This is a genomic window from Streptomyces sp. NPDC026575 (assembly GCF_055567415.1).
This window is the reverse complement of sequence record NZ_JBVHQM010000004.1, coordinates 228,221-285,891: the sequence shown is the minus strand read 5'-3', so window position 1 is coordinate 285,891 and position 57,671 is coordinate 228,221. Positions and strand designations below refer to the sequence as shown.

Annotated in this window: 45 protein-coding genes and 1 tRNA gene; 24 read left to right on the top strand and 22 right to left on the bottom strand. The window is 72.4% G+C overall.

Translation table 11 applies throughout. From position 1 onward, the window contains the following. Positions 1-213 precede the first annotated feature (213 nt). Entirely contained in the window at positions 214-2,328 is a 2,115-nt protein-coding gene (locus ACZ4NB_RS07450) for an N-6 DNA methylase (protein ID WP_467659188.1), read from the bottom strand. A gap of 286 nt (positions 2,329-2,614) precedes the next feature. Between ACZ4NB_RS07450 and ACZ4NB_RS07445 the strand changes: the two genes are divergently transcribed. Then, on the top strand, positions 2,615-3,388 hold the full coding sequence (locus tag ACZ4NB_RS07445; protein WP_467659030.1) for a DUF4190 domain-containing protein: 774 nt from the start codon (positions 2,615-2,617) through the stop codon (positions 3,386-3,388). A gap of 212 nt (positions 3,389-3,600) precedes the next feature. Next, positions 3,601-5,136 (top strand): DUF2079 domain-containing protein, encoded by a 1,536-nt coding sequence (locus ACZ4NB_RS07440; RefSeq protein WP_467659028.1) that lies wholly within the window; start codon positions 3,601-3,603, stop codon positions 5,134-5,136. Positions 5,137-5,161: 25 nt separating this feature from the next. Here ACZ4NB_RS07440 and ACZ4NB_RS07435 read toward each other — a convergent pair whose 3' ends face one another. Next, complete coding sequence (locus ACZ4NB_RS07435) at positions 5,162-6,112, bottom strand: GNAT family N-acetyltransferase (protein ID WP_467659187.1); 951 nt, start codon at positions 6,110-6,112, stop codon at positions 5,162-5,164. A gap of 185 nt (positions 6,113-6,297) precedes the next feature. Next, the gene (mfd, locus tag ACZ4NB_RS07430; protein ID WP_467659027.1) at positions 6,298-9,846 is read right to left on the bottom strand and encodes a transcription-repair coupling factor; all 3,549 of its coding nucleotides are present in this window, start codon (positions 9,844-9,846) and stop codon (positions 6,298-6,300) included. Positions 9,847-10,104: 258 nt separating this feature from the next. On the opposite strand from mfd, the gene ACZ4NB_RS07425 reads away from it, so the two are divergent. Next, positions 10,105-11,766 carry an MFS transporter gene (locus ACZ4NB_RS07425; protein ID WP_467659025.1) on the top strand — a complete coding sequence of 554 codons (1,662 nt, stop codon included), beginning with the start codon at positions 10,105-10,107 and terminating at the stop codon, positions 11,764-11,766. An 8-nt stretch (positions 11,767-11,774) separates the two neighbouring features. Here ACZ4NB_RS07425 and ACZ4NB_RS07420 read toward each other — a convergent pair whose 3' ends face one another. The 4 genes from ACZ4NB_RS07420 to ACZ4NB_RS07405 all read right to left on the bottom strand — a co-directional run bounded on the left by ACZ4NB_RS07420 (position 11,775) and on the right by ACZ4NB_RS07405 (position 17,851). Further along, on the bottom strand, positions 11,775-12,749 hold the full coding sequence (locus tag ACZ4NB_RS07420; protein WP_467659024.1) for a cellulose-binding protein: 975 nt from the start codon (positions 12,747-12,749) through the stop codon (positions 11,775-11,777). Positions 12,750-12,848: 99 nt separating this feature from the next. Further along, positions 12,849-13,886 carry an LCP family protein gene (locus ACZ4NB_RS07415; protein ID WP_467659022.1) on the bottom strand — a complete coding sequence of 346 codons (1,038 nt, stop codon included), beginning with the start codon at positions 13,884-13,886 and terminating at the stop codon, positions 12,849-12,851. Positions 13,887-14,003: 117 nt separating this feature from the next. Continuing rightward, a complete protein-coding gene (locus ACZ4NB_RS07410; protein WP_467659020.1) occupies positions 14,004-16,838 on the bottom strand; it encodes an SUKH-4 family immunity protein in 2,835 nt (944 codons plus the stop codon). A 5-nt stretch (positions 16,839-16,843) separates the two neighbouring features. Then, positions 16,844-17,851 (bottom strand): SMI1/KNR4 family protein, encoded by a 1,008-nt coding sequence (locus tag ACZ4NB_RS07405; protein WP_467659018.1) that lies wholly within the window; start codon positions 17,849-17,851, stop codon positions 16,844-16,846. Positions 17,852-18,149: 298 nt separating this feature from the next. On the opposite strand from ACZ4NB_RS07405, the gene ACZ4NB_RS07400 reads away from it, so the two are divergent. Further along, on the top strand, positions 18,150-18,662 hold the full coding sequence (locus ACZ4NB_RS07400) for a YwqJ-related putative deaminase (protein WP_393487776.1): 513 nt from the start codon (positions 18,150-18,152) through the stop codon (positions 18,660-18,662). Positions 18,663-18,670: 8 nt separating this feature from the next. Continuing rightward, positions 18,671-19,234: an SUKH-3 domain-containing protein gene (locus ACZ4NB_RS07395; protein ID WP_467659016.1), complete on the top strand. Its 564-nt coding sequence runs from the start codon at positions 18,671-18,673 to the stop codon at positions 19,232-19,234. 60 nt (positions 19,235-19,294) lie between these two features. On the opposite strand, the gene ACZ4NB_RS07390 is transcribed toward ACZ4NB_RS07395, so the two are convergent. Further along, positions 19,295-20,743, bottom strand: a complete 1,449-nt coding sequence (locus tag ACZ4NB_RS07390; RefSeq protein ID WP_467659014.1) for a sensor histidine kinase — start codon at positions 20,741-20,743, stop codon at positions 19,295-19,297. A gap of 156 nt (positions 20,744-20,899) precedes the next feature. Here ACZ4NB_RS07390 and ACZ4NB_RS07385 point away from each other — a divergent pair, with 156 nt between their 5' ends. The 7 genes from ACZ4NB_RS07385 to ACZ4NB_RS07355 all read left to right on the top strand — a co-directional run bounded on the left by ACZ4NB_RS07385 (position 20,900) and on the right by ACZ4NB_RS07355 (position 26,587). Further along, complete coding sequence (locus ACZ4NB_RS07385; RefSeq protein WP_467659012.1) at positions 20,900-21,754, top strand: hypothetical protein; 855 nt, start codon at positions 20,900-20,902, stop codon at positions 21,752-21,754. A gap of 29 nt (positions 21,755-21,783) precedes the next feature. Further along, positions 21,784-21,855, top strand: a tRNA-Gln gene (locus tag ACZ4NB_RS07380). 120 nt (positions 21,856-21,975) lie between these two features. Next, positions 21,976-23,430, top strand: coding sequence for a bifunctional UDP-N-acetylglucosamine diphosphorylase/glucosamine-1-phosphate N-acetyltransferase GlmU (gene glmU / locus ACZ4NB_RS07375; protein WP_467659011.1), 1,455 nt, complete (start codon positions 21,976-21,978; stop codon positions 23,428-23,430). Between the two features lie 75 nt (positions 23,431-23,505). Beyond that, complete coding sequence (locus ACZ4NB_RS07370; protein WP_384440305.1) at positions 23,506-24,480, top strand: ribose-phosphate diphosphokinase; 975 nt, start codon at positions 23,506-23,508, stop codon at positions 24,478-24,480. 209 nt (positions 24,481-24,689) lie between these two features. Beyond that, positions 24,690-25,283: a 50S ribosomal protein L25/general stress protein Ctc gene (locus tag ACZ4NB_RS07365; RefSeq protein ID WP_467659009.1), complete on the top strand. Its 594-nt coding sequence runs from the start codon at positions 24,690-24,692 to the stop codon at positions 25,281-25,283. A gap of 114 nt (positions 25,284-25,397) precedes the next feature. Next, positions 25,398-25,988, top strand: a complete 591-nt coding sequence (gene pth / locus ACZ4NB_RS07360) for an aminoacyl-tRNA hydrolase (RefSeq protein ID WP_384440311.1) — start codon at positions 25,398-25,400, stop codon at positions 25,986-25,988. Positions 25,989-26,068: 80 nt separating this feature from the next. Next, complete coding sequence (locus ACZ4NB_RS07355; RefSeq protein ID WP_467659007.1) at positions 26,069-26,587, top strand: hypothetical protein; 519 nt, start codon at positions 26,069-26,071, stop codon at positions 26,585-26,587. A gap of 80 nt (positions 26,588-26,667) precedes the next feature. Here ACZ4NB_RS07355 and ppc read toward each other — a convergent pair whose 3' ends face one another. Next, complete coding sequence (gene ppc / locus ACZ4NB_RS07350) at positions 26,668-29,433, bottom strand: phosphoenolpyruvate carboxylase (protein WP_467659005.1); 2,766 nt, start codon at positions 29,431-29,433, stop codon at positions 26,668-26,670. A gap of 302 nt (positions 29,434-29,735) precedes the next feature. Here ppc and ACZ4NB_RS07345 point away from each other — a divergent pair, with 302 nt between their 5' ends. Then, positions 29,736-30,749, top strand: a complete 1,014-nt coding sequence (locus ACZ4NB_RS07345; protein ID WP_467659004.1) for an acyl-CoA desaturase — start codon at positions 29,736-29,738, stop codon at positions 30,747-30,749. Positions 30,750-30,858: 109 nt separating this feature from the next. Next, positions 30,859-31,461: a TetR family transcriptional regulator gene (locus tag ACZ4NB_RS07340; protein ID WP_384440393.1), complete on the top strand. Its 603-nt coding sequence runs from the start codon at positions 30,859-30,861 to the stop codon at positions 31,459-31,461. Between the two features lie 136 nt (positions 31,462-31,597). Here ACZ4NB_RS07340 and ACZ4NB_RS07335 read toward each other — a convergent pair whose 3' ends face one another. Then, complete coding sequence (locus ACZ4NB_RS07335) at positions 31,598-32,419, bottom strand: trans-aconitate 2-methyltransferase (RefSeq protein ID WP_467659002.1); 822 nt, start codon at positions 32,417-32,419, stop codon at positions 31,598-31,600. Positions 32,420-32,584: 165 nt separating this feature from the next. Between ACZ4NB_RS07335 and ACZ4NB_RS07330 the strand changes: the two genes are divergently transcribed. From ACZ4NB_RS07330 to ACZ4NB_RS07320, 3 genes are all read left to right on the top strand, one after another. Then, positions 32,585-33,082 carry a MarR family winged helix-turn-helix transcriptional regulator gene (locus tag ACZ4NB_RS07330; RefSeq protein WP_393487760.1) on the top strand — a complete coding sequence of 166 codons (498 nt, stop codon included), beginning with the start codon at positions 32,585-32,587 and terminating at the stop codon, positions 33,080-33,082. Between the two features lie 316 nt (positions 33,083-33,398). Next, on the top strand, positions 33,399-34,193 hold the full coding sequence (locus ACZ4NB_RS07325; protein WP_467659000.1) for an SDR family NAD(P)-dependent oxidoreductase: 795 nt from the start codon (positions 33,399-33,401) through the stop codon (positions 34,191-34,193). Positions 34,194-34,254: 61 nt separating this feature from the next. Further along, on the top strand, positions 34,255-36,246 hold the full coding sequence (locus ACZ4NB_RS07320) for a beta-galactosidase (protein WP_467658999.1): 1,992 nt from the start codon (positions 34,255-34,257) through the stop codon (positions 36,244-36,246). Positions 36,247-36,272: 26 nt separating this feature from the next. Here ACZ4NB_RS07320 and ACZ4NB_RS07315 read toward each other — a convergent pair whose 3' ends face one another. The 4 genes from ACZ4NB_RS07315 to galT all read right to left on the bottom strand — a co-directional run bounded on the left by ACZ4NB_RS07315 (position 36,273) and on the right by galT (position 40,564). After that, a complete protein-coding gene (locus tag ACZ4NB_RS07315; RefSeq protein ID WP_467658997.1) occupies positions 36,273-37,046 on the bottom strand; it encodes a LuxR C-terminal-related transcriptional regulator in 774 nt (257 codons plus the stop codon). Between the two features lie 272 nt (positions 37,047-37,318). Further along, positions 37,319-38,488 carry a galactokinase gene (gene galK / locus ACZ4NB_RS07310; protein WP_467658995.1) on the bottom strand — a complete coding sequence of 390 codons (1,170 nt, stop codon included), beginning with the start codon at positions 38,486-38,488 and terminating at the stop codon, positions 37,319-37,321. A gap of 55 nt (positions 38,489-38,543) precedes the next feature. Next, positions 38,544-39,518: a UDP-glucose 4-epimerase GalE gene (gene galE / locus ACZ4NB_RS07305; protein ID WP_467658993.1), complete on the bottom strand. Its 975-nt coding sequence runs from the start codon at positions 39,516-39,518 to the stop codon at positions 38,544-38,546. Next, entirely contained in the window at positions 39,515-40,564 is a 1,050-nt protein-coding gene (gene galT / locus ACZ4NB_RS07300; protein ID WP_467658991.1) for a galactose-1-phosphate uridylyltransferase, read from the bottom strand. The genes galE and galT overlap by 4 nt, the downstream gene beginning before the upstream one ends. 233 nt (positions 40,565-40,797) lie before the next feature. Between galT and ACZ4NB_RS07295 the strand changes: the two genes are divergently transcribed. Together ACZ4NB_RS07295 and ACZ4NB_RS07290 are read left to right on the top strand one after the other, a co-directional pair. Next, positions 40,798-42,477 carry a sodium:solute symporter family protein gene (locus tag ACZ4NB_RS07295; RefSeq protein WP_467658989.1) on the top strand — a complete coding sequence of 560 codons (1,680 nt, stop codon included), beginning with the start codon at positions 40,798-40,800 and terminating at the stop codon, positions 42,475-42,477. Positions 42,478-42,515: 38 nt separating this feature from the next. After that, the gene (locus ACZ4NB_RS07290) at positions 42,516-42,827 is read left to right on the top strand and encodes a hypothetical protein (protein WP_467658987.1); all 312 of its coding nucleotides are present in this window, start codon (positions 42,516-42,518) and stop codon (positions 42,825-42,827) included. Between the two features lie 12 nt (positions 42,828-42,839). On the opposite strand, the gene ACZ4NB_RS07285 is transcribed toward ACZ4NB_RS07290, so the two are convergent. Then, positions 42,840-43,562, bottom strand: a complete 723-nt coding sequence (locus ACZ4NB_RS07285) for a response regulator transcription factor (RefSeq protein WP_467658985.1) — start codon at positions 43,560-43,562, stop codon at positions 42,840-42,842. A 369-nt stretch (positions 43,563-43,931) separates the two neighbouring features. Continuing rightward, on the bottom strand, positions 43,932-45,731 hold the full coding sequence (locus tag ACZ4NB_RS07280) for an ABC-F family ATP-binding cassette domain-containing protein (RefSeq protein WP_467658983.1): 1,800 nt from the start codon (positions 45,729-45,731) through the stop codon (positions 43,932-43,934). 103 nt (positions 45,732-45,834) lie between these two features. Here ACZ4NB_RS07280 and ACZ4NB_RS07275 point away from each other — a divergent pair, with 103 nt between their 5' ends. Both ACZ4NB_RS07275 and ACZ4NB_RS07270 read left to right on the top strand, forming a co-directional pair. Further along, a complete protein-coding gene (locus ACZ4NB_RS07275; RefSeq protein WP_467658981.1) occupies positions 45,835-46,596 on the top strand; it encodes an alpha/beta hydrolase in 762 nt (253 codons plus the stop codon). 68 nt (positions 46,597-46,664) lie between these two features. Then, positions 46,665-47,282 (top strand): Uma2 family endonuclease, encoded by a 618-nt coding sequence (locus ACZ4NB_RS07270; RefSeq protein WP_467658980.1) that lies wholly within the window; start codon positions 46,665-46,667, stop codon positions 47,280-47,282. A gap of 7 nt (positions 47,283-47,289) precedes the next feature. On the opposite strand, the gene ACZ4NB_RS07265 is transcribed toward ACZ4NB_RS07270, so the two are convergent. The 6 genes from ACZ4NB_RS07265 to rsmI form a co-directional block, all read right to left on the bottom strand. Continuing rightward, positions 47,290-48,189, bottom strand: a complete 900-nt coding sequence (locus tag ACZ4NB_RS07265) for a 4-(cytidine 5'-diphospho)-2-C-methyl-D-erythritol kinase (RefSeq protein WP_467658978.1) — start codon at positions 48,187-48,189, stop codon at positions 47,290-47,292. Beyond that, complete coding sequence (gene rsmA, locus ACZ4NB_RS07260; RefSeq protein WP_467658976.1) at positions 48,186-49,064, bottom strand: 16S rRNA (adenine(1518)-N(6)/adenine(1519)-N(6))-dimethyltransferase RsmA; 879 nt, start codon at positions 49,062-49,064, stop codon at positions 48,186-48,188. Before rsmA ends, ACZ4NB_RS07265 begins: the two co-directional genes overlap by 4 nt. A gap of 22 nt (positions 49,065-49,086) precedes the next feature. Next, positions 49,087-50,241, bottom strand: a complete 1,155-nt coding sequence (locus tag ACZ4NB_RS07255; RefSeq protein ID WP_467658974.1) for a ubiquitin-like domain-containing protein — start codon at positions 50,239-50,241, stop codon at positions 49,087-49,089. 168 nt (positions 50,242-50,409) lie between these two features. Beyond that, positions 50,410-51,285 carry a TatD family hydrolase gene (locus tag ACZ4NB_RS07250; RefSeq protein ID WP_467658972.1) on the bottom strand — a complete coding sequence of 292 codons (876 nt, stop codon included), beginning with the start codon at positions 51,283-51,285 and terminating at the stop codon, positions 50,410-50,412. Positions 51,286-51,318: 33 nt separating this feature from the next. After that, complete coding sequence (locus ACZ4NB_RS07245; RefSeq protein ID WP_467658970.1) at positions 51,319-51,777, bottom strand: hypothetical protein; 459 nt, start codon at positions 51,775-51,777, stop codon at positions 51,319-51,321. Positions 51,778-52,048: 271 nt separating this feature from the next. Continuing rightward, positions 52,049-52,915: a 16S rRNA (cytidine(1402)-2'-O)-methyltransferase gene (gene rsmI / locus ACZ4NB_RS07240; protein WP_467658968.1), complete on the bottom strand. Its 867-nt coding sequence runs from the start codon at positions 52,913-52,915 to the stop codon at positions 52,049-52,051. Between the two features lie 82 nt (positions 52,916-52,997). Here rsmI and ACZ4NB_RS07235 point away from each other — a divergent pair, with 82 nt between their 5' ends. From ACZ4NB_RS07235 to ACZ4NB_RS07225, 3 genes are all read left to right on the top strand, one after another. Continuing rightward, positions 52,998-54,773, top strand: coding sequence for a dolichyl-phosphate-mannose--protein mannosyltransferase (locus tag ACZ4NB_RS07235; RefSeq protein WP_467658966.1), 1,776 nt, complete (start codon positions 52,998-53,000; stop codon positions 54,771-54,773). Between the two features lie 187 nt (positions 54,774-54,960). Next, positions 54,961-56,616, top strand: a complete 1,656-nt coding sequence (locus ACZ4NB_RS07230) for a penicillin-binding transpeptidase domain-containing protein (protein ID WP_467658964.1) — start codon at positions 54,961-54,963, stop codon at positions 56,614-56,616. A gap of 148 nt (positions 56,617-56,764) precedes the next feature. Then, on the top strand, positions 56,765-57,610 hold the full coding sequence (locus ACZ4NB_RS07225; protein ID WP_467658962.1) for an EamA family transporter: 846 nt from the start codon (positions 56,765-56,767) through the stop codon (positions 57,608-57,610). Positions 57,611-57,671 lie beyond the last annotated feature (61 nt).

Below are 57,671 nucleotides of genomic sequence, written 5' to 3'. Positions count from 1 at the left end.
GCCCGTGGGGTCGGCGCCACCCCCTCGCGCGGGCGGGCACGGCGCGCATACGTGCTTGCGAGCGTATAGACGACGACGCGCGCGCGTGCGGGGTTGCGCGGAATGGCCCGGCCGGCGGCCCGCCCCGGGAGACGCCGTCGCGCCGTTCGCCCCGTATGCCTCTCCGCTTTCCCCGTATGCCTGCCGGCTTGCCCGGTATGCCGGTCCGTCGGCTCAGTCCGGGCTGACCGACCCGTCCGTCAGCCCGTCGTACAGCCCCCGCACCAGCTGCTCGCCCAGCCGCGATGCCAGCCGCAGCGCCTCCTCGAAGGTCGCCAGGTCGCTGAACCGGCGGCCGTAGCGGCGCTGTTCGGCGAGCGGCAGACGGGGCAGCTGCAGGCGGCGGACGTCGAGCCGGGTGGCGGTGGAGGCGTAGCTGCTGGCCTGGCGGTTGTTGGCGGTGCCGCGCAGGAAGCCGGCGAGGAACCAGGGGTCGACGGCGGCCGGGTCGGGCCGCAGCAGGGTGAGGTTGCGGCCCAGGGCGGCCCCGGCGGTGGCGTCGTCGACGACCCGGGCGACGGCACCGCCGCCGAGGACGGGGACGACGACGTCGCCCGCCCGGACCAGGACCGGTTCCTCGGCGGGCCCGGTGGCGGACGCTTCGGGGAGGGTGCCGGAGGGGGCGCCGCCGGCGATGACGTCGTGGTCGGTGAGCACCGCGGGCGCTCCCTCGGCGGATGCCGTGCCGGCGCCGCCCGAGCGCAGCACCAGGGCGCCGGAGCGGGCGAGTTCGCCGACGGTGGTCAGCGGCCAGCGCGCGCTGCCGGTGAGGTCGGGGAGGGTGTCGCCGGCCTGGGGGCGCGGGGTGAGCTCGGTGGTACGGGCGAGGGTGGCGGTCAGCCGGTCGCGCACCCGGGCGAGTTCGGCGGGGCCGCCGGCCGCGGCGGGCGGCGGGAGGTGCCGGGCCGGGGCGAGGTCGACATCGTCGTCGAGGAGGTCGATGGCGGCCAGCGACCGCCGCACACCGGGCACTTCCTCGATGCCGCCGTCGCGGTCGAAGACCTGCCATGCCTCGACGGCGGTGGTGTGGACGGTCTGCCAGTCGGGCTTGTCGCGGCCGGCGGTCTGGCCGGTAGCGGCGCCGGTAGCCGAGTCCGCGGTGTCGACGACGAGCAGCTGCGGGGTGGGCGGAGCGCCGCCCCCGGGCTTGCGCAGCACCCACAGGTGCAGCGGGACGCCGTTGGGCGGGGCGGCGCCGGCGGGCAGCGCGATGACGGCGCGCAGCGCGCCGCGGCGCAGCAGGTCGGCGCGGATCCGGCGGCCGGAGCGGCGGGAGGCGACGGCGGGCGGCATGAGCAGGACGGCGGTGCCGCCCTCGCGCAGCCGGGCCAGCGCGTGCTGGACCCAGGCCAGTTCGGACTCCGTACGGGCCGGGAAGCCGTACTCCCAGCGGGGGTCGTAGGCGAGTTCGTCATGGCCCCAGTTGCGTTCGTTGAACGGCGGGTGGACCAGGACGGCGTCGGCGGCGAGCTGCGGGAAGGCATCGGCGCGCAGGGTGTCGGCGGCGCGCACCCGGACCTGGGCGCCGGGTACGTCCAGGGCGAGGCGGAGCGCGCTGAGCGCGGCGAGGTCGGGGTCGGCCTCCTGGCCGTGGAGGGTGACGGGGGCGCCGGCGGGGTCCGCGGCGTCCTTCGCGGCGCGTTCCTGGGCGGCGGTCAGCAGCGCGCCGGCACCGCAGGCCGGGTCGAGGACGGTACCCAACGGGCCGGCCAGGGCGGCGAGTTCGGCCATCAGCGCGGCCGGTCCCGGCGGGGTCAGGGTGTACTGCCGGGGGTTGGCGTCCAGGTGGCGGCCGAGCAGGAAGGCGTACGCCCGGTCCGCGCCGTCGACGGCGGCGAGATCGCCGGTGGCCCGTACGAGCGCGGCCGACGGGGCGAGCGCCTCGCGCGTCAGCCCGCCCACGGGGTGCTCGGCGCCGAGCCGGGCGACGAGGACGGAGTCGAGCATCGCGGGCAGTACGCCGGTCAGCTCGGCGTCGTCGGTGGCGGCGCGCAGCTGCCGCCAGGCCGAGGGGCGGTCGCGGACCAGCAGGAGTACGGCGCCGGCCTGCCGCAGTGCGGCCGCGGCGCCCGCGGGGTGTCCGACCAGCTGCTGCCAGACCCGTTCACGCAGCGGGACCTCGGCGAGCTTGCCCTGGTCGCGCAGCCACTGCTCGATGTCGCGGAGGGCGAAGGCGGGGCTGGTCTCGGTGCCGCCGACGGGCTTGGGGAAGTCCGCGTGCCGCCGCCGCCAGTTGCTGACCGCGGCGCGGCCGACGCCGGCGAGCCGGGCGATACCGGCGGCGGTCACCTCGGTCGGACGGCCCGCCTCGGCGGCGTCCGTCGCCGAGGTGTCCGTCGCGCTGTCCGGTGCTGCGTAGTCCGGCACCTGGCTGACTCCCATCCGCGTGACCCCCGACCTCCCGTGACCCCCGACTCTGTGTCGGCAAGCATACCCATCATCGAACAACCTCCCCCTTCACAGCGTGAACAAACCATTCACAGGTCTTCATGTTGACTCGGTTCACAGCCTCTGCTCTTATTGACCCATCGCTTCAGCGGAATTCGCATCGAGTGCCCGGAAGGGGCCCCTACGCATGTCTCAGCAGATGCACTACCAGCCCACCCCCCAGGGGCCGACCGGCCACGCCCACCAGGCGCCCCGCAACGGGCTCGGCGTCGCCGCCCTGATCCTCGGCATCATCGGCGCGCTCAGCGGCATCCCGATGATCCTGTTCTGGCTGGCCGGGCCGCTCGGCCTGCTGGCCCTGATCTTCGGCCTGGTGGGCATGAGCCGGGCCAAGAAGGGCCAGGCCACCAACAAGGGCGTGGCGATCACCGGCACGATCCTGGGCGCCCTGTCGCTCATCCTCGCGATCGTCGGAGTCATCGTCACCGTGCTGGCGGTCAACAAGGCCGTCGACGAGGTGAACCAGGAGTTCGACAAGCAGTCGGGCAGCAGCAGCAACATCAAGGACCTCGGCGCGGGCAAGGCCGCGAAGTACAACAACGGCCTTGAGGTCACCGTCTCGAAGCCGGCTCCGTACACCGTCGACAAGAACACCCTCATCAGCGGTCACACCGAGGGCAACAAGTCCTGGAAGGTCACCGTCACGCTCAAGAACACCGGCAGCAAGGCGGCCACCAACCCGCTCATGTCGACCGACGCGGAGGCCGACGGCAAGAAGGCCGAGGAGGTCGCCGACGACAAGCACGGCATCCTCCACCACGACTGGGAGAAGACGCTCGACCCCAACGAGTCCGACAGCGTGGACATGGTCTTCGACGCTCCGCCGACCGCCAAGCAGCTCGACATCAAGATCACGCCGGACCTGCTGCTCGACCCCGCGAACTGGAAGCTGGCCCTCTGAGCCGCCCGGCTCCCCCGCGCCCTCCCCTTCCTCCCCGACGGCCCGGCACCGCGACCCCGCGGTGCCGGGCCGTCGGCCGTCCGCCTCCGGGAACGGGCGGCACCGCAGCGCCGTCTCACCCACTGCACGGCCGGCACCGCGCACCACCGCCGGGCCGCCCGCACCGCCGGTTCGAGTATCTTTCCGGCAGTTGACAGTGAGTGAGGACCCTGATGGACACGGCCGCAGCAACGGCCGGGGGCGGACCCGGACCGATCCTCGGGGAGGGCGGCGCGACCGTGCCACCGCCCCGGACCGCCGGCCCGGCCGCGCCCACCGCGACCGCCCCCATACCCCCGGGCGACCGCGGCCCCCTGCGCCGCGCCGCCCAGCGCCTTCGCACCCGCACCGCCCCGTTGCGCGCGCCCCGATGGGACCCCTACTGGACGGCCGCGTTCTTCTTCCTCTGCTTCGCCCTGCTGTCGGTGTCCCGCTTCCGCGGCATGTCCAGCTCCTCCTGGGACCTGGGCATCTTCGAACAGGCCATACGGGGCTACGCCCACTTCCAGGCCCCGATCGTCGACCTCAAGGGCCCCGGCACCAACATCCTCGGCGACCACTTCAGCCCCGTCCTGGTCGTCCTGGCCCCCTTCTACCGGCTCTTCCCCTCCCCCCTGACCCTGCTGATCGCCCAGGCCGCCCTGTTCGCGCTCTCCGCGCTCCCGGTCACCCGCGCCGCCGCCCGCTACCTGGGCCGCCTCCCGGGACTGGCCATCGGCCTGGCGTACGGCACGTCCTGGGGCGTGCAGAAGGCCGTCGACTTCGACTTCCACGAGATCGCCTTCGCGCTCCCGCTGATCGCCTTCGCCCTCGAAGCGGTGCTGCGCGGCCGCTGGACCGCCGCGGTGTGCTGGGCCGCGCCCCTGGTGCTGGTCAAGGAGGACCTGGGCGTCACCGCCGCCACCATCGGCGCGCTGGCCCTGCTGCGCACCCGCCGCGCCAGCCCGCTGCCCATCGCGCTGGTCGCCTTCGGCCTCACCGCCACCGCCCTGACCCTCGGCCTGCTGATCCCGGCCTTCAACGGCTCCGGCTCCTACGACTACTGGAGCAAGTTCGGCGCCGACGGCCAGGGCGCCACCATCCCCCTGGGCACCGCCCTGCGCACCACGTTGTGGGTCCTGCTGCCCACCACCGGCCTGCTCGCCCTGCGCTCCCCGCTCCTGCTGGTGGCGCTGCCCACCCTCGGCTGGCGCTTCCTCTCCCACGAGCCCCACTACTGGGGCATCGACTGGCACTACAACGCCGTCCTGATGCCGGTGGTCTTCCTCGCCCTGGTCGACGCCCTGCCCCGGGCCCGGGTCTCCGCCCGCCCCTGGCTGCGCTCCTACGCCCACCACCTGCCGGCCGCGGCACTGGCCGCCGCCCTCGCCCTGTCCACCACGCTCCCCCTGGCCCGCCTCACCGAGCCCGCCACCTACCGCACACCGGCGTCCGTCACCGCCGCCGAACGGCTGCTGGAGCAGATACCCGACAACGCGACCGTCGAGTCCGACATCCGCCCGCTGAGCCGGCTGACCCAGCGCACCCGGGTCTTCTGGACCGGCGACACGGACGGGCTGGCGCCCGACTACGTGGCCCTGCAGCTCCGCGACAACCGCACCCCCCGCCAGGCCCTCGCCGACGCGATGGCCCGCCACCCGAAGTCGACGTACGTCATCGTCGGGGGCGCGGCGGACCTGCTGGTCCTGCGCCGGACGTCCGCGCACTGACCCATGCCCCCGGCCCCCTCCCCGATCAGCTCCACGTCATGGTGATCTCGCGCCCGAAATTGAGGTATCCGGCGCGCTGGAAGGCGTTCGCCATCGGGACGTTGCCCAGGTCCGTGGACGCGCGGATGCGGGGGACGTCCTGCTCGGCCAGGATGCGGGTGCCCTCGGCCAGAAGGTCGTCGACGTAGCCCCTGCCGCGGTGCGCGGGAAGCACCGCGATGTAGGCGATGATCGGGTGGTAGCCGTTGTGGGCGGGGAGGACGAACCCCACTGGTTCTCCGTGGGGCAGCGTGGCGATCCGCCACCAGTCCCGCGGGCTCGTGTAGCGCGCGAGCTCGTCCTCATAGTGCTTGACGGCCGCCTCCTGGGCGGACATCCGGGTCAGGTCGGCACGGCCGTGCGCGTCCAGCGTGCCGTCCAGAACCGAGGCCATCAGAGCCACGAGTTCCCCGGCATCGCGGATCGGCCGGAACGCAAGGCGCCCGCTGGGCTTGGGGACCGGCGGTTCCGGACGCCGTTCCATCCGCAGCCGTTCGACGAAGAGCCGGGCACCGGTCCGTTCCAGCACCGTCATGCGGTCCTCGACGGCTCGTCTGGTCACGGTGTTCTCACGCCAGTCCGGCGCGACCAGACGGCTGTACTCAGGCGGCCGCGCCCCGTCCGGGAGGATGGCGGCCATGGCAGTGCGCACAAGTCGCACTCCGACGTCCATGCGATCGGGGCTCGGGGCGTGCTCGTCGATGTCGAGGATGTCCAGGATGACGGGTGTATCGCCGCCGGGGCGGCTCCACCAGGCGGCCCTGGCCAGTAGGCGGTCACCGCGCAGGGCGATCCACATCCATTCCGGACGCCGGCGGCCGGCGGCGAGGTCGTCCGCCAGCTCCTCGTTGAGGACGTAGGGCAGTCGGGAGAAGAGACCGATCTCTTCCCGCCCGCTGATCGGACGCAGGGTCAGGTCGCGCTGTTCCACGGTCAGGCACACTCCGGTGAAAGCGGCCGCACCACGACGCGGCCGGGCTTGTGGTCTTTGACGCTTCCCCTCACCGGGGCGGGGGCGCTCCACAACCCACCCCGCTCCCGCCGAAGGCGGGAAAGAACTCACAGAACAGGCACGGCGGATCAGCCGGCAACGTGGGAAGCGGGCCTACGAGCCCCAAGACGCTACGAGCCCAAAATCGTCGTGAGGAACTCCCCCACCCACGCCAGCAACTCCCGACCCACCAGCGGCTTGCCGCCGATCTTGCCGGTCGTCGGGCGCGGCACCAGGATCTGGCGGGTGGCCGGCTTGAGGACCGTGCGGGGGTACAGCCGCTTGAGGCGCAGCTCCTGGGACTCGCGCAGCTCCACGGGGCCGAAGCGGATGTTGGCGCCCTGGAGGGTGATGTCGCTGACGCCGCAGGCGCGGGCCAGCATGCGCAGGCCGGCGACCAGGAGGAGGTTCTCGACCGGCTCGGGGAGCTTGCCGTAGCGGTCGGTCAGCTCCTCCCGGACGGCCGCGATGTCCTCCTCCGAGCTGGCGGAGGCGATGGCGCGGTATGCCTGGAGGCGCAGCCGCTCACCGGGCGCGTAGTCGTGCGGGACGTGCGCGTCCACCGGGAGTTCGATCTTGACCTCCAGGGGCGGCTCCTCCTCGACGCCGCCCTCCAGCGAGGCCCGGTAGTCGGCGACGGCCTCGCCGACCATGCGGACGTAGAGGTCGAAGCCGACGCCCGCGATATGGCCGGACTGCTCGCCGCCGAGGAGATTGCCCGCGCCGCGGATCTCCAGGTCCTTCATGGCGACGTACATGCCCGCGCCCATCTCCGTGTGCTGGGCGATCGTCGCCAGCCGCTCGTGGGCGGTCTCGGTCAGCGGCTTCTCCGGCGGGTAGAGGAAGTAGGCGTAGCCGCGCTCGCGGCCGCGGCCCACCCGGCCGCGCAGCTGGTGCAGCTGGGAGAGGCCGAAGTTGTCGCCGCGCTCGACGATCAGGGTGTTGGCGTTGGAGATGTCGATACCGGACTCGACGATGGTCGTGGAGACCAGGACGTCGAACTTCTTCTCCCAGAAGTCGACCACGACCTGCTCCAGCTGCGACTCGCCCATCTGGCCGTGGGCGGTCTGGATGCGGGCCTCGGGGACGATCTCGCGCAGCCGGGCGGCGGCCCGGTCGATCGACTCGACGCGGTTGTGGATGTAGAAGACCTGGCCCTCGCGCAGGAGTTCACGGCGGATGGCGGCGCCGATCTGCTTCTGCTCGTACGGGCCGACGAAGGTGAGGACCGGGTGCCGCTCCTCGGGCGGGGTGGTGATGGTGGACATCTCGCGGATGCCCGTGACCGCCATCTCCAGGGTGCGCGGGATGGGCGTCGCGGACATCGTCAGCACGTCGACGTTGGCGCGCAGCTTCTTCAGCTGCTCCTTGTGCTCGACGCCGAAGCGCTGCTCCTCGTCGACGATGACCAGGCCCAGGTCCTTGAACTTGGTCTCGGCGGAGAACAGCCGGTGGGTGCCGATGACGAGGTCGACCGAGCCGTCGCGCAGCCCTTCGAGGACGGCCTTGGCCTCGGTGTCGGTCTGGAAGCGGGACAGCGCCCGGACGTTGACCGGGAACTGGCCGTAGCGCTCGGTGAACGTGCCGTAGTGCTGCTGGACGAGGAGGGTGGTCGGCACCAGGACCGCCACCTGCTTGCCGTCCTGGACGGCCTTGAAGGCGGCGCGGACCGCGATCTCGGTCTTGCCGTAGCCGACGTCGCCGCAGATCAGCCGGTCCATCGGGACCGACTTCTCCATGTCCTCCTTGACCTCGGCGATCGTGGTGAGCTGGTCGGGGGTCTCGGCGTACGGGAAGGCGTCCTCCAGCTCCCGCTGCCAGGGGGTGTCCGGGCCGAAGGTGTGGCCGGGCGCCGCCATCCGGGCGGAGTAGAGCTTGATGAGGTCGGCGGCGATCTCCTTGACGGCCTTCTTGGCGCGCGCCTTGGTCTTGGTCCAGTCGGCGCCGCCCAGGCGGTGCAGGGTCGGGGCCTCGCCGCCCACGTACTTGGTGACCTGCTCCAGCTGGTCGGTGGGGATGTAGAGGCGGTCGCCGGGCTGGCCGCGCTTGGCGGGGGCGTACTCGACGAGGAGGTACTCGCGGGTGGCGCCCTGGACCGTGCGCTGCACCATCTCGATGTAGCGGCCCACGCCGTGCTGCTCGTGGACGATGAAGTCGCCGGCCTGGAGGGTGAGCGGGTCGATGGTCTTGCGGCGGCGGGCCGGCATCCGGGCCGCGTCCTTGCCGGCCGCCTTCTGGCCCGACAGGTCGGTCTCGGTGAGGACGGCGAGCCTGAGCGACGGGTCGATGAAGCCGTTGTCGAGGGAGCCGCAGGCGACATGGACGACGGCGGGGGTGATCTCCGCAAGGCCGGCGTCCAGGCGGGCGGCGATGCCCTCGCCGCCGAGCACCTCGACCGTACGGGCCGCGGGACCGTGCGCCTCGGTGAGGTAGACCGTCCGCCAGCCGTCGGCCAGCCACTGCTTGGTGTCGGCGAGCGCCCGCTGGGTGTCGCCGCGGTAGGTCTCGGGGGCGTGCATGCCCAGCTTGAGGGTGTCGCCGTCCCCGGCGGCCAGGTCCTCGTCGGCCGCGAACGGTGACACCGACCACCACATCATGCCCAGCTCGCGGGCCCGGTCGCGGACGTCGGCGATGCCCCACAGGGACGCCGCGCCGACATCGATCGGCGCCGCTCCCCCGCCGGCACTGGCCGCCCAGGACGCCTGGAGGAACTCCTGGCTCGTCGCCACCAGATCGGCGGCCCGGGTGCGCACCCGCTCCGGGTCGCACACCACGGCCATGGAGCCCTCGGGCAGCACGTCCAGCAGCAGCTCCATCTCGTCGACCAGGACGGGGGCCAGCGACTCCATGCCCTCCACGGCGATGCCCTCGGCGATCTTGCCGAGCAGCTCGCCCAGCTCCGGGTGCTGCTCGGCCAGGGCGGCGGCCCGGGTGCGGACGTCCTCGGTCAGCAGCAGCTCACGGCAGGGCGGCGCCCACAGGCCGTGCTCGGCGACCTCCAGGGAGCGCTGGTCGGCGACCTTGAAGTAGCGGATCTCCTCGACGTCGTCGCCCCAGAACTCGACCCGCAGGGGGTGCTCCTCGGTGGGCGGGAAGACGTCCAGGATGCCGCCGCGGACGGCGAACTCGCCGCGCTTCTCGACCAGTTCGACGCGGGCGTAGGCGGCCGCGGCCAGCCCGTCGACGACCGCTTCGAGATCGGCGGTCTGGCCCGTGCGCAGGCTCACCGGCTCCAGGTCGCCCAGGCCCTTGACCTGCGGCTGGAGCACCGAGCGGATCGGGGCGACGACGACGGAGACGGGGCCGGCGGTGGGGTCGTCCTGGCGCGGGTGGGCGAGCCGGCGCAGCACCGCCAGGCGCCGGCCGACGGTGTCGGAGCGCGGGGAGAGCCGCTCGTGCGGCAGCGTCTCCCAGGACGGGAACTCCACGACGCGGTGCTCCTCGCCGGCGGGCATCAGGCTGCGCAGCGCGGCGGCGAGGTCCTCGGCCTCCCGGCCGGTGGCGGTCACGGCCAGCACGGGGCGCTTGGTGTCCCGGGCGAGCGCGGCCACCGCGAACGGGCGGGCGGCCGGCGGACCCACCAGGTCCACGTGCCGGCGGTGGCCGTCGGCCGCGGCCTGCACCGCTTCGGCGAGCGCCGGGTCCCGTACGACGGCGTCGAGCAGACCAGTCAGGCTCATGAAATGGTTCCGTCCCAGCAAGCGAGGCGAACAACGCGAACAGCCCGCGGCGTCGCACGGGCGGGTTGCCCACGATACGCCCGACCACCGACAGCCCGCCGACCAAGCGGTCGGGGCCCGCGGGTGCCGCGTGCGCCCGGGGCGTCCACCTGCCGAGAAGCGCCGTTCCGCATCGCGGCCCCGCGTGGTTGGGTGTCGACTGGAACGGTGCCCGATACACACACCGGACCGCCGCAGCCCGACCGAGGAGGGGGACCCGTGAGCCGCACGAGCAAGGACAGCGACAGCCCGGCGGACCGCGGAACGGGCGGCACCGGCTCCCCGGCACCGGGGGACCCACCCGCGCGCACCGCGCGGCGCGGGCCGGTCGTCGCGGCCCTGATGCTGGGCATGGCACTGGTCGCGCTGGACTCCACGATCATCGCCACCGCCGTTCCGCAGATCGTCAGCGACCTCGGCGGCTTCGCGGTCTTCTCCTGGCTCTTCTCCGGCTATCTGCTGGCCGTCACCGTCACCCTGCCGGTCTACGGCAAGCTCTCCGACACCTTCGGCCGCAGGCCCATCCTGATCGCCGGCATCGTGCTCTTCCTCGTCGGCTCGCTGGCCTGCGCGGGCGCCTGGAGCATGGCGTCCCTGATCGCCTTCCGGGTACTGCAGGGACTGGGCGGCGGCGCCCTCCAGGGCACCGTGCAGACCCTCGCCGCCGACCTCTACCCGATGGCGCAGCGCCCCCGAATACAGGCCAGACTCTCCAGCGTCTGGGCGGCCTCGGCGGTCGCCGGCCCCGCCCTGGGCGGGCTGCTCGCCACCTACGCCGACTGGCGGTGGATCTTCCTGGTCAACGTGCCGGTGGGCGCGGTGGCGCTGTGGCTGATCGTGCGGCACTGCCACGAGGAGGCCCGTGCGCGGCGCGGCGCCCGAGACCGCCGTCCGCGCGTCGACTGGCCCGGCGCGCTGGCGATCTTCGCCAGTGGCGGGCTGCTGCTGAGCGCGCTGGTCCAGGGCGGCGTCGCCTGGCCCTGGCTCTCGGCACCGTCGCTGCTGCTGCTCGCCGGCAGCGCGGTGTGCGCGGCGGCCACCGTCCTGATCGAGCGCCGCGCCGCGGAACCGATCATCCCCGGCTGGGTCTGGCGCCGCCGCACCATCGCCGCCGTCAACCTCGCCCTGGGCGCGCTGGGCCTGCTGATAGTCGCCCCGACCGTCTTCCTTCCCACCTACGCCCAGTCGGTGCTGGGCCTGGGCCCGACGGCCGCCGGTTTCGTGCTGTCGGTGATGACGCTGAGCTGGCCGGTGTCGGCCGCCCTGAGCAGCCACGTCTACCGCCGCACCGGCATCCGCACCTGCGCGATGCTCGGCATCGGCGCGGCCGGCGCGATCCTGCTCGCCTTCCCCCTGCTGCCCTACCCCGGCGCCGCCTGGCAGCCCGCCCTGATCATGCTGGCGCTGGGCGCGGCCCTCGGGCTCTTCCAGCTGCCGCTGATCATCGGTGTGCAGTCCTCGGTCGGCTACGCCGAGCGCGGCACGGCCACCGCCTCGATACTGTTCTGCCGCCAGGTCGGCCAGTCGGTGGGCGCCGCGCTCTTCGGCGCCCTGGCCAACGCCACCCTCAACGACCGCCTCGCGCACGCCCCCGCGGACATCCGCCCCGGCCTCCCCGGCGACCTCGACGCGGTCTCGCACGCCCTGGAGCACTCCGGCGCGCTCACCGCCCGCGCCACCGACTACCTGCGCCGGGCCGTCGACACCACCGTCGACCATGTCTACCTCGGCGCCGCCGCGGCCGCCGCGCTCGCCCTGATCGCCCTGGCGCTGCTGGCGCCGCGGCACTTCCCGGTGCACCCCGACGCCCGCGGCGACCACGACGGCCGGGCCCGTGCGGGCGAGGCGGAGAGCGCCGGCGAGGCGGCGCCGGGGCGGTAGGCGGGCCGTCAGCCGCGCGGCCGGGGCAGCTCGGTGGTCAGGGTGTCCTCGTTGTCGGGATCGCCGCCGGACCCCGCGGCGGGCCCGCCGTCCGCCCCGTCCGCCACCGGCGGCTTGCCGGTCAGCGCCGCCAGGCTGTTGCGGACGTGCGCCATATGGGTGCGGACCTCCTCGCGCTGCTCGGCGTGCCGCGCGAGGACCCGCTCCGTGGCCCGCTCGATGCGCTCCACCTCGATGCGGGCCTGGGCCAGCAGCCCGGCCGCACGGTCCTCGGCGTCCTCCTGCCGGTGCCGGGCGGCCTCCTCGGCCTCCGCGTAGAGCCGGCGCCGGTCGGCGAGGACGGCCTGCCCGCGGGCCTCCCGCTCCGCGACGAGCTGGTCCATCTCCGCGTCCAGCTTCGCCAGCTCCCGCCCGGCCGCCTCCGACGCCTCGGCCTGCTGCTTCTCCTGCTCGCGCAGCATCCGGGCGGTGTCGCGCACCGCCTGCCCCAGCTCCTCGGCGGCCTGCGCGCGCAGCCGCCCGGCGTCCTTGGCCGCCGCGGCCACCCGCTTCGCGCCGTCCTCCTGCGCCCGCTCCTCGGTGCGCCGGGCCAGCTCGTCGGCCTCGGTGCGCAGGGCGGAGGCGGCCTGGTCCGCGGCGGCCCGGACCTGGTGCCCGAAGGTGTCGGACTCGTCGCGGGCCCGCTCGGCGGCCTGCTCCGCCTCGGCCCGCAGCCGCTCGGCCTCGGACTCCGCCGTGCTCAGGATCAGCCGGGCCTCGCTGCTGAGGGACTCGTACGTCTGCGGCGGCAGCTGCGCCAAATGGAGCCGCAGCCCGGCGAGTTCGTCCGTCATCTCGTTGCACAGGACGGTGAGCCGCGCGGCCCGCTCCCAGCAGGAGTCGCGGTCGATCGAGAGCCCCTCGAACCGGCGGTCGACGTCCTCCGGCCGGTAGCCACGCCCTCGTACGGTCTCGAACCCGTGAGGCGAAACCGGTGCACTCATCCCTCAAGCCCCTCTGTGCAGTTACGCGCGCTTGTCCTTCGGACCGGTGCATAGCCCCACCCTTGCGGCACTTCGCCCGGACCGTCCCCCCAGGATGCGTCATTTATCGCCAGAAGTCGGAATTGGATCATCCTTGTACAACGATTGGAACAACCCCTTCGCCCCGCTTTCGTCCCAGAGCAGTACCGCTCCCGCACCCGCCACCGTCACCCCGGGCCGCCGCACCGGAACCGTCGTCGACGCCCCCGCGCCCCCGGCGATCCGCCGCAGCGCCCAGCCCATGTCCAGCACCTGCGCCGCCCCCGCGCCCCGGTCCACGGTCAGCGCCGCCAGCGAGGTGTCCAGCACCCGCTTGAGCCGGGCCGGGTCGAGGTACACGTCGGGGCCGGCCATCGCGTCCGCCACCGCGCCGATCAGCCGCCGCTGCCGCTTCACCCGTCCGAGGTCGCCCTCCGGGTCCGCATAGCGCGCCCGTACGTACGCCAGCGCCTGCCCGCCGTCCATCCGCCGGCAGCCGGCCGGGAAGTCCGCCCCCGACCGCTCGTCCCGCAGCGGCGCCTCCAGGCACAGCCGTACGCCGTCCAGCGCGTCCACGACCCGCACCAGGCCCAGGAAGTTCACCTCGGCGTAGTGGTCGATGCGCAGCCCTGTCGCCTGCTCCACCGTCCGGGTGAGCAGCCGCGGACCGCCGTCCGCATACGCCTCGTTGATCTTCCGGCCTCCATGGCCGGGAACGGGGACGTAGCTGTCGCGCGGCAGACTGACCAGGTAGGGGCCGTGCTCGCCGTAGTGCAGCACCATGATCGTGTCGGTGTTCTGCACCCGGCCGTTGCCGAGGTGCAGCTCGGCGCGCTGCCGCGGGGTCAGTCCGGCGCGGCTGTCGGAGCCGACCAGCAGCCAGTTCGTCCCCCGGCCGGCCGCCGGGCGCCCCGTGTAGTCCGCCACCGCGTCGGTGTGCCGCAGCTCCCGCCCCGCCCGGACGTACAGCCCGGCCCCGGCCGACACCACCAGCACGACCAGCAACAGCAGCGACACCAGCAACCAGGTGAGCCATGACCACCGGCGCCACCGCGGCCCCGCCCCGCGCGGCGGCCGCAACCGCCCCGCCCGGTACGGCGGGGGTATCGGACGGCCCATACAGGCATGGTCCCGGCGCCCGCCCCGTCGCGCAGGTCGAACACCGGGAACCGCCGCCGCGGCGGTGCCTCCCACCGCGCCGCGCACCCGCCCTACGGCGCGCGGCGCGGACGAGACCTACAGCAGCCCGTCCCACATCTGCTCAAGGAGCACCGACCACCAGGTCTCCGGCGAACCGAGCGCCGGCGGATCCAGCGCGACCAGCTGCGCCTGGAAGTCGACGGTCCAGCGGCCCGCCTGCTCCGGCGTCAGCCCGTAGCGCAGCCGCCACATCCGCCCCAGCATCGCCAGACAGCGCACGAACTCCGGCAGCCCGCTGTTGACGAACTGCGGCGCCGCCGGCTGGCCGCCCGGCCCGGCCTCCATCGGCACCGCCACGATGTGCGCGGTCCCGTACTGGACACACAGCTGACGGCCGAAGTCGTTGCCCATCACCAGATACGACCCCGCGTCCGACGCCGGGTGCACCCCCCGCTCCGCCGCCAGCTCCGCCAGCGTCGGCACCGGGCGGCCCGGCTGCGCCTGCGCCCAGAAGAACGGCCCGAAGTCGACCGGCAACCCGGCCCACACCAGCATCTGCGCCACCACATCGGGCACGCCGTGCCGGGAGACCGCCCGCTGGTCGAAGCGGAAGACCGCCTGCGGACCGAAGGACTGCTCCAGCTCCTGGCCGATCGCCTGCGGCGGAACCGGCGGCACCGGCTGCACCTGGGACGGGTGCGGCAGCGGCACCCGCACCGGCGCCGGCCGCGCCGGACCGTCCGCGACCTGGTGCAACTCGCCCTGATGCTCGACGAGATGCCGTACGCCCTGCTGACGCGAGGCATGGTCCCGGCCGTACGCGGCGGTGTGGCTGATGCGCACCTGCGGCCAGTTGTCCCGGATCATCCGGGCGCAGTAACCGCCCGGCAGATCACAGCACTCCAGCTCCGTGTGCAGCTCCAGGACCTGCTGCGGCGGGACGTTCATCGCCCGCAGCTCGTGCAGCAGCTGCCACTCCGGATGCGGCGTACCGGGCGCCGAACGGCGCACGATCTTCTGCTCCGAGCCGTCCGGCCCGCGGTAGCTGAGCACGGCCATGTAACCGGGGCCGACGGTCGGCTGACCACTGGGGGCCTGCGGATAGCCGTACGCACCCGGGGGGCCGGGCGGCACGGGCGTTCCCGGCGGCGGGGCGGGCACGCCCGCGGACGGGGCACCATGGCCGGCCGGCGGCGCGGCCGGCGGCATGGCGGGAGCACCCGCCCCGCCGGGACCGCCCAGCGCGGCACCGCCGGCGAGCATCGTCGCCGCCGCGTGCACCCCACCACCGCCGGTGCCGCCCGCGGCGGGCGGCACCGGAGGCGGAGGCGGCGGACCGTCCTGGCCGCCCTGCCCCGCCGCACCCCGGCCGCCCGCGGACGCGCCGGACCTACCGGGCGGGCCGGGCGGCTTGGGCGCACCGGGCGGACCGGGCGGCGGCGGCACACCGGGGCCGCCGGTGCCACCCAGGCCGGCCTGCAGGGACGCACCGTCGGCGAGCATCGTGGCGGCGGCGTGCACCCCGCCACCGGGACCACCGGCACCCGTACCACCGGAGCCGGCCCCGTCGCCGCCCGCGCCCTCGGCGCCGGGCCCGTCCGTCCCGTCCACCGCACTGAGATCGAGATCCGCCGCGTCCAACTGCGAGACCAGCTGCGTGGGGACGTAACCGCCGGCCGGCGCACCGGGCGCACCCGGACCGGCTCCCGGGCGCACATCGGCCTTGCCGGTGTCGGCCTCGGCGACCCGCGCCGGGTCCTGCGAAGCGCCGGCACGGCCCGCACCGGGCCTGCCCGGCACGCCCGGAGGCGGCGGCGGACCCGCCGCGGCGTTACCGGGCAGCGACGAGCCGTCGGCCAGCATCGTCGCCGCGGCATGCACCCCACCGCCCGCGGGCGGCGCGGGCGGCGGCGTACCGGGACCGGGCACACCCGGCGCACCGGCACCCGGCGGGGGCGGTACGTCGGCGACCGGCGGCCCGGACGGCGGCGGCAGATTCGGCAGCCCCCCGGCCGCAGGCGGCGCCGACGGCATCGGCGGGGGCGGCGGCGCACCACCGGGCCCGCCGGCCGGAGCGGCGCCCGGCCCCGCACCGTCCGGCAGCTCCACCGCGGGCGCCACCTGCGTACGGGGCAACTGGCTGCCGCCGTGCAGCAGTTCGGTCTTCGCCTCCGGACGCACCCGCGGCGCGGCCGGTGCGTCGTCCTCCGCGTCGTAACCCGCCAGCGGCGGCGCGAACACCGTCTCGGGCAGGCCCACGGAACGGTCCTGCGACCCCTCGACCGACCCCGTCGTGTCCGCCGCCGCCCACGGCGTCGCGTCCACGCCGGAACCGACCGAACCGGCAGCGGCGCCCGGCGCCTGCCCCGCCTCCGCCGCATCCGCACCGGTCTGCGCGACCACGCCGTCGGCACCGTTGACGCTCACCTCGGCCCAGGCGTCCGACGCCGAAGGGGCCACCGGAGCCGGCGGCGCGGCCGGCGCCGGCTCAGGGGACGCGGCCGGCGCAGGAACCGGGGCGGCCGGCTCCGCGCCGCCGCCCCGCCGGTCCGGTATGCCGATCGCGTCCGCCGCCTGCTGCAACCACTCCGGCGGCGTCAGCAGGAACGACGTGGCCTCCAGATCGATCCGCTGCGGCGCGGGCTCGGCCGCACCGGACCCACCGTCCACGGAAGCGCCGTACACCTCCTCGTACCGCCGGATCACCTCACCCACCGGCAGCCCCGGCCACAGCGTCGTCTCACCGCTGTCCCGCGCGATCACCAGCCGGGCCCGGCCACCGCCCGTCGCCGGACCGCCCTCCCGGTCCTCGGCCCAGGCCACAAAGCCCAGATCGAACTCCCGCACCCGCACCTCGCGGTGCTGCGGCGCCGGCACATCGCCGTTCACCCAGCGCTCCGCGCGCTCCTGCGCCTGCGCAAACGTCACCATCGCGCTCAACCCCCCACCGGAACCGCGTAGGCGAAACCGCCGTCCACCATCAGGTTCGCCACGGTCTCCAGCTCCGGCGGATTGCCCGCCAACCGCTGCAGAAACTCATCGAAATCCGCGCCGCACGGCAGCAGCAGCCGCTCCACCCGCTCCTGCACCGACCAACCGTCCTGATCCCGCGCATCGTCATACGGGCAGAACCACACCGAGCCGAGCGCCTCGCCCCGCACCTTCACCGCGACCACACCGCCCTGCACGAACGCCACACCCAGGTAGTCCTTGGTGAAGTGGTCCCGCAGGCACTTGTTCACATAGACCAGATCATTGACCGCCGCGTCGTCCCGCACCGTGAAGAACGGCTGGTCGACCAGCAGCCCCAGCTCCGCGTCCAGCGCCGCACCCACCGGCGCACACCCGCCCGCCGCCTTCAGAAACGAGCGGTACGCACCCGGCAGGCGGTAGCCCAGCGCCTCCTCGGCCTGCACCACCTGCTCCTCGCCCACCGACAGATCGCGGTGCGGCAGCCCGAAGTGCACCGGCCGGGTCTCCTGCAGCGGCCGGGTACCGCGCTTGTCGTGCGCCACCGGAGCCGTCGCCAGCCCGCCGTGATGCCGCAGCAGCGCCTTGACCTCGACCGGGACCAGCTCCATCCGCCGCGTACCGGCCACGTGATGCCAGGTCCAGCCGTGCGGCGTCGCCACCGACGGCACGTCTATCCACAGCTCGTGCCCCTGCGCGTGCAGCGCGGCATTCGCCGACACATAGTCCGTCAACCGCAGCTCGTCGACGCCGAACCCCTCCGGCGGCTCGGCGATCTCCGCCGCGGCCCGCGCATACGGCGTGAACTCCGCGAAGCCCTGCCCGTCCACCCGCACCCCGGCGGGATACCGCGCCGCACGGACCGGGTCCGGAAAATGCACGACCTGCCCGGCATAGGCCGAATTCGGTGGCGCGGCACGTCCCGCCGCCTGGGGGCCGGGTGGTACCCCCAGCCCTGGCCGACCTGTCGTCATCGCGGTTGCCCCCTGGCTGAAGCTGGCTTTGGGGCACAGCCTATGCCGTACCGCAACACCCTCCCGCGCCCCCGCCCTCGCACGTCAGCACGGCGACACACCGACGTCACCCACCGGCCCGCCACCCCCACGCCCCCCGCTCACCACCCCGCCCACCAGCCCCGTTATCCGCGAGCCGACACCCCGTCAGCCCCCCGTGAGATCACCGACAGTGCGTCCGACTACCGGAACACCCAGCACATTTGGCAGGCTGACCCCCGCAAACCGGGGGATTGCAGGGAGGGAAACGCACACCACCATGAGCACCACTGCACGCCACGGCACCGGCGCCGGAGACCCCCGCATCGGCTGGAGCGGCACCGGCGACACCCATCGCGCGCCCGCCCTCCACCACCGACGCGACGGCATCCTCCCCACCGTCGGCGCCGCCTTGTCCGTACGCGGACACACCCTCACCTGCACCGCGAGCAAGGCCGAACAGCCCCCCGCGCTGCACCCCCTCGTCCAGGACTTCCTCGACGCCCTCCCCACCGCCCAGCGCGAACGCTTCACCGGACGCTGCCCCGAAGCCGTGCTGCTCTCCCGCCACCTCACGGCGGTCGAGGCCAACCGCTCCAAACGAGCCGCCCGCAAGCCCCTCACCAACGGAGAAGCCCGTCGCTCCCTGAAACACTCCAAGATCACCGCACGCCACATCCGCGAGGACGGCGACCCCCAGCACGGCAGCTACGCCCCGCCCTGCCGCTCCTGCGACGCCCTCCTCGCCCACTTCGGCGTCATGCCCATCGGCGCGACGCCCACAGGAAGCTGACCCCCGCCATGCCGCCCACCACCCCCGGCCCCCGCACCCCCACCCACGACCGCACGGGCTCCACCCGCTTCTCCGCGGCCGTCGACGTCGCCCTCCAGGAAGCCGGCTGGCAACCGGGGCGCTGGGACATAAAGCAGGCCGAACACTGGGCCGACACCCTCCGCGCCCACACCTCCCCCGCCGGCCACCGCCACACCGTCTTCCCCGCCGCCGTCGAGGCATGGGCCGAATTCGGCGGTCTGCGCATCGCCGGCCCCGGACCCGGCCGGCACATCGCCCCCACCCCCTTCGCCCTCGACCCGCTGCACGGACTCCACCTCGCCCGCACCCTCGGCGACCTCGGACGCGCCCTGGAAACCGACGTCGCCCCCCTGGGCCGCGAGGAACTCTCCGGCCCCGACGGCACCACCTACGGCCAGGCCACCCTCGCCATCGACGCCGAAGGCCGCGTCTACAGCCTCGACCACACCGGCGACTGGTACCTCGGAGCCGACATCGACACGGCGCTGGGCACCCTCGTCCTCGGCACACGACCCAGCCGACTGGGAATCACCCCACCAAGCAGCGGCTGACCCACCACCCGCCGGACACACCGGCCGACGGACGCGACCACGCACACCAGGTACGAGGACTCACCCGGCCGCAACCGGAGCGGGCACCACCGCCGACACCCGGAAGCCACCCGCCTCCGTCGGACCCGAGACGAACACGCCCCCCAGCGCCGTCACCCGCTCCCGCATCCCGACCAGGCCGTTGCCGCCGCTCGGCAGACCCGCGTCCGCCGCACCGCCCTCGCTCGGCCCGTTCTCCACCTGCACCGCCAGCTCGCCCTCCCGATGCGCCAGCCGCACCCGCGCCCGCGCACCCGGAGCATGCTTGTGCACATTCGTCAGGGCTTCCTGCACCACCCGGTACACCGTCTGCTCCACCCGCGCCCCATACCGGCGCCCAGCAGCCGACTCCCCCTCGCCGGACCCCTCCACCGACAGCTCCACCGCCATCCCGGCCGCCCGGGACTCCCCCACCAAAACCCCCAGATCGGCCAGGCACGGCCCCTCGGGGTCCACCTCCGGCGCGGACTGCGCCGCCGCCGACCCCGCAGGCCGCTCCGGAGCCGCCACCCGCGCCCCGGCCTCCGGCCCCACCGCTTCCGCTTCCGCCTCCGCCTTCGGCCGCGCCCGCGAAGCCACCGCCGCCAACCGCTCCGGCGCATCCGACCCCGCAACGCCACGCACCGCCGAACCCTCGGCCGTCCGCAGCACCCCCAGCATCTCCCGCAGCTCCGTCAGCGCCTGCCGCCCCATGTCGCCCACCAGGCCCGCGTTCTTCGACGCCTTCTCCGGGTCCTTCAACGCCACCGCCTGCAACGCGGCCGCATGCACCACCATCAGACTCACCCGGTGCGCGACTACGTCGTGCATCTCCCGCGCGATCCGTGTCCGCTCCTCGTTACGGGCCCACTCCGCCCGCTCCTCGGCCCGGTCCGCCAGCAGCGACAGCTCCCGCTCCAGACCGTCCGCCCGCTCCCGCAGGCTCTCCACCAACCGCCGCCGCGCCCCGACGTACAGCCCCCACAGCACCGGCGGAGCCGTCAGCACCAGCCCCACCGCCAGCGACATCGCCGGCACGAACCACACCGGCGGATTGAAGTCCTCCTGCGCCGCGATGTCCTGCCGCATGCTGAGGAACGTCGTCACCAGCGTCCCCGTCACCGTCATCCCCGCCAGCAACGCGGTGATCCGGCGCGGCACATCCGACGCGGCAAGCGTGTAGAGCCCCACCACGCTCAGCAGTCCGCCCATCTCCGCGGGCATCACCGCTATCGAAACCAGCACCACCGCCACCGGCCACCGCCGGCGCACCAGCAGCACCGGCCCGGCCACCAGGCCGAAGAACATCCCGAGCAACTCCGGCAGCTGCGCCTCCTGCGCAAACCGCACGCCCTCGAACATGCACTCAAGGCCCGAGGCCACCGCCAGCAACACGTCCAGTACGGCACTGCGCCGCCGGGCCCACCACCACGGCCCCGTCACCGGCGCACCCCGCGCGCCCACACTTTCACTTGCCCCCGTCGCGGTCATACCGACCAGCGTACGGGCGCCCGCGCCGGTTCCCCCGCCGAGTTCCCGAGCACAGTCCTGGCCCATTACCAGCCGTTACCGCCGGTTATCCCCCGAAGTGTTGAATCGCCCACATTTCCGACCCTTTCCGGCCCACGCGAGCGACACCCTGTTCCCATGTCGAACACCCATCGGGAACCCCCCGACTACGAGGCGTTACGCCCCCAAGCCGTCGCCCTCCGCCGCGCCGGCCTCAGCCGCCGCCAGATCCGCGACCGGCTCGGCGCGTCACTCACCGACGCCGCCCTTACACATCTCCTGGAGGGCGAACCGCCTCCCGAGTGGACCAAACGCCCGAACGCCAAGGACGACCTGCGCGAGAAGGCCCGCGAGCTGCGCAAGCAGGGGCGGACCTACGACGAGATCACAGCGGAACTGGGAGTGGCCAAAAGCTCGGTATCGCTCTGGGTGCGCGACCTGCCCAAGCCGAGGAAGTCACCGGAAGCGATGCACCAGATGCGCGAGGCGCGGTGGGCGCCGTACCGCGAAGCGCGAGACCGGGCGGTCAAGGAGACGAAGGCGAAGGCGCTCGGCGAGATCGGCGATCTCTCGGGCCACGAGCTCCTTCTCGTGGGAGCCGCCCTCTATTGGGCCGAGGGTGCCAAGGACAAGCCGTACGCCCGCCGCGAGCATGCCCTGTTCGTCAACAGCGACCCCGGCGTCATCCAGGTCTTCCTGGCCTGGCTGCGCCTGCTCGGCGTCGAACCGGAGCGCATCGGCTACCGCGTGATGACCCACGGCACCGCCGACACGGCCGCCGCCGAGCGCTACTGGGCCGATCTCGTCGGTGTCGACGTGACCGCGCTACAGAAGACGACGATCAAGAAGCACAACCCCAAGACCGTGCGGAAGAACGTCGGCGAGGGGTACCACGGCTGCCTGGTGATCAGGGTGCTACAAAGTGCAGAGCTATACCGTCGCATCGAAGGCTGGTGGTACGGCATAGTGTTGGGTGCCACGCGGCCAGACTGACGGAATGTCGGGTTTGGGCCGCTATACCATCCCCTGTGGTGTAATTGGCAGCACTGAGGCTTTTGGTGCCTTATGTCCGGGTTCGAGTCCTGGCAGGGGAGCTGCACGAGTCCGGGTCCTGATCACAAGATCAGGACCCGCTGTCGTTTCGGCCGCAATACGCCCCGGTATCCTTCGGATGACCACCACCCGAAGTAGCCAAGAAGCCGAAGGGCATCCCCGTGAGCGCCAACCGCCCGGCAGCCGTCGTCGTTCTCGCAGCGGGTGAGGGAACCCGCATGAAGTCGGCGACCCCAAAGGTCCTGCACGCACTCTGCGGCCGCTCCCTCGTCGGGCATGTCGTCGCCGCCTCCCGCGAGCTGGACCCACAGAACCTCGTCGTCGTCGTCGGCCACGCCCGTGAGCAGGTGCAGGCGCACCTCGCCGGGATCGACCCGGACGTGCGCACCGCCGTGCAGCACGAACAGAAGGGCACCGGCCACGCCGTCCGCACGGCGCTGGAGGAGCTGAGCGAGAGCGGTGTCACCCTCGACGGCACCGTGATCGTGGTCTGCGGCGACACCCCTCTGCTGACCGGCGAGACCCTCCGGCGGCTCGGCGACACCCATGCCGCCGACAAGAACGCCGTGACCGTGCTCTCCGCCGAGGTGCCGGACGCGACCGGCTACGGCCGGATCGTTCGCGACGCGGACACCGGCGCGGTGACGGCGATCGTGGAGCACAAGGACGCGAGCGACGCCCAGCGGGCGATCCGGGAGATCAACTCCGGAGTGTTCGCCTTCGACGCCCGGCTGCTGGTCGACGCGCTGGGCAAGGTGCGTACGGACAACAGCCAGGGCGAGGAGTACCTGACCGATGTGCTGGGGATCGTGCGGGAGGCGGGGCACCGGGTGGGTGCGGCCGTGGCCGGCGATCACCGCGAGATCCTCGGGATCAACAACCGGGTGCAGCTGGCCGAGGCCCGTCGGCTGCTGAACGAGCGGTTGCTGGAGCGGGCGATGCTGGCCGGTGTGACGGTCGTCGACCCGGCCTCGACGTTCGTCGATGTGTCGGTCGTCTTCGAGCAGGACGCGACGATCCACCCGGGCACGCAGCTGCTGGGGGCCACGAGTGTCGCCTCCGGCGCCGAGGTGGGTCCGCATTCGCGGCTGACGGATACGGCGGTCGGTGCGGGTGCCGTGGTGTCGTTCACGGTCGCGGAGGGCGCGCGTATCGGTGCGGGGGCGAATGTCGGTCCCTATACGTATCTGCGTCCGGGGACGGATCTCGGTCCGAAGTCGAAGGCCGGCGCGTATGTGGAGATGAAGAACGCGTCGATCGGCGAGGGCACGAAGGTGCCGCATCTGTCGTATGTGGGGGACGCGACGATTGGTGAGTTCACCAATATTGGCGCGGCGAGTGTGTTCGTGAATTATGACGGTGAGACCAAGCACCACACGACCGTCGGTTCGCATTGCCGGACGGGGTCGGACAACATGTTTGTGGCTCCTGTCACGATCGGGGACGGCGCTTATACGGCGGCCGGCTCGGTCATCACCAAGGATGTGCCCCCGGGTTCGCTGGCGGTCGCGCGTGGCCAGCAGCGGAATATCGAGGGTTGGGTCGCGCGCAAGCGGCCCGGAAGCGCCGCCGCGCAGGCCGCTTCGGCTGCTCGCCGGGAGCCCGAGGGCGAGTAGTGATCGTGCAACGGGTGCGCCGTGCGGGGCGTACCGTGATGAGCGCACGCAAACTGTGATTCGAGGAGATTTGCTGTGACCGGGATCAAGACGACCGGCGAGAAGAAGCTGATGCTCTTCTCCGGCCGCGCCCACCCCGAGCTGGCGGAGGAGGTCGCGCATCAGCTGGGTGTCGGCCTGGTCCCGACGAAGGCTTTCGACTTCGCCAACGGTGAGATCTATGTCCGCTATCAGGAGTCCGCGCGTGGTGCGGATTGCTTCTTGATTCAGAGCCACACGGCTCCGATCAACAAGTGGATCATGGAGCAGCTGATCATGATTGATGCGCTGAAGCGGGCTTCCGCTCGGAGCATCACGGTGGTCGTGCCGTTCTATGGCTATGCGCGTCAGGACAAGAAGCACCGTGGCCGTGAGCCGATTTCGGCGCGGCTGATCGCGGATTTGATGAAGACCGCGGGTGCGGACCGTGTGGTGACGGTGGATCTGCACACGGACCAGATCATGGGCTTCTTCGACGGCCCGGTGGATCACCTTTTCGCGCTGCCGGTTCTCGCGGACTATGTGGGCGCGAAGGTGGATCGCGACAAGCTCACGGTCGTGTCTCCGGACGCGGGCCGGGTGCGGGTCGCGGACCGCTGGTGCGACCGGCTGGGTGCTCCGCTGGCCATCGTCCACAAGCGCCGGGACAAGGACGTGGCGAATCAGGTCACGGTCCACGAGGTCGTCGGTGATGTGGAGGGCCGGGTGTGTGTCCTGGTCGACGACATGATCGACACCGGTGGCACGATCTGCGCCGCGGCCGACGCGCTGTTCGCCAATGGTGCGGCGGATGTCATCGTGACCGCGACGCACGGTGTGCTGTCGGGTCCGGCGGCGGACCGGTTGAAGAACTCGAAGGTGAGCGAGTTCGTGTTCACCAACACGCTGCCGACGCCGTCCGAGCTGGAGCTGGACAAGATCACGGTGCTGTCGATGGCGCCGACGATCGCGCGGGCGCTGCGCGAGGTCTTCGAGGACGGCTCGGTGACGAGTCTGTTCGACGAGCAGTGAGCTCTCTCGCGCGCTGGTCGGCCGGCTGATCGACCGGCTGATTGATCGACTTTGGGGCGGCCTTCCGGCCGGGTAGACTCATGGAGTTGCTCGGCGAGGGAGGCCGCCCTTTTGTGGTGGCTGTCCGTTATCGACGCGCTCTTCGTAGCAGGTCTGTCGTGGGCCGGGTGACGCCCACCAGATGTTTCTGCGATACGAGGAGTGCTGTTATGGCCGAGATCAAGCTTGCCGGTGAGGTGCGGAACGACTTCGGTAAGGGTGCTGCCCGCCGTCTGCGTCGCGACGCGAAGGTTCCCGGTGTCATTTACGGTCACGGCGCGGAGCCGCAGCACGTCGCCGTGGACAGCCACGCGCTGATGATGGCCCTGAAGACCCCGAACGCGCTGCTGCGTCTGGAGTTCGACGGCAAGAGCGAGCTGGTCATCCCCAAGGCCGTGCAGCGTGAGGCGATCCGTCGCTTCCTGGTGCACGTGGACTTCCTGGCCGTGAAGAAGGGCGAGAAGGTCACCGTCGAGCTGCCGATCCAGACCGAGGGCGAGCTGGCCCCGGGTGGCAACCTGCTTGAGCACGTGCTGAACACCCTGCCGGTCGAGGCCGAGGCCACCCACATCCCGGAGTCGGTCACGGTCTCCATCGCGGGTCTGGACGCCGGTTCGTCGGTGCAGGCCAAGGACATCGCCCTGCCGTCGGGTGTCTCGCTGGCCGTCGAGGACGACGCCGTGGTGCTGCAGGTCGTGTCGGCGCAGGCCGAGGCTCCGGCCGAGGAGGCCGCCGAGGGTGAGGGCGAGGGCGCCGAGGCCTGATCCTCGCCTCGTCACCGCTTTTTCCAACCGCTGTCCTGTGCCGTTGTGGCACGGGGCGGCGGTTGGGTTGTTTCAATGGCCTGCCGCACTGGCCTGGCGCAAGGAGATGTGGAGATGACGGACGCAGACGGCCCCTGGCTCGTGGTGGGGCTGGGGAATCCCGGGCCGGAGTACGCGGCCAATCGCCACAATGTGGGTTTCATGGTGGCGGATCTGCTCGCCGAGCGTATGGGTGGGCGGTTCAAGGCGCACAAGGCGCGGGCGCAGGTGGTGGAGGGGCGGATCGGTCCGCCGGGGCCGGGCAGTCGCCGGGTGGTGGTGGCGAAGCCGTTGTCGTTCATGAATCTGTCGGGTGGGCCGACGACGGCGTTGCGGGATTTCTACAAGGTCCCGGTGGCCAACATCGTGGCGGTTCATGATGAGTTGGATATCGATTACGGTGCGCTGCGGCTGAAGTTGGGCGGCGGTGACAACGGTCACAACGGTCTGAAGTCGATCACGAAGTCGCTGGGTGCGGAGTACCACCGGGTGCGTTTCGGGATCGGGCGTCCGCCGGGTCGTATGCAGGTGGCGGATTTCGTGTTGAAGGATTTCGGTTCGGCGGAGCGCCGGGAGCTGGACTACTTCGTGGATCGTGCGGCGGACGCGGTGGAGACGTTGATCGTGGAGGGGTTGGAAAGGGCGCAGAGCACGTACAACACGTGAACGGGACAGTGCGGGTCAGGGACTGACGAACTGGTGCCCGAGGTTGACCGGGCGCTGGTGGATGGCCAAGGATCGCCGCCATGCCCAGAAGCAGTACGCGCACGAGTTCGGTCAAACGCAGCCGTTCCCGGCGGGCCGGTGAGAGTGTCTATGGGGTGCTGCTCGTCGCCCGGACGGGGGTGATGGGCCTGTTGGCGTTGCTCCTGCTGGTGGCGGGGGTGTGGACGTCGTGGAGCACGGCGCAGTACGCGATGCTCGCCAAGGGGCGGGAGCGCGGTTCGATGACGGTGTCGTCGTGTGCGGGTGAGCGGTGCACGGGTCCGTTCGTGCCGGAGGAGGGCCAAGGGCCCCGGAAGGTGTCGATCGCCGAGGCGGCGGCGCCGGACAAGGGTGAGCAGGTCGAGGTGGTGCTGAAGCCGGGGTCGTCGCATGCGGTGCGGTCGGGGACGGCGGGGGTGCTGCATGCCTGGGTGCCGTTCGCGGGGTCGTTGCTGCTGGCGGCGCTGGTGGTGGCCGGGGGGATGCGGATGCGGCGTACGGCGTGGGTGATGGGCTTGTTGGGGGCGGTGTTGCTGGGGGCGGCGTTCGCCGCGATGTAGGCGTGTGACGTGATGACGACGGCGGCGGCCGGCTCCTCGGGTGAGGGGCCGGCCGCCGCCGTCGTGTGTGCGGGGTGGGGTCAGCCGGTGTTGCGCAGGCCGGCGGCGACGCCGTTGACGGTGAGCAGCAGGGCGCGGGCCAGCACGGGGTCGGCTTCGTCGCCGCGTTCGGCGGCGGTGCGCTGGCGGTGCAGCAGGGAGACCTGGAGGTAGGAGATCGGGTCGAGGTAGGCGTCGCGGATGTGGAAGGTCTGCTTCAGGACCGGGTTGGAGTCGAGGAGTTCGTTCTCGCCGGTGATGCGCAGGACCTCGGCGACGGTGAGTTCGTGCTCAGCCTTGATGACGTCGAAGACGTGCTTGAGCTCGTCGGGGACGAGGGTGTCGACGTAGTGCTGGGCGATCCGCAGGTCGGTCTTGGCCAGCGTCATCTCGACGTTGGACAGGAAGTTGCGGAAGAAGTGCCAGTGCTCGTGCATCTCGTCGAGGACGGGGTCGAGGCCGGCTTCGCGGGCGGCCTTCAGGCCGGTGCCGACGCCGAACCAGCCGGGGACGATCTGGCGGGACTGGGTCCAGCCGAAGACCCAGGGGATGGCGCGCAGGCCGTCGAGTCCGGCGCCGGAGTCGGGGCGGCGCGAGGGGCGGGAGCCCAGGTGCAGCTCGGCGAGCTGGTCGACGGGGGTGGAGGCGAAGAAGTACGCGGGGAGGTCGGGGTCCTCGACGAGGCGGCGGTAGGCGCCGTGGGCGGCCTCGGAGACGGTCTCCATGGCGGCGTCCCAGCGGGCGAGGGCCTCGTCGGACTGGCGGGGTGCGGTGTGCAGGGCGGATGCCTGGAGGGTGGCGGCGACGGTCAGTTCCAGGTTCTCCCGGGCCAGGGACGGCACGAGGTACTTGTCGGAGATGACCTCGCCCTGCTCGGTGACCTTGATCTCGCCTTCGAGGGTGCCGTAGGGCTGGGCGAGGATCGCGTCGTGGGAGGGGCCGCCGCCGCGGCCGACGGTGCCGCCGCGGCCGTGGAAGAGGCGCAGGCGTACGCCGTGGCGGTGGGCGACGTCGCGCAGCAGGCGCTGGGCGCGGTGGATCTCCCACTGGGAGGTGGTGATGCCGCCGAACTTGGAGGAGTCCGAGTAGCCGAGCATGACTTCCTGGACGTCGCCGTTGAGGGCGACCAGGCGGCGGTAGGAGGGGTCGGCGAGCATTTCGTCGAGCAGCTGGTCGGCGATCTTGAGCTCGTCGGTGGTCTCCAGCAGCGGGACGATGCCGATCTTGGCCCAGCCGGCGTGCAGGTCGATCAGTCCGGCCTCGCGGGCGAGGACGGCGGCGGCGAAGACGTCGTCGGAGCCCTGGCACATGGAGATGATGTAGGACTCGACGACCTCGGGGCCGAAGGTCTTCTTGGCCTTGAGGATGGTGCGGAAGACGCCGAGGGTCTTGGCGCCGGCCTCGTCGAGGGGGGCCGGGGTGGGGGCCAGGGGGCGGCGGGAGCGCAGTTCCTTGGCGAGGAGCTTGCGGCGGTAGTCGCGCGGCATGTCCACGTAGCGCCAGGACTCCTCGCCGAGGCGGTCGAAGAGCTGGCCGAGGGCGTGGTGGTGGGCGTCGGCGTGCTCGCGGACGTCCATGGTGGCGAGCTGGAGGCCGAAGGCGCCGATGGTGCGGATGGTGCGTTCGAGGCGGCCGTCGGCGACCAGGCCACCGCGGTGTGCGCGCAGCGAGGTCTGGATGAGGGTGAGGTCGTCGAGGAGTTCGGCGGTGCCGAGGTAGTCGCGGCCGGGGACGTGGGGGGTGTCGCCGGCGAGGCGGTCGCGGGTGTTGACGAGCTTCTGCCGGATGCAGGTGGCCTTGAGGCGGTAGGGCTCCTCGGAGTTCAGGCGCTTGTAGCGGGGGCTGATCTCGGGGAGGAGTTCGAGGTCGCGCTGGAGGGAGGCCAGCAGTTCGTCGGTGGCACCGCAGTTGCGGATGGAGTTCGACAGGGCGCCGCGCAGCTCGTCGACGTGTTCGAGGGCGTCGGTGATGCCGTGTTCGTGCTGGAGGATCAGCACGTCCCAGGTGACCTGGGGGGTGACGTTGGGGTTGCCGTCGCGGTCGCCGCCGATCCAGGTGCCGAAGGTGAGCGGGCGGGTGCCGGGGGGCAGCTCGGTGCCGGCGCGCTCCAGCTCGGCGGCGAGGTCTTCGAGGACGTCGCCGACGGCGCCGCGGCCCAGCTCGTCGAGGTAGTAGATGGCGTTGCGGGCTTCGTCGGTCGGCTCGGGGCGGGCGACGCGCAGCTCGTCGGTCTGCCAGATGAGGTCGATGTTCTCGGCCAGGCGCAGGTCGGCGCGGTGGCGCTCGGTGGCGTCGGTGCGGTCGAGGAGTTCGGCGACCTTGCGGAGCTTGGTGAGGACGGAGCGGCGGGCGGCTTCGGTGGGGTGTGCGGTGAAGACGGGGCGTACGCCGAGGTGGCGGGCGGTCTCGCGGAGGTGCTGGGGGTCGGCGTCCTTGAGCATGTCGGCGGTGCGGGCGAGGATGCCGCCCTCGGCGGCGCGCCGGGTGCGCAGCTCGCGGCCGCGGTGGACCTGCTCGGTGACGTTGGCGAGGTGGAAGTACGTCGAGAAGGCGCGTACCAGCTTCGCGGCGGTGGCCAGGTCGGTGTCGCCCAGGAGCCGGGCCGCGGCCTCGCCGTCGGAGCGGGTCAGGGCGCGGACCCGCTCGACGAGGTCGAGGAGGTCGGGGCCTTCCTGCCGGACGAGGGTTTCGCCGAGGAGGTCACCGAGGCGGCGGATGTCGGCACGCAGGGCGACGTTGTCGCTCGGGCCGGCTTCGGGGCTGTCGGTGGGTGCGATCTCGGCGGGGGTGTTGTCGGCACTGCTCACTGGTGCGGCTCCTTGCGGCATTCAGGGACGTCGCGCCGCGACTCGCGGAGGGGTGGTGGCGGGCGACGGGTGGGCAGGTCTGATGCGGGCGGGTTGCGGACCGCGCTGTCCGACGGTGCCCAGGATAGATCTGCCCGCTGTCAGCGGATCACACCGTCCGATGGGTGGGCATCTGTGGCGGGTGGTGCGGGTGTGAGCCTGTCACGGCCTTGCCCGTGGCGGGGTCGCTGCCATACTTACGAGACCGTAGGTTACGGTTCCGTAGCCGTAGCCGTGCCCCCGAGCCCCCGACGAGGGACACCATGACCGCTGGCCCTGAAGCCGTAGAAGAATCCCCGATTCCTGCCGATTCGTCCGTTGATCCGGCTGCCGGTGGCCCGATGCCGTCCGCGACGCTGGGTGGCGAGCAGCGCAGGTCGCTCGAACAGATCACGCTCCTGCTCTTCATCACCCTCCCCTTCCTGGCGCTGGTGGCCGCGGTGCCGCTGGCCTGGGGCTGGGGGGTGAGCTGGCTGGATCTGGGCCTGATGACCGCGATGTACTACATCGGCTGCCACGGCATCACGATCGGCTTCCACCGCTACTTCACGCATGGCGCGTTCAAGGCGAAGCGCCCGCTGCGCATCGCCCTGGCGATCATGGGGTCGCTGGCGGTGGAGGGGCCGCTGGTGCGCTGGGTGGCCGATCACCGCAAGCACCACAAGTTCTCCGACGCCGAGGGCGACCCGCACTCGCCGTGGCGCTTCGGCGAGACGGTGCCCGCGCTGATGAAGGGCCTGTGGTGGGCCCACATCGGCTGGATGTTCGACGAGGAGCAGACCCCGCAGCACAAGTACGCACCGGACCTGATCAAGGACGATGCGATCCGGGCGATCTCCCGCCAGTTCGTGGTCTGGACGACGGTGTCACTGCTGATCCCGCCGGTGGTCGGCGGCCTGGTGACCTGGTCCTGGCAGGGCGCGCTGACCGCGTTCTTCTGGGGCTCGCTGGTGCGGGTGGCGCTGCTGCACCACGTGACGTGGTCGATCAACTCCATCTGCCACGCCGTGGGCAAGCGCCCGTTCAAGTCCCGCGACAAGTCCGGCAACGTCTGGTGGCTGGCGGTGCTGTCCTGCGGCGAGTCCTGGCACAACCTGCACCACGCGGACCCGACGTGCGCCCGGCACGGCGTGCTGCGCGGGCAGCTGGACTCCAGCGCCCGACTGATCCGCTGGTTCGAGAAGGCGGGCTGGGCGTACGACGTGCGGTGGCCCCATGCCTCCCGCATCGACGCACGGCGCAAGGAGATGGCCGCCGGGGGTACCTCTCCGCGGTAGCCAGGGAAGGCATGATTGACGGGTGGCGATCGACAACAGCAGCAGTACGAGCAGCAACAAGGGCAAGCCTTCCGCGTCTGCGGGCACCCGGCGCGCCCGCAGGGTACGGATGACCGGTGCGGAGCGCCGGCAGCAGCTGCTGGACATCGGTCGCACGCTCTTCGCCGAGCGCGGCTTCGAGGGCACGTCGGTCGAGGAGATCGCGGCGAAGGCCGGTGTCTCCAAGCCGGTGGTCTATGAGCACTTCGGCGGCAAGGAGGGGCTGTACGCGGTGGTCGTGGACCGCGAGATGCGCCAGCTGCTGGACATGGTGACCGGCGCGCTGACCGCCGGCCACCCCCGTGAGCTGCTGGAACAGGCGGCGTTCGCGCTCCTGGACTACATCGAGACCTTCACCGACGGCTTCCGCATCCTGGTCCGCGACTCCCCCGTCGCCCAGTCCACGGGTACGTTCGCCTCCCTGATCAGCGATATCGCCACCCAGGTCGAGGACATCCTGGGCCTGGAGTTCAAGGCCCGCGGCTTTGATCCGAAGCTGGCCCCCCTCTACGCCCAGGCGCTGGTGGGCATGGTCGCCCTGACCGGCCAGTGGTGGGTGGACACCCGCAAGCCGAAGAAGGCCGAGGTGGCGGCCCACCTGGTGAACCTGGCCTGGCACGGCCTGGGCAACCTGGAGGCGAAGCCGCGCTTGATAGGGCATCGCAAGAACTGAAGGGCGCCCCACTGCGCCGACGCAGCCCGTGCCGGCCTCGGGCCGGTGGCTGCGGGGAGTCGCGGGTGTGCCGGAGGTGGCCGAGGCCGGTGCGCACGGTAGGGGGAGGTCGTTGGGGGGCGTGGGAGGGCGGGGGTCAGCCGGTCGGTTTCTGGGCGACGGCGAAGATGCGGCGGAAGGGGAAGACCGTGCCGTGCCGGCCCGTGGGGTAGGCCCTGCGGAGGGCGTCGCGGTATTCGGTGAGGAACGCCTCGCGGGCGAGCGGGTCGTCCTCCAGCTCCGTCAGGACGGGGCGCAGGGCGGTGCCCTTGACCCAGTCGAGGACCGGGTCGTCGCCTTCCAGGAGCTGGACGTAGGTCGTCTCCCACACATCGGTGGTGCAGCCGAGGTCGGTGAGGCGTTCGAGGTATTCGGCGGGCTCCAGGATGTGGACGAAGCGCCGGCCGTGGGTGGTGAGGCGCTCGCGCCACTGGGGGCTGTCGCACAGTTCGCCGAGCAGGGCGTGGCTGGGCGAGGTGAAGTTGCCGGGGACCTGGAAGGCGAAGGTGCCGCCGGGGGTGAGGGCGTCGATCCAGCGGGCGAAGGAGTCCGGGTGGTTGGGGACCCACTGCAGTGCCGCGTTGGAGACGATCAGGTCGTAGGGCTCTTCGGGGGCCCAGTCGGCGGCGTCGGCGGGCGCGAAGTCGAGGTGGCCGCCGCCCGGGGTGGGGCCGGCGTGGTTCTCGGCTTCCTTGAGCATCTCCGGGGAGTTGTCGTATCCGGTGATGTGCGCGTCGGTCCAGCGGGTGGCGAGCTGGACGGTGACGTTGCCCGGTCCGCAGCCCAGATCGGCGATCCGGGCGGGGCGTTGCCGCCGGGGGAGTTCCGGGATCCGCGCGAGCAGGTCGTGGAAGGGGCGGGTACGGTGCCCGGAGTGGCGGAGATATTGCTGCGGATCCCAGGTGGGCGCGTCGTGCATGTTCTGAACCCCTTTGCTGGTGCAGGGCTGACTCAAAGCTGGCACGGTCTGGTTCGGGCCGTCTCGGCTGGAAACCGAGCCCCCGCCGACGATGCCCCATAGTCCAGCGAAATATATCTTGACGTCAAGAGACTTCATGTCGACAGACCCTCTACACTGATCGTCATGGAGGACGAGGTCGACCGACTGGTCGCTGCATGGCGCCGTGAGCGCCCGGACCTCGACGTGGAACCGCTCGAGGTCCTCAGCCGCGTCTCCCGGCTGGCCAGACACCTCGACCGGGCCCGCCGCATGGCGTTCGCCGAGGTGGGGCTGGAGCCCTGGGAGTTCGACGTGCTGACCGCGCTGCGCCGGGCCGGGGCGCCGTACCAGCTCTCCCCCGGCGCGCTGCTGACGCAGACGCTGGTCACGTCCGGCACGATGACCAACCGCATCGACCGGCTGGCCAAGAAGGACCTCGTCGAGCGGCTGCCGGACCCCAGCGACCGGCGGGGAGTGCTGGTCAGGCTGACCGCCGAGGGCCGCGACAAGGCCGACCAGTCGCTGGCCGGACTGCTGGTCCAGGAGCGTGCCATTCTCGCCGAACTCTCCCGTCAGCAGCGCGGCGAACTGGCCGGACTGCTGAGGCGGTTGACGGGCCCCTTCGACAACACTCCCGGGTAGCGCCCGGCGGCGGTGCGCGGCGGGCGAGGAACGGCGGGCGGCGGCACCCGGCGGCCTTCCGGGCCGGAGGTCCGCCAACTTTCCGAGGCGGGCGAGGGGCGCGCGCTCCCGGGCATACGGCGCGGGCGCTAGCGTCCGAGGTGGCAGAACCGGATGCACACACCCCCGGGAGAGATCCACGACGGCGCGTGAGGGATTGCCGCGCGCCATATCTGACGGCGCGCAAGCATGTATCGCGCGCCCCCTCGATTGGCATGCGCCCCTCTAGTACCACGTCCCCTTGCCCCCCGCTCGCCTTGTGCACTTGGATCGCGCCATGAGCCAGCAGCGACCACCGCACCCGACGAACGGCCCGTACGGCAGGCGGTTCGAGGGCCGTACGGTCCTGGTGACCGGGGCCGCCGCCGGAATCGGAGCGGCCACCGCCGACCGGCTGGCCGCCGAGGGCGCCGGCGTCCTGCTGCTGGACATCGACGACGACCGCGGCGAGCACCTCGCACGGCGCATCAGGGCGGCCGGCGGCCGGGCCTCGTACGAGCACTGCGATGTGGCGGACGAGGACCACTGGCGGCGGGCGGCGAAGGCCGCACGGCAGCGCTACGGGCCGGTCGACGGGCTGGTCAGCAACGCCTTCCTGCCCCATGTGGCGGCCGCCGACGCCACCTCGCTCGCGGACTGGGACCGCCAGCTCGCGGTGAACCTGACCGGCTCCTTCCTCGGCGTCCGCGCCACCCTTGAGGACCTGTGGGAACGCCATGGCGCGGTGGTGCTGACCTCGTCCGTGCACGCGCTGGTGGGCCTGCCGGGGCGGCCGGCGTACGCGGCGGCCAAGGCCGGGCTGACCGGTCTGGGGCGGCAGTTGGCGGTCGAGTACGGGCCGCGGGTGCGGGTCAACAGCGTGCTGCCGGGCCCGGTGCTGACGGCGGCCTGGGACGGTATCGACGAGGAGCGGCGGCAGGCCAGCGCCGCGGAGACGGCGGCGCGGCGGCTGGGGCGGCCCGAGGAGGTCGCCGCCGCCATCGCCTTCCTGCTCTCCGACGAGGCGTCCTTCGTCACCGGCGCGAGCCTCGTCGTCGACGGCGGCTGGAGCGTGTACAAGAACTCGTCATGAGCGGGGTCCGCCGACGGCGGCCCGCGACGGCCCGTCCGAGCTTCGATCCGTAGGGGGATCCATGGGCATCCGATTCGGCGGCGACTACAACCCCGAGCAGTGGCCCGAGGAGGTGTGGGCCGAGGACCTGAAGCTGATGAAGGCGGCCCACGTCACCATGGTCACCGCCGGGATCTTCTCCTGGGCGAGGGTCGAACCCCGGCCCGGGCAGTGGGACTTCGGGTGGTTCGACCGGGTCATGGACAACCTGGCCGGCGCCGGTATCGACGTCTGCCTGGCGACGATGACCGCCTCACCGCCGCCCTGGCTCTCCCACGCGCACCCCGAGATCCTGCCCGAGGGCCCCGACGGGCAGCGCCGCTGGCCCGGCGGCCGGCAGCACTACTGCCCCTCCAGCCCCGTCTACCGCACGCACGCCGTACGCCTCGTCGAGCGGCTCGCCACCCGCTACGCCGGCCACCCCGCGCTCGCCATGTGGCACATCGGCAACGAATACGGCTGCCACACCCGCCAGTGCTACTGCGCGGTGTCCGCCGAGGACTTCCGGCGCTGGCTGCGCGAGCGCTACGGGAGCGTCGAGGCGCTCAACGCCGCCTGGTCGACGGCCTTCTGGTCGCAGGGCTACGGCGACTTCGACGAGGTGCTGCCGCCCCGCACCGCGCCCACCTTCCCCAATCCCGCGCAGCAGCTGGACTATCTGCGCTTCGGCGACGAGGCGCTGCGCGCCTGCTACCTCGCCGAGAGGGCGGTGCTGGACCGGCTGACGCCCGAGGTCCCGGTCACCACCAACCTGATGCCGCAGCACAAGCCGGTCGACGCGTTCGCCTGGTCGGCGCACATGGACGCGATGGCGCTGGACTTCTACCAGGACCCCTACGCCGACGACGACCACATCCGGGCCGGCTACGTCTTCGACCTGATGCGCTCGGCGCGCTCCGGGCAGCCCTGGCTGCTGCTCGAACAGGCGCCGAGCGCGGTCAACTGGCGGCCCCGCAACGGCCCCAAGCCGCCCGGCGCGATGCGGCTGTGGAGCTGGCAGGCCGTCGCCCAGGGCGCGGACGCGGTGCTGTTCTTCCAGTGGCGGCAGTCCCTGGGCGGCGCGGAGAAGTTCCACTCGGCGATGCTGCCGCACGGCGGGACCGACACCCGGATCTTCCGCGAAGTGACGGAGCTGGGGCGGGAGTTGGCGTCGCTTCCGGGCATCGAGGGGACCCGGTCGCGGGCCGAGGTGGCGCTGCTGGCGGACTGGCACAGCTGGTGGGCGCTGGAGCTGGACTCCAAGCCGTCGACCGCGCTGGAGCACTCCCGGATCGCGCTGGAGCACTACCGGCCGCTGTTCGAGGCGGGTGTGGCCTGCGATGTGGTGCCGCCGCAGCGGGAGCTGTCCGGCTACCGGCTGGTCGTGGTGCCCAATCTGTATCTGCTGACCGCCCGCGACGCCGAGCGGCTGACGGCCTATGTGCGGGGCGGCGGCCGGCTGGTGGTGTCGTTCTTCTCCGGGATCGTCGACGAGCACGACCGGGTGCACCCCGGCGGCGCTCCGGCGCCGCTGCGGGAGCTGCTGGGGCTGCGGGTGGAGGAGTTCTGGCCGCTGGACGCGGGCCGTACGGTGGGGCTCGCCGGGGCCTACGCGGGACGGGCCGACCTGTGGTCGGAGGCCATCGACCTCGAAGGGGCCGAGGCGCTCGCCCGCTTCACGGACGGGGACCTCGCCGGGCGGCCCGCGCTGACCCGGCACGCCTACGGGCGGGGCACCGTCTGGTACCTCGGCACCCGGCCCGAACCGGCGCTGATGCGGGCGCTGCTGGACGACGTACGCCGGGCGGCGGGCGCGGCGCCCGTGGTGCCGGGGCTGCCGCCCGGCGTCCAGGCCACCGTCCGCGAGGGCGCCGGCGGGCGGTATCTGTTCCTGCTCAACCACGGCGCGGACACCGTGGAGGTGGAGCTGCCGGAGCCGATGCGCGAGGCGCTGGCGGCGGACGGCGCGCGGTCCGGCGCCGTCGACCGGGTCACGCTGGCGGCCCGGGGCGTGGCCGTACTGACCGACGGGTGAGGCCGCGCCCCGCGGCGCCGCGTTCCTCAGGGCACCGGCACCGAGGCCGCCGCCGCTGCCTCCAGCTCGACCGGGCCCACTCCGGCCCGGCGGGCCAGCGCCACCGCCGCGAGGGTCGAGTGCACACCGAGCTTGCCGAGCACGTTCTGCATATGGGTGCGGACCGTGTGCGGGGAGAGGAACAGCCGCTCGGCGACCGCCTTGCGCCCCAGGCCCGCCACCATGCAGCGCAGCACCTCGCGCTCGCGCGGCGTCAGCGACTCCACCAGCCGCTCGCTCTCCGAGCGGTGCTTGCGGGCGGCGGTCAGCTCGCGCAGCACCCCGGTCAGCAGGGCCGGCGGCAGATGCGTTTCATCACGCAGTACGCCGCGGATCACGGCGAGCAGCCGGGAGAGCGAGCAGTCCTTGGCGACCCAGCCCGAGGCGCCGGCCTGCAGGGCGGCGGCCGCGCGGCGCGGGTCGTCGCGGTCGGCGAGCACGACCGTGCGCAGATACGGGTGGCTGGTGCGCAGGCCGGAGACGAGTGCGATGCCGTCGCGCGGGCAGCTGCGCGGGACCGCGTCGCGGGCCGGTCCGGGCGCTTGTGCGGGCACGGCCAGGAGCGGCGCGGCGAGGTCGGCGTCGGCCAGCACCACGTCGAACCGGCGGCCTTCGGTGGCCGCCCGGTCCAGATTGCGCAGGGCCGCGGGTGCGCTGCCGGCGGCCGCGACGTCCACGTCCTGTTCCGCGGCGAGCGCGGCTGCCAGGGATTCGGCGAAGATGCGGTGGTCGTCGACCACCAGAACCCGGATGCGTTGCACAGAGACCCCCTGTCTCGGTGAACGGACCATAGCGGGCACGACGCCCGGATTGAAGATCGCCTCAGCCGCACGGCCGCCGCCGTGCGGGCATGACTACCCCCACCCGGGGCGCCGTACCCGAACGGTCTCGCCCCCCTGATCGACACCGGCCCCCACCGGTGCAGGATCTCAGAGTACGGACAGGGTGCGACAAGGGAAGGTGATTGGCGAAACTGCTCCCGCTCCCGGGCCATTTGGCCGCCGCCCGCTGGCCGCACGCCGTCCGGCGCGCCCTACTCGACGCGGCGCGCTCCCGCGCTCGGGACGGCCTCGAAGATCCGCGGCGCGGTGTGTCCGGCGGCCGCGAACGCCTCGGTGACCGCCGTGCCGACGGCCGCCGCGGCCGCCGCCTCGACCAGCACGATCGCCGAGCCGCCGAATCCGCCGCCGGTCATCCGGGCCCCGAGGGCGCCGGCGGCGTTGGCGGTGTCGACGGCGAGGTCGAGTTCGCGGCAGGAGATCTTGAAGTCGTCGCGGAGCGAGGCATGGCCGGCCGTCAGCAGCGGCCCGATGGCGCGGGTGCGGCCCGCGTCCAGGCAGGCGACGACCGCTTCGACGCGCTGGTTCTCGGTGACGATATGGCGTACGAGGGCCTGGACGGTGGGCTCGTCGGCCAGTTTCGCCAGCGCCTCGGGCAGTTGTGCGCAGGGCACGTCACGCAGTGCGCGCACCCCGAGCGCCCGCGCACCCCGCTCGCAGCCAGCGCGCCGCTCGGCGTACGCGCCGTCGCCCAGCTCGTGCTTGACCCGGGTGTCGACCACCATCAGGCGCAGCCCCTCCCCCGCCAGGTCGAAGGGGACCTGGCGCCGGGTGAGGTCGCGGGTGTCCAGGAACAGCGCGTGTCCCTCGGTGCAGCAGGCCGCGGCGGTCTGGTCCATGATCCCGCAGGGGACGCCGACGAAGGCGTTCTCGGCCCGCTGGGCGAGCCGGGCCGCCTCCTGCGGGGGCAGGTCCAGGCCGTAGAGGTCGCTGAGCGCGAGGGCGGTGGCGACCTCCAGGGCGGCGGACGAGGAGAGCCCGGCGCCGGTGGGCACCGTGCTGTCGTAGTGCAGGTCCGCGCCGCCGACCGGCAGGCCCGCCTCGCGCATCGCCCAGACGACACCCGCCGGATAAGCCGCCCAGCCCGCCTGGGGCGCCGGGCGCAGCTCGTCGATGCGCAGCTCGACGATCCCGCCGTCGGCGCCGCCGGAGTGCAGCCGCAGCACCCCGTCGGTGCGGGGCGCCGCGGCGGCGAGGGTGGTGTGCGGGAGCGCCAGCGGCATCACGAAGCCGTCGTTGTAGTCGGTGTGTTCACCGATCAGGTTGACGCGGCCGGGGGCGGCCCAGACTCCCTCGGGCTTCGCCCCGTATACCTCGCCGAACGCCGCCGCCGTCCGGGGTGCGCCGTGTGCCGTCTGTGTCACGTGGAACCTTCGTCCTTTCGGGCTGCCGTCGGGGCTGTGCCCCGCACCCCGGTCCTCAGTCGTCGGAGGGGCTGGAGTTCGCCTGCGCGAACGCCCAGGCGTCCGCGACGATCCCGGCGAGGTCGGCGCGGCTGGGGCGCCAGCCGAGCCGGTCGACGGCGGTCCGGGCGGAGGCCACCAGGACGGCGGGGTCGCCGCCGCGGCGCGGGGCGGTGATCTCGGGGATGGGGTGGCCGGTGACCTTGCGGACGGTCTCGATGACCTCGCGGACCGAGAAGCCGTTGCCGTTGCCGAGGTTGCAGATCAGGTGCTCGCCGGCGGTGGCGGCGTCCAGTGCCAGCAGGTGCGCCTCGGCCAGGTCCGCGACGTGGATGTAGTCGCGTACGCAGGTGCCGTCGGGGGTGGGGTAGTCGTCGCCGAAGACGGAGATCGCCTCGCGCCTGCCCTGGGCGACCTGGAGGACGAGGGGGATCAGGTGCGACTCGGGGTCGTGGCGCTCGCCGCAGCTGCCGTAGGCGCCGGCGACGTTGAAGTAGCGCAGCGAGACGGCGGCCAGGCCGTGTGCCGCGGCCTCGCCGCTGATCATGTGGTCGACGGCGAGCTTGCTCGCGCCGTACGGCGAGGTCGGGGCGGTCGGGTCGGTCTCGGTGATCGGGGTGCTCACCGGCTCGCCGTAGGTCGCCGCGGTGGAGGAGAACACCAGCGTGCGCACGCCGGCGTCGCGCATGGCGGCGAGCAGGTCCATGGTGCCGCCGACGTTGTTGCGCCAGTACTTCTCGGGGTCCGCGACCGACTCGCCGACCTGCGAGAACGCCGCGAAGTGCAGCACCGCGTCGAAGGTGGCGTCGAGCCACTTGGCGGCGTCCTGGATACGGCCCTCGATGAAGTGCGCGCCCTCGGGGACGCCCACGCGGTGCCCGGTGGACAGGTCGTCCAGCACGGTCACCTCGTGGCCGGCCTCCAGAAGATGCGCGGCGACAACGCTGCCGACATATCCCGCCCCACCCGTGACCAGGTACTTCTTGCTCACTCGCTCGCTACCTCTCGCAGTCGCTCGGCCGCGGCCTCCGGCGGCACGTCGTTGATGAACACGTTCATGCCGGATTCGGAACCCGCGAGGAACTTCAGCTTGCCGGAAGTGCGGCGAATGGTGAAAAGCTCAAGGTGGAGTGCGAAGTCCTCGCGCGCCTCGGCGTGCAGTGGCGCCTGGTGCCAGGCGGCGATGTAGGGCGTCGGTGCGCCGCCGTCCGCGGTGTCGAAGATCCGGTCGAAGCGCCGCAGGACTTCCAGATAGACCTGTGGGAACTCGGTGCGCGCGGCCTCGTCGAGGGCGAGCAGGTCGGGGACCCGGCGCTTGGGGTAGAGGTGCACCTCGTACGGCCAGTGGGCGGCGTACGGCACGAAGACCACCCAGTGCTCGCCTTCGAGGACGATGCGGCGGCCGTCGGCGCGTTCCTCGGCGAGGACGTCGTCGAAGAGGTTGCCGCCGGTGACCTCGCGGTGGTCGGCGAGCGCCCGCAACATCCGCTCGGTGCGCGGGGTGGTGAAGGGGTAGGCGTAGATCTGGCCGTGCGGATGGCCGAGGGTGACGCCGATCTCCGAGCCGCGGTTCTCGAAGCAGAAGACCTGTTCCACGCCCGGGAGTTGGGAGAGCTCGGCGGTGCGGTCGGTCCAGGCCGCCAGGACCAGGGCGGCCTGCTCCTCGGTGAGGTCGGCGAAGGAGGCGTCGTGGTCGGAGGTGAAGCAGACGACCTCGCAGCGGCCGCTGCCGCCGGCGAGGGAGGGGAAGCGGTTCTCGAAGACCGCGACGTCGTAGTCGGCGGCGGGGATCTCGGAGTGCCGGCCGTCGCGGGAGGGGCACAGCGGGCACTCGTCGGCCGGGGGGTGGTAGGTGCGGGCCTGGCGGTGGGAGGCGATGGCGACGAAGTCGCCGAGGAGGCGGTCGTGGCGGATCTCGGAGGAGGTGGCGACGGGGTCGAGGGGGCGCCGGTCGGCGGTGTCGCGTACGGCGTCGTCGCGTGAGTCGTAGTAGATGAGCTCCCGTCCGTCCGCGAGCCGGGTCGTCGTCTTCTTCACCGGGGAGCTCCTCACACACCACACGCCGACCAAACACAAACAAACACAATGAAGCACAACTAAACAGTTGCGTCAACGCGGGTCCGGCCCGGTCCGCAGCCCGCACCGCACCGGGGCATACCGCCCGGGCCCATCACGATCCAACAACTCAACCGAACAAAAGTATTCAGTTTCTGACCGCCCGGGCGTAGCTTTCTGTGCGTTCCGGTCGCGCAAAGAAGCGAGTACCCACCATGATCACCCTGGCCGAAGGGCTACGGCTGCCCACCAACGGGCTCGACTACACGATCCTGGCCCTCTACTTCGTCGTCGTCCTCGGCATCGGATTCGCCGCCAGGCGCAGCGTGAAGACGAGCCTGGACTTCTTCCTCTCCGGGCGGTCGCTGCCCGCCTGGGTCACCGGCCTGGCGTTCGTCGCCGCCAACCTCGGCGCCACCGAGATCCTCGGTATGGCCGCCAACGGCGCGCAGTACGGGGCCTACACCGTCCACTGGTACTGGATCGGCGCCATCCCCGCCATGGTCTTCCTCGGCCTGGTGATGATGCCCTTCTACTACGGCTCCAAGGTCCGCTCGGTGCCCGAGTTCCTGCTGCACCGCTTCGGCCCCTCCTCGCACCTGCTGTCGTCGGTCATCTTCGCCGTGTCCTCAGTGCTGATCGCGGGCGTGAACCTGTACGCCATGGCGATCGTGCTGGAAGCGCTGCTGGGCTGGCCGGAGTGGGTCGCGATCGTCGTCGCCGGCTTCTTCGTGCTGGCGTACATCACCATCGGCGGACTGTCCTCGGCGATCTACAACGAGGTGCTGCAGTTCTTCGTCATCCTCGCCGCGCTGATCCCGCTGACCGTCGTCGGCCTCAAGCGCGTCGGCGGCTGGGACGGGCTGACCGACTCGCTGACCTCCTCGCACGGCGACGCGTTCCTGACCGCCTGGAAGGGCACCGGCATCGGCGAGGGCAACCCGCTCGGCGCGAACTGGCTCACCATCGTCCTCGGCCTCGGCTTCGTGATGAGCTTCGGCTACTGGACCACCAACTTCGCCGAGGTGCAGCGCGCGCTGTCCGCGAAGAACCTCTCCGCCGCCAAGCGCACCCCGCTGATCGCCGCCTTCCCCAAGATCTTCATACCCATGGTGGTGGTCGTCCCCGGCCTGATCGCACTGGTCATGGAGCCGACGCTGGGCAAGGCCGATCCTTCGACGGGTGGGCTCCAGTACAACGACGCCATCCCGGTGCTGATGCGCGACCTGCTGCCCAACGGCGTCCTCGGCATCGCGGTGACCGGTCTGCTCGCCGCGTTCATGGCCGGTATGGCCGCCAACGTGTCGTCCTTCAACACGGTCTTCACCAACGACATCTGGGCCGCGTACCTCAAGAAGGGCCGCGAGGACGGGTACTACCTCAAGACCGGACGGGTGGTCACCGCGGTCGGCGTGCTGATCGGCATGGGCACGGCTTTCATCGCCGCGTCCTTCAGCAACATCATGAACTACCTCCAGACGCTGTTCTCCTTCTTCAACGTGCCCCTGTTCGTCGTCTTCATCATCGGCATGTTCTGGAAGCGGACCAGCGCCGCGGCCGGCTTCTGGGGGCTGCTCTCGGGAACCGCGGCCGCGATGGTCAACTACTTCTGGCTCTACAAGCAGGGCGTCATCTCGATCCCCTCCGACCAGGGCGCCAACTTCGTCTCCTCGATCGTCGCCTTCGTCGTCGGCGCGCTGGTGATGTTCGTGGTCACCCTGGTCACCAGGCCCAAGTCCGCCGAGTCGCTGGCCGGACTGGTCTACGGCACCCGGTCGCCGGGCATGGCGGAGCTGCCGGCCGAGGGCGACGACGCCTGGTACCGCAAGCCGGCCCTGCTGGGCTGGGGAGCGATCGTCCTCGCCGCCGTCTGCTACGTCCCGTTCTCCTTCTAAGCCGCCAGCACCTGTCCCCACAGCGGAGTTGACCCACCATGAGTGACTACCAGCACGAGGTCGAGGAGCTGGAGCGCGAATCGGCGACCGCCGCGCGGCTCTTCGACGTACGGCGCATCATCGGCGGCCTGTTCGTCGTCTACGGCGTGATCGTCACCATCGCCGGACTGACCGCCAGCGACGCGGACCTCAAAAAGGCCCAGGACATCAACATCAACCTCTGGACCGGCCTGGGCATGCTCGCCCTCGGCCTGTTCTTCCTCGTCTGGCTGAAGCTGCGCCCGGCCGTCCCGCCGGCCGCGGCCGAGCAGGCGGACAACGCCGGGAGCGACGCCCCTTCGAAGGGCTGAGCCGAGCTGTCGTCAGCGCGGCGGCGGGACCGGATCACCGGCTCCCGCCGCCGTCGCCGGGGCGCCGCGGCCGCCGCCCGCCCGGTCCAGCAGCCCGGTGCGCGCCGCCAGCGCGGCGGCCTCCAACCGGGAGCCCACCTCCAGCTTCATCAGCACCCGTTGGACGTGCGTACGCGCGGTACTCGGCGCGATGTCCATCCCGGCCGCGATCAGCCGGGTGTCCTCGCCCTCCGCGACCCGCATCAGCACCTCCACCTCGCGCGGGGTGAGCAGCTCCAGCAGCCGCGCGCCCTCGTCGTCCGGCTGGGCCGCGGGGTGCAGCAGCTCCTCGAATGCCTGCTGCAGCAGCTGCGGCGAGACCGCCGACTCCCCCGCCCGCGCCTTCATCATGGCGCGCTCCACGCCCTCGATCCGCTCGTCGTTGCGCACATACCCCGAGGCGCCGGCCGCGAAGGCGGCGGCGATCCCGCGCGGGCTGGGCACCGGCCCCAGCACCACCACCGCGACCTGCGGCCGCTCCTTCTTGATCCGCACCACCGGGTCGAAGGCGCCCGGCTCCGCCGGCTGGGCGGTCCCCAGCAGGCACACCTCGGGCGCCCGGCTCACCACCAGGTCCGCGGCTCCGGCGCTCGGCGCGGCGGCGGCCAGCACACGGTGTCCGCGCAGCTTCAGCGCCGAGGCGAGCGCCTCCGCGAGCAGACGGTGATCGTCGACCACCATGAGCCGCACGCCCATCGAGCAACCCCTCCACTTCGGCGGGCCCCGGCGCGGCCCCGGCCGGGCCGCTCGTCCCCGGGAAGCTACACGCTCGGATCGCCGCGCGCGCCCCCTACCGGGGAGAAGACCCCCGGAATGCTGGAATCCCGGCCAATCGGGGCCGATTGCCGCCGTAGCCGGACGTGTCCGGGAGCGCTAGGGGAACATTTCCGGCCCCCATCCCACGCCTGGGAAATACCTCCCGCCCCCACCTCGTTGTGGCCCGCAGGGGGCGCCCGCCACCCCTACGGGATGTGTTCCCCCACCCCCTAGGGACCGCCTGCGCCCGGCGACGTCCTCCGCGTAGCGACCGCCCGCGCGTAGCGACCGCCTACACGTAGGGCCCTCTTACGCGTCCTCCGCCAGCTCCAGCCAGCGCATCTCCAGTTCGTCCCGCTCGGCGGTCAGTTCGCGCAGTCGGGCGTCGAGTTCGGCGACCTTCTCGAAGTCGGTGGCGTTCTCGGCGATCTGGGTGTGGAGCTTCGCCTCCTTGTCACCGATCTTGTCCAACTGCCGCTCGATCTTCTGCAGTTCCTTCTGGGCGGCGCGGTTGACGGCGGCGGCCTTCTTGGGGGCCGCGGCCTGCGGGGCGGGCGAGGGGGTGGCGGCCTCGATGACCTTCTGGCGGCGTTCGAGGTACTCGTCCAGACCGCGCGGGAGCATGCGGAGGGTGGCGTCGCCCAGCAGGGCCTGGACCCGGTCGGTGGTGCGCTCGATGAAGTAGCGGTCGTGGCTGATGACGATGAGGGAGCCGGGCCAGCCGTCGAGCAGGTCCTCCAGCTGCGTCAGGGTCTCGATGTCCAGGTCGTTGGTGGGCTCGTCCAGGAAGAGCACGTTCGGCTCGTCCATCAGCAGCCGCAGGATCTGCAGCCGGCGCCGCTCCCCGCCGGAGAGGTCGCCGACCGGCGTCCACTGCTTCTCCTTCGTGAACCCGAACTTCTCGCAGAGCTGGCCGGCGGTCATCTCCCGGCCCTTGCCCAGGTCGACGCGCTCGCGCACCCGCTGGACGGCCTCCAGCACCCGCCAGTCGGGGTCGAGTTCGGAGACCTCCTGGGAGAGGTAGGCGAGCTTGACGGTCTTGCCGACGGTGATGCGGCCGCCGGCCGGCTGCGCGTCACCCTGGGTGCGGGCCGCCTCGGCCAGCGCCCGCAGCAGCGAGGTCTTGCCGGCGCCGTTGACGCCGACCAGGCCGATCCGGTCACCCGGACCCAGCTGCCAGGTGAGGTGCTTGAGGAGGACCTTGGGGCCGGCCTGTACGGTCACGTCCTCCAGGTCGAAGACCGTCTTGCCCAGGCGGGAGTTGGCGAACTTCATCAGCTCGGCGCTGTCGCGGGGCGGCGGGACGTCCGCGATCAGTTCGTTGGCGGCCTCGATGCGGAAGCGGGGCTTGCTCGTACGGGCCGGAGCGCCGCGCCGCAGCCACGCCAGCTCCTTGCGCATCAGGTTCTGCCGCTTGGCCTCCTCGCTGGCGGCGATCCGCTCCCGCTCGGCCCGCGCGAAGACGTAGTCGCTGTAGCCGCCCTCGTACTCGTGCACATCGCCGCGCTGGACGTCCCACATCCGCGTGCAGACCTGGTCGAGGAACCAGCGGTCGTGGGTGACGACGACGAGGGCGGAGCGGCGGGTCTGCAGATGCCGGGCCAGCCAGGAGATGCCCTCGACGTCGAGGTGGTTGGTGGGCTCGTCGAGGACGATCAGGTCCTGCTCGGCGATCAGCAGCTTGGCCAGCGCGATGCGGCGGCGCTCGCCGCCGGACAGCGGGCCGATGACGGTGTCCAGGCCCTGGGTGAAGCCGGGCAGGTGCAGATCGCCGAAGAGCCCGGTCAGCACGTCGCGGATCTTGGCGTTGCCGGCCCACTCGTGGTCGGCGAGGTCGCCGATGACCTCGTGCCGGATGGTGGCGGCCGGGTCGAGGGAGTCGTGCTGGGTCAGCACGCCCAGGCGCAGGTGCCCGGCGTGGGTGACCCGGCCCTCGTCCGGGCCCTCCAGCTTGGCGAGGATCCGGATCAGGGTGGTCTTGCCGTCGCCATTGCGCCCGACGACGCCGATCCGGTCCCCTTCGTTGACGCCGAGGGAGACACCGTCGAGCAGCGAGCGCAGCGCGTACGCCTTGCTGACGGCTTCCAGATTGACGAGGTTGACGGCCATCTCACTCCTGCGCTTCGGGTCGATCGACCTTCCCAGCGTAGTCGGCGTGCGGAAACCCCCGGTCCGGAGCGGAGTTCCCCGCCCGTTGGCTAGCGTGATGACCATGACATCCGACACGGGCGCGACGGTGGAGACGGAACTCGGGCTGGTCTACGGCCCCAGCGGCAAGCGGCTGGACCGCTACCGCCCGGCGGGGGCACCGGGCCCGGTGCCGACCGTGCTGCTGTGGCACGGCGCCGGCCCCGACGAGCGGGACGTCCTCGCCCCTCTGGCGCGCACCGCGGCGGCCTGCGGCCTGCTGGTCCTCGTACCGGACTGGCGCCCGGACGCGGCGGACGGCGGCCGTGCGCATCTGCTGGAGTCGCTCCGCTTCGTCCGCAAGGAGGCGGGCGGGCTGGGCGGCGACGGGGAGTCGTTCGCGCTGGCCGGGTGGTCGGCGGGCGCCGGAGCCACCCTGGGCGTCGCGCTGCGGCCCGAGGTCGCCGACGGCTGGCGGCCGAGCGCGGTGATGGGCCTCGCGGGCCGCTACGACCTGCCGGCCCGCACCACCGGCACCGCCCCGCTGGCCGACCTCGCCGCGGGCCTGGACCCGGCCGTCCCCGTCCACCTGGTCCACGGCAGCCGGGACGCGGTCCTCGACGCCCGGCACTCCCGCGACCTGGCGGAGGCCCTGCGCACCGCGGGCCGGCCCGTGACACTCCAGGAACCGGTCACCGACCACGCCGGCGTGATCATGACCGAGTTCGACCCGACGACGAACCGCTGCGTCCCGACGAGTGCCGAACACGCCCTACGGGCGGGCCGGTTGGTGGCGAGGGTGCTGGGGACCGCCGGAGGCGCGGCACACGCTGGTCACTCTTTGTGATGACGTGATCAGGATCCGGCCGCTACCGTGGAATGGCAGGCCGAAGAATCCCGCCCATGGGAGGAACCATGACTGCCGAGCCGATCTACGAGGCCGCCGGGTCCGTCGCCGAGCCGACCTCGCGGTGGCCGGTGCCGCCGATGGACGGCTGGACCGTAGACGACCTGTTCACCTTGCCCGGCCTCCCGCCGCACACCCAAATGATCGACGGGAGTCTGGTCTTCGTGAGTCCGCAGCGGGCTTTCCACACGCTGGCGATGTACCTCTTGGAGCATGGTCTGCGCACCACAGTCCCGGACGAATTCCGCGTGCGGCGGGAGATGACCGTCATCCTCGACAAGCGCAACGGTCCCGAACCCGATGTGAGCGTGGTCCGGGCCGACACGGTCACCGGACCGGACCAGACGAGTCACCAGGCCGAGGATGTGCTCCTCGCCGTCGAGGTCGTCTCCCCGGAATCAGAATCCCGTGACCGCACGACCAAACCGTGGAAGTACGCCAAGGCCGGGATCCCGAACTTCTGGCGCGTCGAGCAGAGCGGAACTGGCGACAGGCCCGTCATCCACGTCTACGAACTCGACCCGGTCACCGGGGCCTATGTGCACGCCGGCATGCACCGCGACCGAATCAAGGTCGACGTGCCCTACCCCATCGACATCGACCTGACCGCCATCGACGAGCTGTAGCCGCCCCTCAGATCACCGTCGCCCCGGCGGCCGGTGACCGGGCCACCCGGGTCTGGCGGCAGGTGCCCGACTTCAGCAGGGCGGCCGCCACGTCCGCCGCCGAGTCCGCGTCCTTGGCCAGGAAGGCCGTGGTCGGGCCCGAGCCGGAGACCAGTGCGGCCAGTGCGCCGGCGGCGGTGCCGGCGTCCAGGGTGGCGGTGAGGTCGGGGCGCAGGGAGAGCGCGGCGGGCTGGAGGTCGTTGGTGAGGGCGGCGGCGAGCGCGGTGGCGTCGCCGGACTCCAGGGCCGCGAGCAGTTCGGGGGCGGCCTCGGGGGCGGGCACGTCGGTCCCCGCGGTCAGGCGGTCGAACTCGCGGTAGACGGCCGGGGTGGACAGGCCGCCGTCGGCGACCGCGAAGACCCAATGGAAGGCGCCGCCGACGGGGAGCGGGGTCAGCAGCTCGCCGCGGCCCCGGCCCAGGGCCGCGCCGCCGACCAGACTGAAGGGCACGTCGCTGCCCAACTCGGCGCAGATGTCGAGGAGTTCGGCGCGGGAGGCGCCGGTGGACCAGAGGGCATCGCAGGCCAGCAGGGCGCCGGCGGCGTCCGCGCTGCCGCCGGCCATCCCGCCGGCGACGGGGATGTCCTTGACGATGTGGAGGTGGACGTTCGGCTCGATGCCGTGGCGGGCGGCGAGCAGTTCGGCGGCGCGGGCCGCCAGGTTCGTCCGGTCCAGCGGGATCTGGTCGACGTCGTGGCCCTCGGCGGTGATCCGCAGGGTGTCCGCCGGGGTGGCGGTGACCTCGTCGTAGAGGCCGACGGCGAGGAAGACGTTGGCCAGGTCGTGGAAGCCGTCCGGGCGGGCGGCGCCGACCGCGAGCTGGACGTTGACCTTCGCGGGTACGCGTACCGTCACCGGCGCCGTCACTCTCCCGCCTCCTTGTTCTCCGCGATACGGGCGAATTCCTCGACGGTCAGCGCCTCGCCGCGGGCCTGCGGGGAGACCCCGGCGGCGAGCAGCGCGGCCTCGGCCGCGGCGGCCGAGCCGGCCCACCCCGACAGCGCGGCCCGCAGCGTCTTGCGGCGCTGGGCGAAGGCCGCGTCGACGACGGCGAAGACCGCTTCGCGGGAAGCGGTGGTCTCGATCGGCTTGTCGCGGCGTACCAGGGAGACCAGGCCGGAGTCGACGTTGGGGGCGGGCCAGAAGACGTTGCGGCCGATGGCACCGGCCCGCTTGACCTCGGCGTACCAGTTGGCCTTGACGGAGGGCACGCCGTAGACCTTGTTGCCGGGGCGGGCGGCGAGGCGGTCGGCGACCTCGGCCTGGACCATGACCAGGGTGCGGTCGATGGTGGGGAAGGTCGCGAGCATGTGCAGCAGCACGGGGACCGCGACGTTGTAGGGGAGGTTGGCGACCAGCGCGGTGGGCGCGGGGCCGGGAAGCTCGGTGACGTGCATGGCGTCGCTGTGTACGAGCGCGAAGCGGTCGGCGCGGTCCGGCATCCGGGCGGCGACGGTGGACGGCAGCGCGGCGGCCAGCACCTCGTCGATCTCGACGGCGGTGACCCGGTCGGCGGCCTCCAGCAGCGCCAGCGTCAGCGAGCCCAGGCCGGGGCCGATCTCGACGACGACGTCGTCGGGCCGGACGTCGGCGGTCCGCACGATGCGGCGGACGGTGTTGGCGTCGATGACGAAGTTCTGGCCGCGCTGCTTGGTGGGGCGTACGCCCAGCGTGGCGGCCAGCTCACGGATGTCGGCGGGGCCCAGGAGGGGGCCGGAATCGTCGGTGGTGCTCTTGCTCATGCCAGGGCCTCGCTGCGCTCGTTCACCCGTGAAGCTTACGGCCGCACAGCGGCCACGGGCTCGCCCCCCGGCTGATGTAGAGCTTCTTGGCCCGGAAGGTCTGCTCCTGGGCCGGGGCGTCCTGGGGGCGGCCGCTGCCGCCGAGGGCGCGCCAGGTGCCGACGTCGAACTGGTAGAGCCCGCCGTAGGTGCCCGAGGCGTCGACGGCGTCCGGCCGGCCGCCCGCCTCGCACTGGGCCAGCGCGTCCCAGGCGAGGTGGTCGGCGCCGCTCACCGAGGCGGGCAGTTCCTTGGTGCCGATGTGCACGATCTGCGGGCGGGGGGCCCGCACGACCTCGGCGTGTGTCCGCTTCGGTTTCTGTTTGACTCCGTTGACGGTGCGCAGCCGGTAGGTGACCCGCCGGACCCCGGGCCGCCCCTGCCGGACGACGGCTTCGGTGCCGCGGGTCAGCGAGGCGTCGGCCCGCTTGACCGTGCGGAAGGCGATGGGCTCCTCGCGGACCTTCTTGGAGCCGGTGATGCGCAGGACGGAGACGGTCTGGCCCTCGCGCGGGAAGCTGTCCGGCGGCACCGAGGTGGTGTCCTGGTCGCGCAGTGCGAGTCCGGCCTCCGCCAGGGCCTCGCGGACGGTGGCGGCATTGGTGCGCACCCGGTGCTCGCGGCCGTCGGCGACGAAGACCACGGAGCGTTCGGTGCGGACGGCCAGCTCCATGCCGTGCCGCTCGATGCGCCGGGAGCGGGAGGCCGACAGATGGGCGCCCTCGGCGCGCACGCCGAGCTGGCGGAGCGCGCCGTCGACGGTGTCCTCGGTGGTCCACACCTGGTGGCGCTGTCCGTCGACGGTGAGGACGACGGGCCGACCGTGCCGGACGCGGATCTCGTCGCCGCTGGTCAGCTCGGTGCCGGGGGCGGGGGCGACGATGTCGTGGGCCCCGATGTCGAGCTGTTCGTCGGCCAGCAGGTCGTCGACGTCGTCGGCGAAGGTGTGCAGGGTGCGGGGCGCGCCGTCGACGCTGAGCCGGACCGCCTTGTCATGCGCGATGAAGGCGGTGGTGCCGCCGGCGAGGAAGGCCACGACCAGGGCCCGGGGCAGTACCCGGCGCAGCGCCTCGGGGGGTTCGGCGCGGCGCCTGCGACGGCCGCGCGCGGCGCGGTGGCTGCTTGGTGACTGACTCACGGCGCGCTCCACATGCCCGGATGCGGTTGACGGCCGGAATGTAGCGGAGAGTCGGTGACTCTCCAAAGTCGATCAGTTACGTGAAGTAGTTAATTCGGGGTACCCCGGATGGCCCTGCGCCGGGGCCGGCGGGCCGTCGGGAGCCGCGCGGCCCGCCCCGCTCCGGGCTCAGTAGCCGAAGGCGCGCGCGGTGTTCGCGGCGATCGCGGTGGCCAGTGCGTCCTCCGTCATCCCCTTGACCTCGGCCATCGCCCGCAGGGTGACCGGAATGAGGTACGGGGCGTTGGCCCGTCCGCGGTACGGCGCGGGGGTGAGGAAGGGGGCGTCGGTCTCGACGAGGACCAGCTCGGGCGGGGCGACGGCGAGCGCGTCCCGCAGCGGCCGGGCGTTTTTGAAGGTGACGTTGCCGGCGAAGGACATGAAGTAGCCGGCTTCGGCGCAGACCTCGGCCATCGCCGCGTCGCCGGAGTAGCAGTGGAAGACGGTGCGCTCGGGGGCGCCCTCCTCGTGCAGGATCCGCAGCACGTCGTCGTGGGCCTCGCGGTCGTGGATGACCAGGGCCTTGCCGTGCCGCTTGGCGATCTCGATGTGGGCGCGGAAGGAGCGCTCCTGGGCGGCCATGCCGTCGGGCCCGGTGCGGAAGTAGTCCAGGCCGGTCTCGCCGACGCCGCGGACCTGCGGCAGCCCGGCCAGCTCGTCGATCTCGGCGAGCGCGGCGTCCAGGGCGGCGTCCCCGCCTGCCTCGCGGGCGCCCTGCCGCGACCAGCCGTCGGGGTCGCCCAGGACGATGCGGGGGGCTTCGTTGGGGTGCAGTGCGACGGTGGCGTGCACGGCCTCGTGGGCCGCGGCGGTGTCCGCGGCCCACCGCGAACCGGCCAGGTCGCACCCCACCTGGACGACGGTGGTCACCCCGACGGAGGCGGCCTTGGCGAGGGCTTCCTCGACGGTTGGGTCCTGCATGTCCAGGTGGGTGTGGGAGTCCGCGACCGCCACCCGAAGGGGTTCGGGCAGCGGCGGCGGGGTGTTCTTGTCCTGCGGAGCCATGGCCGCGATCCTACGAGGGCCGCGGCCGGGGCCTCACCTGCGGTGGTGCTGGAAGGGGTGCAGCAGGTCGGAGAGGTGCCAGTGGTGCCGGCCGGTCTCCGGGGCGTCCTCGGCCGTGCTGCCGGTCCGCCCCTTGGGGACCGTCTTCTTCTTTCCGTTCTTCTCGCCGGCGGGCTGGCGCTGGTGCATGTTCGCGATCGCGTCGGAGACCATCGACACCTGGCCGGAGCGCATGATGCGTACGACGTTGGTTCCGCAATTCAGGCAGGTGGGGCGGGTCAATGGGGAGGGCACCCGCTCGCCGTCCGCGTAGTAGACGACGTGCTGTTCGCCCTTGCCGTCGATCTGGTGGACTATCTCGTACGCCTGCTCCCAGCCGTACCCGCACTTCATGCAGGCGAAAGAGTAGGCCTCGTGCGCTGCGGGCTCGGGCCTGGGGCCGGGGTGGACTCCGCTGGTAGGGGTACCAGGGGTCTTCACGATCTCGCTCATGCCGAAACCTCGCTTCGCTCGGCCTCGCACTCGCTCGGCGCGCACCTCTGGATGATTCGCTCTCTACGCTCGCTCATTGCGCTCCTCTTGTCCGCTGGACAAGGCGTCCGGGAACCGTTCGTCCCACCCCCAGTGGACGCCTTTCCCGGCCGAAAAGCATCGGATCGCAGACCCTATTGGCCCAGATTTGGCAGTAGGCATATAAAAGGTCCGAGCGCGCCGCCCTTCGCTTTACCTTTCAGGGCAGCCATTTACCTTCCGAAGGGTCGGTTCACCCCTCCGATGTGGGCGTTTTCATAGCGTTCTTCGCCGCGACCACCGCATCGAAGACCTCCCGCTTGGGCAGCCCGGCCTCCGCGGCGACCGCCGCGATGGCCTCCTTGCGCCGCTCCCCGGCCTCCTCGCGCACCCGTACCCGGCGCACCAGCTCCCCGGCGTCCAGCTCCTCGGGCCCGCTCTCGGGGGCGCCCTCCACGACGATGGTGATCTCACCGCGGACGCCCTCGGCGGCCCAGGCCGCCAGCTCGCCCAGCGGGCCGCGCTTGACCTCCTCGTAGGTCTTGGTCAGCTCGCGGCAGACCGCGGCGCGGCGCTCGGCGCCGAAGATCTCGGCCATCGCGGCGAGGGTGTCGTCCAGCCGGTGCGGCGCCTCGAAGTAGACCAGGGTGCGCCGCTCGCCCTCGACCTCGCGCAGCCGGGAGCGCCGCTCGCCGGCCTTGCGGGGCAGGAAGCCCTCGAAGCAGAAGCGGTCCACCGGCAGGCCGGAGACGGCCAGGGCGGTGAGCACCGCGCTGGGGCCCGGTACGGCGGTCACCTTGATGCCGCGTTCGACGGCCGCGGCGACCAGGCGGTAGCCGGGGTCGGAGACCGAGGGCATCCCGGCGTCGGTGACCAGCAGCACCCGTGCGCCGCCGGACAGCGCATCGGCCAGCTCGGGCGTCCTGGCCGCCTCGTTGCCCTCGAAGTACGACACGATCCGGCCGGCCGGCGTCACCTCCAGGGCCTGGGTCAGCCGGCGCAGCCGGCGGGTGTCCTCGGCGGCGATCACGTCGGCGGCGGCCAGCTCGGTGGCGAGCCGCGGCGGCGCGTCCGCGATCTCGCCGATGGGCGTCCCTGCAAGTACCAGCGTTCCAGTCACCCGCCCATCCTCCCAGGACACGGCGGACCGGTCGGCATCCCCGGGTGGCGCTCCGCACCGGTTCACAGGGCCCTTCCCTACGATGGGCCGGGTGACGAGTGACACCACCGCGACCGACGCCGCCGCGCACCGCGCCCCGGAGCCGGCCCAGGCGCCCCCCGTGTGGCAGCGGCGGCTGCGCCGCTTCGGGTATCCGGCCCGCCCGCAGGCCGACGTCCGGACCCGGCTGGTGCCCGGCTTCCCGGAGCCGAGCGGCCGGATGTGGGCGGTGTTCGGCGCGGGCCCGGCCACCGCGGCCAGGCTCACCCGCTGGGCGGGCTGGGCCGGTCCGCTGCTGGTGGCGCTGGTCGCGGGGCTGCTGCGGTTCTGGAACCTGGGCAGCCCGCGGAAGGTGATATTCGACGAGACGTACTACCCCAAGGACGCCTGGTCGCTGCTGCAGTACGGCTACGAGGGCACCTGGGCCAAGACCGCCAACGACGCACTGGTCGCCCATCCGCCGCACATCATGCTCTCGCCGGAGCACTCCTATGTCGTGCACCCGCCGATGGGCAAGTGGCTGATCGCGGTCGGCGAGTGGGCGTTCGGGATGAACCCGTTCGGCTGGCGGTTCACGGTGGCGCTGCTGGGCACCCTGTCGGTGCTGCTGATCTGCCGTATCGGGCGGCGGCTGATGCGGTCCACGGCGCTGGGCTGCCTGGCGGGCGCGCTGCTCGCGGTGGACGGGCTGCACTTCGTGATGAGCCGCACCGCCCTGCTGGATCTGATCGTGATGTTCTGGGTGGTGGCCGCGTTCGGCTGCCTGCTGGTGGACCGGGACCGCAGCCGGGGCCGGCTGGCGGCGGCGCTGCCGCTCGGGCCTGGGGGCACCTCCCGTTCGAGCGAAGCCGAGAACGGGGGAGGCGTGGCGCGCCCGGACGACGCCGTCGGGGACCGGCTGCGGCTGGGGTGGCGGCCCTGGCGGATCGCGGCGGGCCTGTGCCTGGGCCTGTCCGCCGCCACGAAGTGGAACGGTCTGTACTTCCTGGCGGCGTTCGCCCTGATGTCGGTGCTGTGGGACGTCGCGGCCCGGCGGACGGCCGGTGCCCGCCACCCGTTCCGTTCGGCGCTGCGCCGCGACGTCCTGCCCGCGTTCGGCTCGACGGTCGTGGTCGCCCTGGCCGCCTACCTCGCGTCCTGGTCGGGCTGGATCGCCACCAAGGGCGGCTACTACCGGGACTGGGCGACCTCCCCCGAGGGCCGGCTGGGCGGCTGGACCTGGCTGCCGGACTGGCTGCGCAGCCTGTGGCACTACCAGACCGAGGTCTACGCCTTCCACACCGGACTGACCACCCCGCACACCTACCAGTCCAACCCCTTCAGCTGGCTGGTCCTGGGCCGCCCGGTGTCGTACTTCTACGAGGACCCCAAGGCCGGCCAGGACGGCTGCACCGCGGCCGAGGGCTGCGCCCGCGAGGTGCTGGCGCTGGGCACCCCGCTGCTGTGGTGGGCGGCCTGCTTCGCGCTCCTCTATGTGCTCTACCGCTGGCTGTTCAAGCGGGACTGGCGGGCCGGCGCCATCGCCTGCGGCGTCGCGGCCGGCTATCTGCCCTGGTTCCTGTACCAGGAGCGGACGATCTTCCTCTTCTACGCGGTGGTGTTCGTCCCGTTCCTGTGCCTGGCGCTGGCGATGATGATCGGCGCGATCATCGGCCCGCCGGGTTCGACGGAGCGCCGCCGCACGATCGGCGCGGTGGGCGCCGGCGTCCTGGCGCTCCTGATCATCTGGAACTTCATCTACTTCTATCCGCTCTACACGGGGCTGCCGATCCCGAAGAGCGCCTGGCACCAGCGGATGTGGTTCGACAGCTGGGTCTGAGCAGGGGCCTCGCGGGGGCCGGTGAGGGCCCCGGGAAGAGTTCGACAATTCTGTAACAGCCCTACAACAGCGCGTCACCGGACCGTGCCCGGATCGAGACTCGGCGATTTCCCCGTGTCCCTTAGAGTGCGATGCACGTTCTTGTGTGCGTATTCAAGGACGAGACTCCTGGGAGGGGATCGGTGGCATGCGCCGTGAGGTGAAGTACGGGCTGATCGGCGGATCGGTGGCCCTGGTGGCGGGCGTCGTGGGCGGCCTGACGCTGTTCGGCGGTTCGGACGGCGACTCCCCGCAGGAGGTCAGGTCGGCGGACGCCAAGCCGGGCGACTCCGGGCCCAAGGTTCCGACCGGTCCGCTGTCGGCCAAGGAGGTGCAGACGGCAGGGCAGGAGTTCCTGACCGCCTGGCAGTCCGGCGACGCGGCGAAGGCGGCCGGGCTGACGGACAGCCCCAAGGAGGCCCAGAGCGCGCTCGCGGCCTTCAGCAAGCAGGCGAAGTTCTCGAAGGTGACGGTGACTCCGGGCACCCCGGCGGGTGACAAGGTCCCGTACACCGTCGCCGCGCAGATCGACTACAACGGCACCAAGGCGTCGTACTCGTACCGCACGTCGGCGACCGTCGAGCGGGACAAGGCCACGGGTGAGCCGCGGATCGTCTGGCGGCCGACGGTGCTGCACCCGGACCTGGCCAAGGGCGACGAGCTGCGGACGGGCGAGGCCGAGGCGCCCCCCATCAAGGCCGTGGACCGCAACGGCAAGGAGCTGACCCCCAAGGCGCATCCGACGCTGGCCGGGGTGCTGGACAGCCTGCGCGACAAGTACGGCGACAAGACCGGCGGCAAGCCCGGCGTGGAGCTGTTCATCCACCGCGCCAAGAGCGCCGAGCCGGCCGAGCAGCAGCCCGAGAAGACGCTGAAGGTGCTCTCCAAGGGCACCCCCGGCACCCTCAAGACCACCCTGGACGCCACGCTGCAGTCGGCGGCCGAGCGGGCGGTCAAGGGCAAGAAGTCCGCGGCCGCCGCGGCCGTCAAGCCCAGCACCGGCGAGATCCTGGCGATCGCCAACGCCCCCGAGAAGGGCTTCAACCTCGCCACCCAGGGGTCGCTGGCCCCCGGCTCCACGATGAAGATCGTGACCTCGGCGCTGCTGATCGACAAGGGCATGACCGCGCCGGGCAAGTCGCACCCGTGCCCCAAGTACGTCACCGTCGGCGGCTGGAAGTTCCAGAACCTCGACAAGTCCGAGATCAAGTCCGGCACCTTCGCGCAGAGCTTCGCGGCGTCCTGCAACAACGCCTTCATCTCGCAGGCGGAGAAGCTCAAGGACGACGACCTGACGAAGGAGGCCCGGGACGTCTTCGGCATCGGCCTGAACTGGCAGACCGGCATCCCGACCTTCGACGGCGCGGTGCCGGTGCAGCAGGACGCGCAGATGGCGGCCTCGCTGATCGGCCAGGGTGGGGTGCGGATGAACCCGCTCAACGTCGCCACGCTCGCCGCGACGGTCCGCGCCGGCTCCTTCCACCAGCCGTACATCGTCGCGCCGTCGCTGGACAACCGGACGCTCGCCAAGGCCGCCCGGACGATGAAGCCGGGCACCGCCTCGGCCCTGAAGTCGCTGATGAAGCTGACCGCGACGTCCGGTACGGCCGCCGAGGCGATGTCCGGCGTCGGCGGTGACATCGGCGCCAAGACCGGCTCCGCCGAGGTCGACGGCCAGAAGAAGCCCAACGCGTGGTTCACCGCCTACCGCGACGACCTCGCCGCGGCGGCCGTCGTCCCGGCCAGCGGCCACGGCGGCAGCAACGCGGGCCCGGTGGTCCGCGCCATCCTCACCGCGAACTGAGCGGCGGCGGGGGGCCATCGGGTCCCCCGCCTCGTCCCATCGGCTGGAATCTCCTTCGCATGGCCCGTACACCTTTCGCTAGCGTGCGGGCCATGACCGTTTCCGCGTCCCCCGCACCGCAGACCACCGACGCGCGCGAGCTCTCCGAGTGACCCCGCTCGTCGTCGCGGCCGTCCTGCTGGCCGCCGTCACCCACGCCAGTTGGAACGCCATCGCGCACGGCATACGCGACCAGTTGCTGGCCTTCACCCTGGTCGGCGGCGGCGGTGCGCTCTGCGGCGCCGCGCTGGCCGGCTTCACCCCGCTGCCCGCCGCCGGCGCCTGGCCCTTCCTGCTGGCCTCCGCCGTGCTGCACGTCGTCTACCAGGCGCTGCTCATGCGGTCGTTCCAGCTGGGCGACTTCGGGCAGATGTACCCCATCGCCCGCGGCACCGCCCCCATGGTCGTCACCGTCCTCGCGGCCGTCTTCGTCCACGAGATCCCCGACGTCTGGGCGCTGGCCGGTGTGGCGCTCGCCTCCGCGGGGCTGGTCGGCGTGGCCCTGTGGGGCATCCGCGGCTCGGGCGCCCGGCCCCACTGGCCCGCCCTGGTCGCCGCCCTCGCCACCGGCCTGTCCATCGCCGCCTACACCACCGTCGACGGCCTGGGCGTACGCGCCTCCGGCACCCCCCTGGGCTACATCGCCTGGCTGATGATCCTCGAAGGGCTCGCCATCCCCGCCTACGCGCTCGCCACCCGCCGCCGGCGGCTCCTGGCCGAGCTGCGCCCCATCGCCCTGCGGGGCCTGGCCGGCGGCGTGCTGTCGGTCTTCGCCTACGGCCTGGTGCTGTGGGCCCAGACCCGCGCCGCGCTGGCCCCCATCGCCGCCCTGCGCGAGTCCTCCATCATCGTCGGTGCGGCCATCGGCGCCCTCTTCTTCAAGGAGCGGTTCGGCCTGCCGCGGATCGCGGCGGCCGGGCTGATGGTTGTCGGGATCGGCCTGATGCTCCACTGAGGCTGGGGCCGCTTCCCACGTTGCCGGTTTGGGCTCGTAGCCCCGCTTCCCACGTTGCCGG

Bases quoted from the DNA above. Each gene is read 5' to 3' on its own strand.
- ACZ4NB_RS07385 (WP_467659012.1), top strand. From the start codon at position 20,900: ATGTCGAACACCCATCGGGAACCCCCCGACTACGAGGCGTTACGCCCC.
- ACZ4NB_RS07390 (WP_467659014.1), bottom strand. From the start codon at position 20,743: ATGACCGCGACGGGGGCAAGTGAAAGTGTGGGCGCGCGGGGTGCGCCG.
- ACZ4NB_RS07330 (WP_393487760.1), top strand. From the start codon at position 32,585: ATGGAGGACGAGGTCGACCGACTGGTCGCTGCATGGCGCCGTGAGCGC.
- ACZ4NB_RS07415 (WP_467659022.1), bottom strand. From the start codon at position 13,886: ATGGGCCGTCCGATACCCCCGCCGTACCGGGCGGGGCGGTTGCGGCCG.
- ACZ4NB_RS07275 (WP_467658981.1), top strand. From the start codon at position 45,835: ATGACATCCGACACGGGCGCGACGGTGGAGACGGAACTCGGGCTGGTC.
- ACZ4NB_RS07235 (WP_467658966.1), top strand. From the start codon at position 52,998: ATGGGCCGGGTGACGAGTGACACCACCGCGACCGACGCCGCCGCGCAC.
- ACZ4NB_RS07230 (WP_467658964.1), top strand. From the start codon at position 54,961: ATGCGCCGTGAGGTGAAGTACGGGCTGATCGGCGGATCGGTGGCCCTG.
- ACZ4NB_RS07405 (WP_467659018.1), bottom strand. From the start codon at position 17,851: ATGACGACAGGTCGGCCAGGGCTGGGGGTACCACCCGGCCCCCAGGCG.
- ACZ4NB_RS07250 (WP_467658972.1), bottom strand. From the start codon at position 51,285: ATGGCTCCGCAGGACAAGAACACCCCGCCGCCGCTGCCCGAACCCCTT.
- ACZ4NB_RS07440 (WP_467659028.1), top strand. From the start codon at position 3,601: ATGGACACGGCCGCAGCAACGGCCGGGGGCGGACCCGGACCGATCCTC.
- ACZ4NB_RS07245 (WP_467658970.1), bottom strand. From the start codon at position 51,777: ATGAGCGAGATCGTGAAGACCCCTGGTACCCCTACCAGCGGAGTCCAC.
- ACZ4NB_RS07355 (WP_467659007.1), top strand. From the start codon at position 26,069: ATGCCCAGAAGCAGTACGCGCACGAGTTCGGTCAAACGCAGCCGTTCC.
- rsmA (WP_467658976.1), bottom strand. From the start codon at position 49,064: ATGAGCAAGAGCACCACCGACGATTCCGGCCCCCTCCTGGGCCCCGCC.
- mfd (WP_467659027.1), bottom strand. From the start codon at position 9,846: ATGAGCCTGACTGGTCTGCTCGACGCCGTCGTACGGGACCCGGCGCTC.
- ACZ4NB_RS07365 (WP_467659009.1), top strand. From the start codon at position 24,690: ATGGCCGAGATCAAGCTTGCCGGTGAGGTGCGGAACGACTTCGGTAAG.
- ACZ4NB_RS07420 (WP_467659024.1), bottom strand. From the start codon at position 12,749: ATGAGTGCACCGGTTTCGCCTCACGGGTTCGAGACCGTACGAGGGCGT.
- ACZ4NB_RS07400 (WP_393487776.1), top strand. From the start codon at position 18,150: ATGAGCACCACTGCACGCCACGGCACCGGCGCCGGAGACCCCCGCATC.
- ACZ4NB_RS07325 (WP_467659000.1), top strand. From the start codon at position 33,399: ATGAGCCAGCAGCGACCACCGCACCCGACGAACGGCCCGTACGGCAGG.
- ACZ4NB_RS07410 (WP_467659020.1), bottom strand. From the start codon at position 16,838: ATGGTGACGTTTGCGCAGGCGCAGGAGCGCGCGGAGCGCTGGGTGAAC.
- ACZ4NB_RS07345 (WP_467659004.1), top strand. From the start codon at position 29,736: ATGACCGCTGGCCCTGAAGCCGTAGAAGAATCCCCGATTCCTGCCGAT.
- pth (WP_384440311.1), top strand. From the start codon at position 25,398: ATGACGGACGCAGACGGCCCCTGGCTCGTGGTGGGGCTGGGGAATCCC.
- ACZ4NB_RS07295 (WP_467658989.1), top strand. From the start codon at position 40,798: ATGATCACCCTGGCCGAAGGGCTACGGCTGCCCACCAACGGGCTCGAC.
- ACZ4NB_RS07290 (WP_467658987.1), top strand. From the start codon at position 42,516: ATGAGTGACTACCAGCACGAGGTCGAGGAGCTGGAGCGCGAATCGGCG.
- ACZ4NB_RS07320 (WP_467658999.1), top strand. From the start codon at position 34,255: ATGGGCATCCGATTCGGCGGCGACTACAACCCCGAGCAGTGGCCCGAG.
- ACZ4NB_RS07270 (WP_467658980.1), top strand. From the start codon at position 46,665: ATGACTGCCGAGCCGATCTACGAGGCCGCCGGGTCCGTCGCCGAGCCG.
- ACZ4NB_RS07445 (WP_467659030.1), top strand. From the start codon at position 2,615: ATGTCTCAGCAGATGCACTACCAGCCCACCCCCCAGGGGCCGACCGGC.
- ACZ4NB_RS07280 (WP_467658983.1), bottom strand. From the start codon at position 45,731: ATGGCCGTCAACCTCGTCAATCTGGAAGCCGTCAGCAAGGCGTACGCG.
- ACZ4NB_RS07335 (WP_467659002.1), bottom strand. From the start codon at position 32,419: ATGCACGACGCGCCCACCTGGGATCCGCAGCAATATCTCCGCCACTCC.
- ACZ4NB_RS07340 (WP_384440393.1), top strand. From the start codon at position 30,859: ATGACCGGTGCGGAGCGCCGGCAGCAGCTGCTGGACATCGGTCGCACG.
- ACZ4NB_RS07395 (WP_467659016.1), top strand. From the start codon at position 18,671: ATGCCGCCCACCACCCCCGGCCCCCGCACCCCCACCCACGACCGCACG.
- ACZ4NB_RS07285 (WP_467658985.1), bottom strand. From the start codon at position 43,562: ATGGGCGTGCGGCTCATGGTGGTCGACGATCACCGTCTGCTCGCGGAG.